56 protein-coding genes, 1 tRNA gene and 3 pseudogenes (1 of these 60 only partly in view) are annotated in these 56,160 nt (G+C 58.1%); 42 read left to right on the forward strand and 18 right to left on the reverse strand.

Features of this window, described 5'->3' with window-relative positions; all coding sequences use genetic code 11:
- Positions 1-10: 10 nt before the first annotated feature.
- The 10 genes from BFP95_RS22835 to BFP95_RS22865 all read left to right on the forward strand — a co-directional run bounded on the left by BFP95_RS22835 (position 11) and on the right by BFP95_RS22865 (position 9,726).
- Complete coding sequence (locus BFP95_RS22835; protein ID WP_256534311.1) at positions 11-4,150, forward strand: hemagglutinin repeat-containing protein; 4,140 nt, start codon at positions 11-13, stop codon at positions 4,148-4,150.
- Entirely contained in the window at positions 4,147-4,509 is a 363-nt protein-coding gene (locus tag BFP95_RS29160; protein ID WP_083207087.1) for a hypothetical protein, read from the forward strand. The genes BFP95_RS22835 and BFP95_RS29160 overlap by 4 nt, the downstream gene beginning before the upstream one ends.
- A gap of 502 nt (positions 4,510-5,011) precedes the next feature.
- Positions 5,012-5,695, forward strand: coding sequence for a transposase (locus BFP95_RS29165; RefSeq protein WP_083207086.1), 684 nt, complete (start codon positions 5,012-5,014; stop codon positions 5,693-5,695).
- A gap of 118 nt (positions 5,696-5,813) precedes the next feature.
- Positions 5,814-6,632: a hypothetical protein gene (locus tag BFP95_RS22840; RefSeq protein WP_139113188.1), complete on the forward strand. Its 819-nt coding sequence runs from the start codon at positions 5,814-5,816 to the stop codon at positions 6,630-6,632.
- Between the two features lie 118 nt (positions 6,633-6,750).
- The gene (locus BFP95_RS22845; RefSeq protein ID WP_065910744.1) at positions 6,751-7,221 is read left to right on the forward strand and encodes a lytic transglycosylase; all 471 of its coding nucleotides are present in this window, start codon (positions 6,751-6,753) and stop codon (positions 7,219-7,221) included.
- Positions 7,222-7,381: 160 nt separating this feature from the next.
- Positions 7,382-7,537 carry a hypothetical protein gene (locus BFP95_RS29170; RefSeq protein WP_256530442.1) on the forward strand — a complete coding sequence of 52 codons (156 nt, stop codon included), beginning with the start codon at positions 7,382-7,384 and terminating at the stop codon, positions 7,535-7,537.
- A gap of 39 nt (positions 7,538-7,576) precedes the next feature.
- Positions 7,577-8,365, forward strand: coding sequence for a signal peptidase I (gene lepB, locus BFP95_RS22850; RefSeq protein WP_065910745.1), 789 nt, complete (start codon positions 7,577-7,579; stop codon positions 8,363-8,365).
- Complete coding sequence (locus BFP95_RS22855; protein ID WP_083207085.1) at positions 8,362-8,778, forward strand: hypothetical protein; 417 nt, start codon at positions 8,362-8,364, stop codon at positions 8,776-8,778. Before lepB ends, BFP95_RS22855 begins: the two co-directional genes overlap by 4 nt.
- Positions 8,779-8,810: 32 nt before the next feature.
- The gene (locus BFP95_RS22860) at positions 8,811-9,284 is read left to right on the forward strand and encodes an RDD family protein (protein ID WP_065910747.1); all 474 of its coding nucleotides are present in this window, start codon (positions 8,811-8,813) and stop codon (positions 9,282-9,284) included.
- Positions 9,285-9,291: 7 nt separating this feature from the next.
- Entirely contained in the window at positions 9,292-9,726 is a 435-nt protein-coding gene (locus tag BFP95_RS22865; RefSeq protein WP_065910748.1) for an RDD family protein, read from the forward strand.
- Positions 9,727-9,823: 97 nt separating this feature from the next.
- Here the strand turns inward: BFP95_RS22865 and BFP95_RS22870 are convergent, their stop codons facing one another.
- Together BFP95_RS22870 and BFP95_RS22875 are read right to left on the reverse strand one after the other, a co-directional pair.
- Positions 9,824-10,411 carry a hypothetical protein gene (locus BFP95_RS22870; RefSeq protein WP_012721599.1) on the reverse strand — a complete coding sequence of 196 codons (588 nt, stop codon included), beginning with the start codon at positions 10,409-10,411 and terminating at the stop codon, positions 9,824-9,826.
- A 16-nt stretch (positions 10,412-10,427) separates the two neighbouring features.
- Positions 10,428-11,039 (reverse strand): hypothetical protein, encoded by a 612-nt coding sequence (locus BFP95_RS22875; RefSeq protein WP_065872769.1) that lies wholly within the window; start codon positions 11,037-11,039, stop codon positions 10,428-10,430.
- A 271-nt stretch (positions 11,040-11,310) separates the two neighbouring features.
- Here BFP95_RS22875 and BFP95_RS22880 point away from each other — a divergent pair, with 271 nt between their 5' ends.
- From BFP95_RS22880 to BFP95_RS22910, 7 genes are all read left to right on the forward strand, one after another.
- Positions 11,311-11,892, forward strand: a complete 582-nt coding sequence (locus BFP95_RS22880; RefSeq protein WP_065910749.1) for a hypothetical protein — start codon at positions 11,311-11,313, stop codon at positions 11,890-11,892.
- 39 nt (positions 11,893-11,931) lie between these two features.
- Positions 11,932-12,612: a CsgG/HfaB family protein gene (locus BFP95_RS22885; protein WP_049710665.1), complete on the forward strand. Its 681-nt coding sequence runs from the start codon at positions 11,932-11,934 to the stop codon at positions 12,610-12,612.
- Between the two features lie 29 nt (positions 12,613-12,641).
- Positions 12,642-13,004, forward strand: coding sequence for a DUF4810 domain-containing protein (locus BFP95_RS22890; RefSeq protein WP_049710664.1), 363 nt, complete (start codon positions 12,642-12,644; stop codon positions 13,002-13,004).
- Positions 13,001-13,651, forward strand: coding sequence for a DUF799 domain-containing protein (locus BFP95_RS22895; protein ID WP_049710663.1), 651 nt, complete (start codon positions 13,001-13,003; stop codon positions 13,649-13,651). Before BFP95_RS22890 ends, BFP95_RS22895 begins: the two co-directional genes overlap by 4 nt.
- Positions 13,652-13,861: 210 nt before the next feature.
- Positions 13,862-15,490, forward strand: a complete 1,629-nt coding sequence (locus tag BFP95_RS22900; RefSeq protein ID WP_065910750.1) for a vWA domain-containing protein — start codon at positions 13,862-13,864, stop codon at positions 15,488-15,490.
- Between the two features lie 152 nt (positions 15,491-15,642).
- Positions 15,643-16,215 (forward strand): RNA polymerase sigma factor, encoded by a 573-nt coding sequence (locus BFP95_RS22905; protein ID WP_065910751.1) that lies wholly within the window; start codon positions 15,643-15,645, stop codon positions 16,213-16,215.
- A complete protein-coding gene (locus tag BFP95_RS22910; protein WP_065910752.1) occupies positions 16,212-16,805 on the forward strand; it encodes a hypothetical protein in 594 nt (197 codons plus the stop codon). The genes BFP95_RS22905 and BFP95_RS22910 overlap by 4 nt, the downstream gene beginning before the upstream one ends.
- A gap of 172 nt (positions 16,806-16,977) precedes the next feature.
- Here BFP95_RS22910 and BFP95_RS22915 read toward each other — a convergent pair whose 3' ends face one another.
- From BFP95_RS22915 to BFP95_RS22940, 6 genes and pseudogenes are all read right to left on the reverse strand, one after another.
- A complete protein-coding gene (locus BFP95_RS22915) occupies positions 16,978-17,559 on the reverse strand; it encodes a hypothetical protein (RefSeq protein ID WP_139114535.1) in 582 nt (193 codons plus the stop codon).
- Positions 17,560-17,928: 369 nt separating this feature from the next.
- On the reverse strand, positions 17,929-18,072 hold the full coding sequence (locus tag BFP95_RS29835) for a hypothetical protein (protein ID WP_175405782.1): 144 nt from the start codon (positions 18,070-18,072) through the stop codon (positions 17,929-17,931).
- A gap of 140 nt (positions 18,073-18,212) precedes the next feature.
- Positions 18,213-18,518: pseudogene (gene tnpB, locus BFP95_RS30085) on the reverse strand (IS66 family insertion sequence element accessory protein TnpB).
- A 198-nt stretch (positions 18,519-18,716) separates the two neighbouring features.
- A complete protein-coding gene (locus tag BFP95_RS22930; RefSeq protein WP_065890193.1) occupies positions 18,717-19,412 on the reverse strand; it encodes an anti-phage Hailong system nucleotidyltransferase HalB in 696 nt (231 codons plus the stop codon).
- A complete protein-coding gene (locus tag BFP95_RS22935; protein WP_065890197.1) occupies positions 19,412-20,506 on the reverse strand; it encodes an anti-phage Hailong system effector protein HalA in 1,095 nt (364 codons plus the stop codon). Before BFP95_RS22935 ends, BFP95_RS22930 begins: the two co-directional genes overlap by 1 nt.
- Before the next feature lie 307 nt (positions 20,507-20,813).
- Positions 20,814-20,890: transfer RNA gene (locus BFP95_RS22940), tRNA-Arg, on the reverse strand.
- 361 nt (positions 20,891-21,251) lie between these two features.
- Here BFP95_RS22940 and gabD point away from each other — a divergent pair.
- The gene (gabD, locus tag BFP95_RS22945; protein ID WP_065910753.1) at positions 21,252-22,694 is read left to right on the forward strand and encodes an NADP-dependent succinate-semialdehyde dehydrogenase; all 1,443 of its coding nucleotides are present in this window, start codon (positions 21,252-21,254) and stop codon (positions 22,692-22,694) included.
- A 185-nt stretch (positions 22,695-22,879) separates the two neighbouring features.
- Positions 22,880-24,157 carry a 4-aminobutyrate--2-oxoglutarate transaminase gene (gabT, locus tag BFP95_RS22950; protein WP_049710644.1) on the forward strand — a complete coding sequence of 426 codons (1,278 nt, stop codon included), beginning with the start codon at positions 22,880-22,882 and terminating at the stop codon, positions 24,155-24,157.
- A 64-nt stretch (positions 24,158-24,221) separates the two neighbouring features.
- On the opposite strand, the gene BFP95_RS22955 is transcribed toward gabT, so the two are convergent.
- Both BFP95_RS22955 and desA read right to left on the reverse strand, forming a co-directional pair.
- The gene (locus BFP95_RS22955; protein WP_065910754.1) at positions 24,222-25,223 is read right to left on the reverse strand and encodes a sensor domain-containing diguanylate cyclase; all 1,002 of its coding nucleotides are present in this window, start codon (positions 25,221-25,223) and stop codon (positions 24,222-24,224) included.
- A gap of 188 nt (positions 25,224-25,411) precedes the next feature.
- The gene (gene desA / locus BFP95_RS22960; protein WP_065910755.1) at positions 25,412-26,596 is read right to left on the reverse strand and encodes a delta-9 fatty acid desaturase DesA; all 1,185 of its coding nucleotides are present in this window, start codon (positions 26,594-26,596) and stop codon (positions 25,412-25,414) included.
- A gap of 166 nt (positions 26,597-26,762) precedes the next feature.
- Here desA and dibA point away from each other — a divergent pair, with 166 nt between their 5' ends.
- From dibA to BFP95_RS22990, 6 genes are all read left to right on the forward strand, one after another.
- Positions 26,763-28,676 carry a phosphodiesterase DibA gene (gene dibA, locus BFP95_RS22965; protein ID WP_065910756.1) on the forward strand — a complete coding sequence of 638 codons (1,914 nt, stop codon included), beginning with the start codon at positions 26,763-26,765 and terminating at the stop codon, positions 28,674-28,676.
- Between the two features lie 232 nt (positions 28,677-28,908).
- On the forward strand, positions 28,909-29,091 hold the full coding sequence (gene oscA / locus BFP95_RS22970; RefSeq protein WP_003170956.1) for a sulfur starvation response protein OscA: 183 nt from the start codon (positions 28,909-28,911) through the stop codon (positions 29,089-29,091).
- Positions 29,092-29,156: 65 nt separating this feature from the next.
- Positions 29,157-30,167 (forward strand): sulfate ABC transporter substrate-binding protein, encoded by a 1,011-nt coding sequence (locus BFP95_RS22975; protein WP_012721624.1) that lies wholly within the window; start codon positions 29,157-29,159, stop codon positions 30,165-30,167.
- A 181-nt stretch (positions 30,168-30,348) separates the two neighbouring features.
- On the forward strand, positions 30,349-31,167 hold the full coding sequence (cysT, locus tag BFP95_RS22980) for a sulfate ABC transporter permease subunit CysT (RefSeq protein ID WP_065879716.1): 819 nt from the start codon (positions 30,349-30,351) through the stop codon (positions 31,165-31,167).
- Between the two features lie 13 nt (positions 31,168-31,180).
- Complete coding sequence (gene cysW, locus BFP95_RS22985; RefSeq protein ID WP_049710637.1) at positions 31,181-32,053, forward strand: sulfate ABC transporter permease subunit CysW; 873 nt, start codon at positions 31,181-31,183, stop codon at positions 32,051-32,053.
- Positions 32,054-32,056: 3 nt separating this feature from the next.
- Positions 32,057-33,037 (forward strand): sulfate/molybdate ABC transporter ATP-binding protein, encoded by a 981-nt coding sequence (locus BFP95_RS22990; protein ID WP_065872795.1) that lies wholly within the window; start codon positions 32,057-32,059, stop codon positions 33,035-33,037.
- A 126-nt stretch (positions 33,038-33,163) separates the two neighbouring features.
- On the opposite strand, the gene BFP95_RS22995 is transcribed toward BFP95_RS22990, so the two are convergent.
- Positions 33,164-33,688: an Mpo1 family 2-hydroxy fatty acid dioxygenase gene (locus BFP95_RS22995; protein WP_065872796.1), complete on the reverse strand. Its 525-nt coding sequence runs from the start codon at positions 33,686-33,688 to the stop codon at positions 33,164-33,166.
- 83 nt (positions 33,689-33,771) lie between these two features.
- On the opposite strand from BFP95_RS22995, the gene BFP95_RS23000 reads away from it, so the two are divergent.
- Positions 33,772-34,461: a Crp/Fnr family transcriptional regulator gene (locus BFP95_RS23000; protein WP_065910757.1), complete on the forward strand. Its 690-nt coding sequence runs from the start codon at positions 33,772-33,774 to the stop codon at positions 34,459-34,461.
- On the opposite strand, the gene uraH is transcribed toward BFP95_RS23000, so the two are convergent.
- Both uraH and BFP95_RS23010 read right to left on the reverse strand, forming a co-directional pair.
- Positions 34,458-34,868: a hydroxyisourate hydrolase gene (gene uraH / locus BFP95_RS23005; protein ID WP_065910758.1), complete on the reverse strand. Its 411-nt coding sequence runs from the start codon at positions 34,866-34,868 to the stop codon at positions 34,458-34,460. The genes BFP95_RS23000 and uraH overlap by 4 nt on opposite strands.
- Positions 34,869-34,878: 10 nt before the next feature.
- Positions 34,879-35,352 carry a GlcG/HbpS family heme-binding protein gene (locus BFP95_RS23010; RefSeq protein ID WP_065910759.1) on the reverse strand — a complete coding sequence of 158 codons (474 nt, stop codon included), beginning with the start codon at positions 35,350-35,352 and terminating at the stop codon, positions 34,879-34,881.
- 98 nt (positions 35,353-35,450) lie between these two features.
- On the opposite strand from BFP95_RS23010, the gene BFP95_RS23015 reads away from it, so the two are divergent.
- Positions 35,451-35,816 carry a response regulator gene (locus tag BFP95_RS23015; protein ID WP_049710631.1) on the forward strand — a complete coding sequence of 122 codons (366 nt, stop codon included), beginning with the start codon at positions 35,451-35,453 and terminating at the stop codon, positions 35,814-35,816.
- A gap of 129 nt (positions 35,817-35,945) precedes the next feature.
- Here the strand turns inward: BFP95_RS23015 and BFP95_RS23020 are convergent, their stop codons facing one another.
- A complete protein-coding gene (locus tag BFP95_RS23020; protein WP_065910760.1) occupies positions 35,946-36,950 on the reverse strand; it encodes an AraC family transcriptional regulator in 1,005 nt (334 codons plus the stop codon).
- A 100-nt stretch (positions 36,951-37,050) separates the two neighbouring features.
- Between BFP95_RS23020 and BFP95_RS23025 the strand changes: the two genes are divergently transcribed.
- Complete coding sequence (locus BFP95_RS23025; protein ID WP_065872801.1) at positions 37,051-38,145, forward strand: fatty acid desaturase; 1,095 nt, start codon at positions 37,051-37,053, stop codon at positions 38,143-38,145.
- On the opposite strand, the gene BFP95_RS30225 is transcribed toward BFP95_RS23025, so the two are convergent.
- Entirely contained in the window at positions 38,146-38,277 is a 132-nt protein-coding gene (locus BFP95_RS30225) for a hypothetical protein (RefSeq protein WP_305884520.1), read from the reverse strand.
- Between the two features lie 97 nt (positions 38,278-38,374).
- Complete coding sequence (locus tag BFP95_RS23030) at positions 38,375-39,556, reverse strand: CynX/NimT family MFS transporter (protein ID WP_065910761.1); 1,182 nt, start codon at positions 39,554-39,556, stop codon at positions 38,375-38,377.
- A 111-nt stretch (positions 39,557-39,667) separates the two neighbouring features.
- Here BFP95_RS23030 and BFP95_RS23035 point away from each other — a divergent pair, with 111 nt between their 5' ends.
- Positions 39,668-40,519 carry a LysR family transcriptional regulator gene (locus BFP95_RS23035; RefSeq protein WP_065910762.1) on the forward strand — a complete coding sequence of 284 codons (852 nt, stop codon included), beginning with the start codon at positions 39,668-39,670 and terminating at the stop codon, positions 40,517-40,519.
- 11 nt (positions 40,520-40,530) lie between these two features.
- Here BFP95_RS23035 and BFP95_RS23040 read toward each other — a convergent pair whose 3' ends face one another.
- The gene (locus BFP95_RS23040) at positions 40,531-41,454 is read right to left on the reverse strand and encodes a hypothetical protein (protein WP_139115325.1); all 924 of its coding nucleotides are present in this window, start codon (positions 41,452-41,454) and stop codon (positions 40,531-40,533) included.
- Between the two features lie 571 nt (positions 41,455-42,025).
- Here BFP95_RS23040 and BFP95_RS30095 point away from each other — a divergent pair.
- The 10 genes and pseudogenes from BFP95_RS30095 to BFP95_RS23085 form a co-directional block, all read left to right on the forward strand.
- Positions 42,026-42,118, forward strand: a pseudogene (locus tag BFP95_RS30095) (energy transducer TonB); the annotation flags it as partial.
- A pseudogene (locus BFP95_RS29840) lies at positions 42,114-42,308 on the forward strand (ExbD/TolR family protein); the annotation flags it as partial. The pseudogenes BFP95_RS30095 and BFP95_RS29840, both read left to right, overlap by 5 nt.
- A gap of 232 nt (positions 42,309-42,540) precedes the next feature.
- Entirely contained in the window at positions 42,541-43,122 is a 582-nt protein-coding gene (locus BFP95_RS23050; protein WP_065910763.1) for an alpha/beta hydrolase, read from the forward strand.
- Positions 43,123-43,171: 49 nt separating this feature from the next.
- Positions 43,172-44,080 (forward strand): sigma 54-interacting transcriptional regulator, encoded by a 909-nt coding sequence (locus BFP95_RS23055; protein ID WP_065910764.1) that lies wholly within the window; start codon positions 43,172-43,174, stop codon positions 44,078-44,080.
- Positions 44,081-44,224: 144 nt separating this feature from the next.
- Positions 44,225-45,007 (forward strand): MetQ/NlpA family ABC transporter substrate-binding protein, encoded by a 783-nt coding sequence (locus BFP95_RS23060; protein ID WP_049710620.1) that lies wholly within the window; start codon positions 44,225-44,227, stop codon positions 45,005-45,007.
- 300 nt (positions 45,008-45,307) lie between these two features.
- The gene (locus tag BFP95_RS23065) at positions 45,308-46,678 is read left to right on the forward strand and encodes a TcdA/TcdB catalytic glycosyltransferase domain-containing protein (RefSeq protein WP_065875901.1); all 1,371 of its coding nucleotides are present in this window, start codon (positions 45,308-45,310) and stop codon (positions 46,676-46,678) included.
- A gap of 338 nt (positions 46,679-47,016) precedes the next feature.
- Entirely contained in the window at positions 47,017-47,682 is a 666-nt protein-coding gene (locus tag BFP95_RS23070; RefSeq protein WP_003187615.1) for an amino acid ABC transporter permease, read from the forward strand.
- On the forward strand, positions 47,663-48,322 hold the full coding sequence (locus BFP95_RS23075) for an amino acid ABC transporter permease (RefSeq protein WP_065875899.1): 660 nt from the start codon (positions 47,663-47,665) through the stop codon (positions 48,320-48,322). The genes BFP95_RS23070 and BFP95_RS23075 overlap by 20 nt, the downstream gene beginning before the upstream one ends.
- On the forward strand, positions 48,319-49,095 hold the full coding sequence (locus BFP95_RS23080; RefSeq protein ID WP_065875898.1) for an amino acid ABC transporter ATP-binding protein: 777 nt from the start codon (positions 48,319-48,321) through the stop codon (positions 49,093-49,095). The genes BFP95_RS23075 and BFP95_RS23080 overlap by 4 nt, the downstream gene beginning before the upstream one ends.
- Positions 49,092-49,943, forward strand: a complete 852-nt coding sequence (locus BFP95_RS23085) for a transporter substrate-binding domain-containing protein (RefSeq protein WP_065910765.1) — start codon at positions 49,092-49,094, stop codon at positions 49,941-49,943. Before BFP95_RS23080 ends, BFP95_RS23085 begins: the two co-directional genes overlap by 4 nt.
- Before the next feature lie 124 nt (positions 49,944-50,067).
- Here BFP95_RS23085 and BFP95_RS23090 read toward each other — a convergent pair whose 3' ends face one another.
- A complete protein-coding gene (locus tag BFP95_RS23090; RefSeq protein ID WP_065910766.1) occupies positions 50,068-51,228 on the reverse strand; it encodes an AAA family ATPase in 1,161 nt (386 codons plus the stop codon).
- A gap of 232 nt (positions 51,229-51,460) precedes the next feature.
- Between BFP95_RS23090 and BFP95_RS23095 the strand changes: the two genes are divergently transcribed.
- The 3 genes in view from BFP95_RS23095 to BFP95_RS23105 are tightly spaced (each overlapping or abutting the next) and all read left to right on the forward strand, a layout consistent with a single transcriptional unit that may run on beyond the window.
- On the forward strand, positions 51,461-52,543 hold the full coding sequence (locus BFP95_RS23095; RefSeq protein WP_065879744.1) for an efflux RND transporter periplasmic adaptor subunit: 1,083 nt from the start codon (positions 51,461-51,463) through the stop codon (positions 52,541-52,543).
- A complete protein-coding gene (locus BFP95_RS23100; RefSeq protein ID WP_065875890.1) occupies positions 52,540-53,610 on the forward strand; it encodes an efflux RND transporter periplasmic adaptor subunit in 1,071 nt (356 codons plus the stop codon). Before BFP95_RS23095 ends, BFP95_RS23100 begins: the two co-directional genes overlap by 4 nt.
- Positions 53,607-56,160, forward strand: partial view of an efflux RND transporter permease subunit gene (locus BFP95_RS23105; RefSeq protein WP_065910767.1) — the 5' portion only. It continues 512 nt past the right edge of the window; only the first 2,554 of its 3,066 coding nucleotides appear in the window; its start codon is at positions 53,607-53,609; the stop codon falls past the right edge of the window. The genes BFP95_RS23100 and BFP95_RS23105 overlap by 4 nt, the downstream gene beginning before the upstream one ends.

Below are 56,160 nucleotides of genomic sequence, written 5' to 3' on the forward strand. Positions count from 1 at the left end.
CCTCAACGCCATCGCGGCAGCCAACGAACAGCACTCGACCTACAACTCGAAAAAGATCAAAAGCATCGAAGACCACGTGCAGCAAGTCTCCAGCGTGATCAAGGCCGGCGGCGACGCCACCCTGAGCGCCGGGCAGAACCTGCAACTGGTCGCCAGCGTGATCAAGGCCGGCAACGAGGCGTACCTGGTATCCGGCAAAAACCTCGAGCTCAAAGCCGCCGAAAACCAGGACTACAGCTTCTACAGCAAGACCAAAAAAACTTCCCAGGGCAAGAAATTCCGCCTCGACGAAACCGACGCCATGAACAACGTCGGCAGCCTCGTCAGCGCCGGCAAAAACAGCACCGTCGTGGCCGGTGAAAACCTGCTGCTGGCCGGCAGCGCCGTTACCGCCGAAAAAGGCGCCACGCAACTTGCGGCCGGCCAGGACGTGAGCATCCTCGCCGTCACTAACTCAGACAGCGCCCGTCACGAACGCAAGGAAAGCAAAAGCAGCTGGGGCGGCCTCAAGTCGAGCAAAGTCCAAGACAAAGTCGACGAAAAACGCACCACCGCCCTGGGCAGCATGGTCTCCGGCGAAACCGTCACCGTCGCCGCCAAGCGCGATGCCATCGTCACCGGTTCCAACCTGGTCAGCACCGGCGACCTCGCCGTGCAGGCTGGCCGCGACCTGACCATCGACGCGGCGCAAAACACCTTCGCCCGCACCGACATGCACAAGGAGAAGAACCGCGACCTCACCGGCGTGTTGACCGGCAACAAGCTCGGTCTGGACGACATGACCGGCAACCAGAAGCTGTACATCAACAGCTCCAAACACAACGGCACAGCCAATGAAATGACCTTGACCGGCAGCACGATTGGCTCTAGCGCGGGCAACGTGTCGCTGACGGCGGGGCGTGAGTTGAAGGTGGTGGCCAGTGATTTGGTGAGCACCAAGAACATGGAGTTGAGCGGGGCTGATGTCACCGTTACTTCGGGGATGGAGACTGCGAGTCAGACCAGTCAGGACAGTTCAAAAAGTTTGGCGGTTGGGCGTGTAGTGGGTGGCATGGTCGTCGACACCGCCACCAGCATGCGCGATGCAGCCAAGGCGTCGCGCAGTGCCGACGACCCGCGCCTCAAGGCAGTGAAGATCGCCCAGGCGGCGTTGGCGGCCTACAACCTCAATAATCAGATGGGCGACCTTGCTAATAAAATCAACGGCAATGACGACACCAGCGGTAGTTCCTCCGGCTCAATGATCAAGATTGGCACCGAACTGGCCAACACCCGCACCAAAAGCAGCAACGAGTATGCGGCGCAGACCGCCCACCAGAGCAGCCTCAATGCCGGTGAAAACCTGTCGATTGTTGCGGCGGGCGATGCGCCGGGTACCGCAGGAGATCTGTTGATCACCGGCAGTTCATTGAAAGCGGGCAACACCCTGCTGTCGGCGAAAAACAACATCCTGCTGCAAAGCGCGCAGAACACCACCGACCGCAAAAATGACGGCTCGCGCAATCGAACCGCCATCGGCGTCAGCTTCAACATCGGCGAGCAAACCGGTTTCACCCTCGACCTCGGTGCGCAAATCGCCAAAAACCTGGGTTCGGGTAGCTCCGTAACCCAGGTCAATACCACCCTGGATACCGGCTCGCTGGTACTGCGCAGCGGGCAGGACACCACACTGGCCGGGGCCCAGGTGCGTGCTGATCGCATTGATGCCGACATCGGCGGCAACCTCAACATCCTGTCGCGCCAGGACTCCGAAACGTCCAAGAGCAAGCAGAACAGCGCCGGTTTTGGCGCGAGCATTTGCATTCCTCCGTTCTGCCTAGGCTCCACCGTTTCTGCGTCCGCGAACCTGGCGGCGTCGAAAATGAACAGCGACTACCAGGCGGTGACCGACCAGAGCGGCTTCTTTGCCGGTAAAGACGGCTACGACATCAATGTCGGCAAGACCACCACCTTGCAAGGCGCGGTGATTGCCAGTGAAGCCAGCGCTGACAAGAACCGCCTCAGCACGGATCGCTTGCTGGTCAGCGATATCAAGAACAAGAGCGATATCAAGAGCCAGTCGGCGGGCGTGAGCGTCTCCGGTTCTTACGGTGGAGAGGTGGGAACACTCAAGCCAGGTCCCTTGTATGGCATGGCACTAAACGACTCGGATCACAGCTACACGCGCAGTGCGGTAAGCGAAGGCACGATCATAGTGCGCAACCCTGCGGGCGCTAGCGATCTCGTCGGTTTGAACCGTGACACGGCCAACGCCAACCAACGCCTCGACAAGCCCGATGAAAAGGCCATGCAAGAGCGCATGGACCTGGTCAAAAGCTCGATGGAGCTGACCAAGGGCATTGGCGACGCGATTGCCGAGGCCAGAATCAAGGCAGCAAACGACCCCAACAGCGACGTCAGCAAAGCCACGCGGCAGAAGCTGATTGATGACGGTGTCGCTAACCCGACACCGGAGCAAATCAGCTTTCGTGCCCAACAGGATTACGGCGTCGGCAGCAGCTTCCAGAAAGCCAGCCAGGCGGTGACGGCTGTGGTGCAAGCGGCCATGGGCGGTAGCGTCGGGGGCGCGTTGGCGGGAGCGGCGGCGCCGTATCTGGCAGAAACAATCAGGGACAGGACCAAGGGCGACCCCACAGCCAATCTGATGGCCCATGCGGTACTGGGTGCTGTGCTCGCCAAGGCTGGCGGTAACTCAGCACTTGCTGGCGCAGCCGGTGCTGTTGCGGCGGAGGAAACCGCGCGTCTGATCAAGGAAAGCCTGTATGGCGATGTCAGTAATGAAAAACTGTCCGAAGGGCAAAAGCAGACAATCTCCAGCCTCGCAACCTTGGCAGGTGGTCTTTCCGGGTCGCTTACCGGCAAGGGCGCGCTGGATGCGGTCGCAGCGGCACAAGTCGGTAAGAACGCGGTTGAAAATAACCTTTTGAGTCCAGCCAACGAGTCTTTGCTTCAAAAGGCCCGCGACTCGTTCAAGCGCAACAAGTACACCCTCGAGGACGCAAAGACGCTTATCGCGCTCGATCAGCGAGATCAGATTTCAAATGCCCTGGTTGAGCGCCTGCGCCGCAACCCAGACTCGATGTCGGCTGCCGATAAAGTCGCAGCACAGGCCTACCTCGCGGATTACGAAAACGCACTTGTTGCGGCGTATGGTCAGGGTGAGGCTGATCGTCGCATCTACGCGCTGATGCGGCCCGGTCCTCTGCGGCAAAGCAACGATGTGGCATACGCGGCTGGCAGTTCCAATAAAGACGCTTCGCTGGAACGGCTCTATCCCGGCGACTTGTTGGCGCAGATGAACCGCTCTCCTAGCGAAAACGAACAGCTTTACCGCGAAGCGCAAAAGACATTGCGCATCGGACAGAACTACGAAGGAGAAGCTGCAATCGGTACGCCGGCTTTGTATGTGCTGGGCGGGGGCATGGGCTTGGCGATACGGTTGGTGACGGCTGAAAGTGGCATATTGCAGGCTACTTATGGTGGGGTGCAGACCTACAAGGGTGATTCGGGCGACGGCGCCCAAAACATTTTCCTTGGGCTTTTGAACGCTTCGGCTGCTGGGTTGCCGAGCGTGTTTAAGGGGCAGTCGGTTGCAGGCTCTGCTAAAGGTGCGGTTGCTAAAAACGAGGGAATGTTTTGGGGGCAGGCGGACTCGGAGATGGGTATTCCGATTGAAAGGAATGTTCTACCAGGCGGTCCAGATTTTGCCAAAGGAGTGAAAACGCCGGCAGGTTCGGTAGAAAGTCAAGCGACGCCTAATTTTCTAAATCAATTCCCAGATCATCCAACAGCTGTTCCAACACTTATCGCAGATACAAAGTTGACTAAAGGTATAGGAACATATAACTATGTTGTTCTTGAAGATGGTAACTTAGTAATCGGGCGAAAGTTTAATGAGGTAGGTGGAGGTCACATTGACCTTGCGAATAGTAAACCCGTTATTGCAGCTGGCGAGGTGAAAATTGTGCGCGGGGAAGTTAAATATATAGATAACACTTCTGGGCATTATGAACCTTCCGGTCGCGCTGCACAGATCGCAGCAGAAAATGCGTTCTCTCAAAAAGGACTTGATGTGACTGGTAAATACATAGAGAAAGTCTGGGTGCCAGATCCTGGTAATCCAAGAAAAGGTGCTTGGGTGCCAAAATGAATGACATTATTGAACAGTTTGATATTCTTTGTGATGTAGCTATGGCCGCTTTTAGTGAAGAGCTGGAAATTTCCTATGAGATGTCATTGTTAAATATTTTAGAATTTGTAAAAAAACATCCGGACTATAGAGAGTGGTTTATAGATAGATTTAAACTGATTTTAACATCTAGGAACTCGCCATTTGAAGCTGTGGCATTTTGCATGCGTGAGTTGCAGTGGCCTGAAATAAAAGAATTTGTAATTTCAAAAATGAACCCTTCAGAAGATCCTCGTAGTGAGGCCCTTCGAAGTCTATTGACCGCATATGATGAGTTTTGGCCGGATTCGGATCTTTATAGTTATTATAGTATGAGTTAGTTTGTGTAAAGATAAAGGAGGATTGTTTAAGTTTTTCGTTTGGCGGTAAGCTATTAAATAAATCTTTCCCCTGTAATGTGGGGTGCATGTGGGAAGGTGGGTCAGGTGTATGGAATCATTACGCAGGGATAAAGGGGGCGGATTTATTTAAATGTGACGCTGATCGGTAGGCTATTAATAAATCTGTCCCCTTTAATTCTGATACCTTTGCAGGCAGTGTTGAAGGCCTACGACAATATGCCAAAAGTACCATGTCCGGATTTTGTTTCAGGAGAAAAATAGGGTGGGAATTAATGATGGAGTTTACAACCGCCTATACGCCAGTCACTGGAAAATAGGGGTCAGACCACGATTACTGCTAAAACGTATATTGGTGGTCTGACCCCTATTTTCCTAAAAATTATGCTCTTTAAAAATTTGATTTATTTTTTGAAATCATTATCTTCCTTTGTTTTTGTTGCAGACGACTAAGCTGATCTCTTTCAGAAATCAGGGGTTTGTTATGGCTCGTCGTCCTCGGTTGTTGGTACCAGGTCTTCCGCTGCACATCATACAGCGCGGAAATAATCGTTCGGTTTGCTTCTATTCAGAAGATGATTATATTTTTTATATCCACCTCTTAAAGCTCTTGTCGGAAACGCATGGCTGCAAAATTCACGCGTGGTGTCTCATGACGAATCACGTGCATTTGTTACTGACTCCAACTACCGCTCTAAGTGCTTGTTCGTTAATGAAAGGACTTGGTCAGCGTTATGTCCAAAATATAAATCGTACTTATCAACGAACAGGAACTCTGTGGGAAGGTCGTTATCGTTCTTGTTTGGTGCAACACGAAAGCTATTTGATGGCCTGTTATCGTTACATAGAAATGAATCCCGTCAGAGCGGGAATGGTGGATCATCCCGCTGAGTATCGTTGGACGAGCTACCGAGCAAATGCAGAGCTGGAAACTTCAGCACTTATAACGCCTCATGATTGTTATAAAGAATTGGGTAGTAATGTCGATCAGAGGGCTGAGGCGTATCGTCGTCTTTTCAAGGATGAGCTTCAGCAAGAAGTAATCGACCAAATCAGAGATGCTACAAATGGAAATTACGTATTCGGAACGGGAAAGTTTGCGTCGCAGATAGCACAAGCTTTGGGTAAGAGAACCGTTAGAGGATTCGCTGGCCGACCAAAGAGATGACTTTCAAATGTCAATTGTGTTCTGACCCCTATTTCCCCCCAATGTATATTGGTGGTCTGGCCCCTATTTCTGGAGATCCCCGAGTGGTCGACGCCTCTGGCGCCAAAACGGTGAAGGCATGAACGTTAAAACGGCATTAGAAGCCCTGGGGTTACACGACGCGCTGGTGGCATGCGCCGATGGAAGCATCGGCACGCCCATCTGCACACTGCGAGCCCCTGCCGAGTGGTATGGGTTTCCACCTGCGTTGATCCCGATATGGAGTGACGGATCTTGGCCTACCTATATTGGGTACTGGAAGCACTGGTTTGTTGATCGTGAACCCACCTTCGTAAAAATGTATGTTGGCATCGACCGAATGACCGTAGAGATCGCCCGCACGCCTGCGCAACTGATGGGCGTGCTCGCAATGATGTCGATGAGTCTTGAGGAGGGTGTCACGCCCGAACTTGAGCAGTTCGCCAAGGCGGTGGGGCTTGATTGCCTGGAAGCATTGGATGCGCAGTCGTTGAAAACTGGCGACGACTCCAAAGGCTTCGCCAACGTTGAACCGTTCAAGACGTTGACGCCACTGGCCAGTATTTCTGACGGTGCAAAGCGTTATACCGGAAACTTTCCGAACCCGTTCGACCCAATCCCTAATTGGTGGGAAAGCAGTTGCTATTTTGAAGTTGTCGACCAGCACATCCCAGTGCCGAACGGCGTGGAACTGCCCACTTGGTTTGATCCTGAGCGCGAGAAAAAGCCGTTGTTCGAGGATTTTATGCAAGCGGGACGCCTTGACTGCGCATGGCTGACTCTGAACTCCACTGGCTGGTCCATCGGCGATGCACGGCAGGCACTGGTTGCGTTGCAGGAGCGCGCCGATGATAAGGCGTTTGACGCGGTTGTTGCTTACTGGTTGTCCATTGCGGATTTGGATGCTGGGGCATATTAAAAGTGAAGGGGAATCGGGGTTAAGGGATCGGATAAAGGTGACTGATTTATTTACAAGCTGTTTAATAAATCTGCCCCTTTAATGCTGCCATCAGATATACCAAAGGGAATACCTATTAATGGTCATGCCAGTCTTTTATAGCAAATCCTGGTTCCGTGCAAAAAAATGCGCGATAGAACCAATGAGTGAGTCCACGGCACGGTCCGAGCATCAGGCAGGTAAGTCATATACCGCTCTAATTGGGTCGGAATCAACGCCTTCTTGTTTTGTTGAAATGTTGATAGATAAGGGTATGGTTGGCGTCGGTTTTCTTGACGATAAAGGCCATGAGTATCTGACCTATCAATTTCACTACTTAGACGAAAGCCAACTTTTTCTCTCGATGGCCACCCACCGTGAATTCGAGGGGGGCAAGGTCGCTTTTGGAACAACTTATATATTTGGACGGCAGGGTGGTCTTGTCGTTAGGCGTGAGAGGATGATTCCCTATACGGTTGAAGATGCTCAATCAACCTTTGAACCGGCAGGGAACTACGAAGTTGCACCGAAATTTGGTGATTATTCAGGTGTAATAAATATTAATCGGTGAGGGGGGTGATTTAGGAAGTAAACGTGACGGATTTATTTAATGTGGAGGGATCGGGGTCGGGCCACGTTTTTAGCGAAATCCATATAAATTTAACGTTAATGGTGGTCTGACCCCTATTTCCAGTGGTCTGACCCCTATTTCCACTGGCAGTGGGAGCCGTGTGCTTTATGCATTCGATGCAGAGAACGATTGGTCAATCGTAGAAATTGATCCTGAACTGGATGGGGCAACAGTTTTGTTCGAAGATTTTTCCAGCTTCATTTTGAACCAGTTAGCGGCGGTCAAGGGTTACGTGGATTGGCGCGCCGCACAGTAATATGCGCAACGCGCGCACTTGCATTATTAAGGATGATCAATGAAACCCGTAAAACTCTCCCTACAAGCTTTCCTGATGTCCTGCCTGGTGGCCGGCTGGGGGCTTGTCTACGTGGGCCGTATCAAGTGGGCCATTTGGGTTGCCGCGCTGTTGTACGGCGGTGTGGTGCTGCTCGGCGTGTTCGGTCTGAGCGCCTCGCCCATCGGGCTGTACGTGTTGTTCGGCTGGATTATCGCGGTCAAGCTCAGCTCGGCAATCGTATCGGCCGTGTTGGCCCGTCGTTACACAGGCCCGGTGGGCGTGCCGCGCAAACGGTTCCACGCGCTATACGTCGGCGTGTTGATCGTGATCACGTTCATTCTGTTGGAGGTCTTGCGGGGGCCGCTGATGGGGTTCAAGAACTACTACATTCCGACCGGTTCGATGGCGCCAACGGTGTCCGTGGGCGACTACATTGTGGCCGACCTCAAGGCCGGTGCGCCGAAGGTCGGCGATATCGTGGTGTATCGCTGGAACGGCACTGAGGCGATCAAGCGCGTGGCGGGTGTTGGGGGAGATACGTTGGCCATCGTCAACGGCGAACTGATCCGCAACGGTGAAAACCTCGGCCTGTTTCATGCGCCGGCAGACCGTGTGAATGGGCCGGCGTCGATGGAGTTGGCTCCGCTCAAGGTCGAGCCAGGGCACGTCTACCTGCTGGGTGACAACCGCAACAACAGCAATGACAGCCGCTTTATGGGGCAGGTGGCCGTTGACGAGGTGGTCGGTAAGGTCACCGGTATCTGGTTTTCCAAAGAGCGGGCACGCGTCGGGACGACGTTCCCGTGAATGCTCAAATGCGCTTGGCGCGCTTTTTCAGCATCGGGTGTCGGGTTGCCCAGTGGCTGTGCCTGTTGGTGATGTTCGCCAGCGCCACGGTATTCATGCTGGCCTGGGCCTACCTCGATCCTGGTTCGGCGCCGTTGGGCGTGGCAGTCGCAGGCTTCGTGTGGTGCGGCATTGGGCTGTTGTTCGCGTTCGTGTTTGAGCGGTCGCGCACAACTGCAGCAACGCTTCGATTCATGCTGACTCGGATGGCTGCGATACTGGTGCTCGCGGCCGCGGCGGCCTACTTGCTCGGCCTGTTGTGGCTTGAGCCTGGGCGCGATTCCCTGGACGCTCTGTTGGAAAGGGCGTCCTGTGAAAAGTACGGCGGCACGATTGAAAAAGGCTGGGAGCGCAATTGCACCCGCCCGGAATAGACGCAATCACTTTGAAGTTGGAGTAATCCTGTATGGACGCAAATAACACCCCTAAACGCCCCACAATCCTGGCCAGCATCGGCCGTCGCCTGGCCGCACGCATCATCGACTGCGCCATCGCGGTGCTGATCTTTTTCATCGTCAAATTCGTCGCCGGGGCGTTGTCTGCCTATGTCCCAGGGGTGACGCCCAAGGCTGGTTTCCTTTGCGCGTTTTTTGCGGGCTTTGCCTACTTCCTGCTGGCCGATGCACTCCCCAACGGCCAGAGCCTGGGCAAGCGCCTGCTGAGCATTGCCACGGTGGACCGCAAGACCCTCAAGGGTTGCAGCGTTTCCCAGTCGTTCACGCGTAACTCCGGTGCACTGGTGGTCATCGATTGGGTGTGGATCCTCATGGAATCCAGGACACGCCTTGGCGACATGTTCGCCAAGACCATCGTGATCCAGACCGGTAACCTGACGAGCGTTCGCAGCCTGGCGGATATTTATGACAGAGGCAGGGGATAAGCGCGTTATGAACGATTCAGCATCGGCGGCAGAAATCTGGAACCTCGCCAGCCCGTTCAGGCGGCTGCTCGGTTATGTCATCGATATGGCCGTGGTGTTTTTCCTGCTGTTTTTGATCCGCAACCTGGACTACGCGTATCTGTCTTTGCGCTCGGTGGTGGGCCCGCTGTTTTTCGATGGCATCCGCTATGTGCTGATGTTTTTAGCCTTCGGGTACTTTCTGTTTTGCGATGCCTTGCCCAAAGGCCAGAGCCTGGGTAAGCGGGTGTGCCGCACGGCGGTGGTGGGTTACCCGTATCCAATGAACTGCACGCTGTTTCAATCGTTTCTGCGTAATTTTCCGAAGCTGCTGTTCAGTATGCTGGACGGGCTTTTTGTGCTGTTCGGGTTGCGCCGTCGATTGGGCGATATGTTGGCCAAGACGATTGTGATCAACACTTGAGCAGGGCGGCATGGCTGTAACAATGTGGGAGCGGCGGTTCGCAGCTCCCACATTTTTATTGAGGTGCGTCAGCTGGATATCCGCCGACGTACAGGCCTTACAGTAACTTGCGCTGCACCGCCTCATCCAGCGTACTGCGCGTCAACGCCTCGACCACTTCCCGTGTGTCGGTCTGGAAAGGCAGGCCTACGATCAGCACCAGATGCACCCATGTGCGCACCGACTCACTCTTTTTGACCCGGCCCAACTCTTTGCCGTCCTTGTCTTTGAACACCGTTTCGAGGGTAAAAATGTTCTTCGCAGTGGTGGGGATGATGCAGAACGTGAAGCCGGTAATAAACGCTGACACCGGGCTGTATTCTTCATTGTTGTGCAGGGTGGCATCCACATAGAGGTCCGAGTCAACCTTGTCGGTGCTTACTCGCGAAAAGCGGTTGGACTGCTGGAAGGTGTCGGCCACAGCCTTTTCCCACAGCACCACCGGGGCACCTACTGCCGCGTTGCCCGGGCCACCGTTGACGTGGTTTTGCGCCGTGGTGCGCACGTACGCCGTCGGCTTTTGTGCCGGTGCGTTCGCGGTTGGTGGCCAGGTTTGCACTGCTGGCAGTTCGTGCTGCGAGTAAGAAACGCAACCGGTCAGCAAGACCGCCGCGAGGACCAGGCAGTGTTTGATCAATCCTTTCATGTGTTGCTCCTTAAATTTACGGTTTCGCCAGTTTGGCGGTAGCGGTGTCGAGCAATTGCGCGACCAGCTTGGTCAGTTGCTGGCCGCCCATCGAAGGCGCCCAATACTGGCCGCTGTAAAGCCCGACGTTGTGTTCGAACTTGATCGACTCTTTCGCCGAAGCCAGTTCCTGGCCGTTGCGGTCGACGATGACCAGGTCGCCGGCTACGTCGAAGCTGTCCACGTAGATCGGGCCGTTGACCCAGATCCAGATCGTCAGCGTCAGCAGCGCGCCCGGCACATACGCAGGGTGCGGCGCGCGATGGCCTTTGAGGGAGGTCATGTTGAATTTGAGCGTGACGTCGTGCTCGCCCAGGCGTACCGGATACTCGGTGACCTGCTTGAAATAACCCGCCGTGCGCACGTACTGGTTGATCTGGGCCGTCAGCGAGCGGCTGATGGCCGTCTTGTTGGCCTCGTTGACGTCGGCAGCATTCACCGTCACATCGGCGACTTGCGCACTGCGCGAGCTACTGCTGGAGGCCGGATGGAGCGGGGCGCCGATGGGGCCAGTGACGGTGTACGACACACAGCCGGTCATGGATAACGCGGCGACGAGCGCCGCCGCCCGGAAGAGGATTTTCAACACGCAATATCCCTATAAATGAACGAACCAAGCCACTGTCTCGTCCTTCACGGGCATAACTTGAGCATGCATTTTTTATTTGATCGGTGCAGGCTAATAGCCATCATTGTTTTTGTTTTGCTGACAATGCCTTAGGGCATTTCGCCGCGGACTTGGGCGTAAGCGCCAGTAAAACGGCGCAGCTTGGGCGTCAAAACAACTTGAGAACGGCTTTCAACTCCGTAAAATGCCGCGATTGTTTAAAGCACGATACTTTTCAGGGACGAATTCAGACATGCGCCTGTTTGCCGTATTTCTCGCGGCCTGCCTCATGGCGGGCTGTGCCTCCAAGCCGGCGTACTACATCTCCCCGGCGCCGGTCACTATTCCCAAGACGGCTACCTACTGGGTCGACACCTTCGACGTGGAGGTGGGGGGCAAAAGCAAACATTTCATGCCCGACGACAAGGTTCGCCAGGAACTCGGCGTCGACCTAGTCAACCGCCTGCTCAACGCCAAGCGCTACGCCACGAGCAAGGAAACCGCCGATTATTTGCTGGACGTGGATATCGTCTACGTGCGGCATATCATCGACACCAACGGCGGGCTGTCCAATTTAGTCGTCGACGACGGCACCATCCTGCAAAGCATCGATTTCGGCTACAAGGTCAAGGTCAAGAAGGGCAGCGCCCAAGTGCTGCGCTTTGCCCACGACCGGCCTGGCCTGGTGCCCAACAACTGGGTGGGCCAGGTGCAGCAATGGAAGACCATTGGCGGCATCATCACCAATACCGGTAACACCAGTGTCGAGCGACATTTCACTGGTGGGCTGAGCCAATACATTGTCGACGACCTGCAAGATATTCCTTCTCGATAGCGGTTAATCGCCTTGGATTTCCCCACTTAGGAGCACCCTGTGAACACACTGTCCAAAATCCTGCTGTCCGGCCTCACCGCCGCAGCGCTGCTGACCGTGGCCGGTTGCGCCACGGAGAGCAACCGCGCCATGCCGGTGGAACAAGTCGCCAGCGCCAACGTCGCCTATTCCGGCGTGCGTGTACCGATTGCCGTGGGCAAGTTCGACAACCGCTCCAGCTACATGCGCGGCATCTTCTCCGACGGCGTCGACCGCCTCGGTGGCCAAGCCAAGACCATCCTGATCACCCACCTGCAGCAGACCAACCGCTTCAGCGTGCTGGACCGCGACAACATGGGCGAAATCTCCCAGGAAGCCGCGATCAAAGGCACCGCGCAGAAACTCAAGGGCGCTGATTACGTGGTGACCGGCGACGTGACCGAGTTCGGCCGCAAAGAGACTGGCGACCGCCAGCTGTTCGGTATCCTCGGCCGTGGCAAGACACAAGTGGCTTACGCCAAAGTCGCGTTGAATATCGTCAACATCAGCACCTCCGAAGTGGTGTATTCCACCCAAGGCGCCGGTGAATACGCGCTGTCCAACCGTGAAGTCATCGGCTTTGGCGGCACCGCCAGCTACGACTCCACCCTCAATGGCAAGGTCCTCGACCTGGCCATGCGCGAAGCCATCAACCGCCTCGTCGACGGCATCAACGCCGGCGCCTGGAACCCACGCAACTGATCAGCAGCACCTCAAGGAGCAGTACAAGGATGAGCAAGGCAGTTAAGTTGGCGCTGGTGCTGACAGCAGTTGCAGCGGTTACCGGGTGCCAGACGGCGCCCCAGCCCCTGTATCAATGGGAAAGCTACCAGCCGCAGGTTTACGAGTACTTCAAGGGCGAGCCCAAGGAAGCGCAGGTCGAGGCGTTGGAGCGGGATCTGCAGAAGATCAACGCCAGCGGCCGCAAGGCTCCGCCGGGTTACCACGCCCACTTGGGCATGCTGTACCTGAGCATGGGCAAGGATGACCAGATGGTGCAGGAATTCCGCACCGAGAAAGCGTTGTTCCCTGAGTCCGCCGCCTACATGGATTTCCTGCTGAAAAACGCCAAGACCGGAGTTGCCACTAAATGAGCCTGTTAAAACTCACTGGCGCCTTGCTGGCCCTGGCTTTGCTCGGCGGTTGCGCGGCCCCCAAGACGATTGATTACACGGCGTACAAACAGGCGCGACCCAAGTCGATCCTGGTACTGCCGCCGATCAATGAATCGCCGGAAGTGCAGGCGTCCTACAGCCTGGTTTCGCAAGTGACCTACCCGCTGGCCGAAGCCGGTTACTACGTGTTGCCGATCGCCCTGGTGGACGAAACCTTCCGCCAGAACGGCCTGACCACCGCCAACGATATCCAGGGCGTGGCACCGGCCAAGCTGCACGACATCTTTGGTGCGGACGCGGCGCTGTACATCACCGTTACCAATTACGGCACCAAGTACATGCTGATCTCCAGCGACACCTCCGTGACGGCCTCGGCCAAACTGGTCGACCTGCGTACCGGCACCACCCTGTGGACCGGCTCGGCGCATGCTTCCAGCGAGGAAGGCAACAACAACGGCGGCGGCCTGGTCGGCATGCTGATCACGGCGGCGGTCAAGCAAGTGATCAACAGTTCCACCGATGCGGCGCACCCGATTGCCGGTATCACCAGCGCGCGGCTGCTGTCGCCGGGGCAGCGCGCGGGGATCCTGTACGGTCCGCGTAACCCGAAGTACGGTACGGACTGAGTTTGATCCTGAAAACACCGTAGACCCAATGTGGGAGCGGGCTTGCTCGCGAATGCGGAGTGTCAGTCGATGCATACTTCAACTGACCGGCTGCATTCGCGAGCAAGCCCACTCCCACAATGATTGAGCCGTGATTCGAGATTTAACCCGAACCCACCACACCTTGCGTCTGAGCTTGTGAACGGATCATTCATTCACGAGGTTCAGCCCATGTCCCGTCCTCTGCTCTTCCTGCGTCCTGCTGCCCAGGGCTTTGCCGTTACCTTGCTGGTGGCGCTGGCCGGTTGTGGGCTGTCTACGTCCACTGATGTGTCGACACCTGTCGAGCCCGCACCCGTCGCTGAGCTGCAAAGCGCGCCAGCCCAGGGCGCGATGGTCAAGCGCATGGCGATGCCTGCACCCATGCGTATGCAGGAGTCGGCTGTGATGGAGTACCGCAGCGAGCCCCGCGAACAGTACGAAAACCTGCCGGACAACCCGGTGCATCGTGTGGCTGAAACGCCCGTGTCCACCTTCAGCGCTGACGTCGACACCGGCAGCTACGCCAACGTAAGACGATTCCTCAACCAAGGCAGCCTGCCGCCCGAAGGCGCTGTGCGACTGGAGGAAATGGTCAATTACTTCCCCTACAGTTATGCGCTGCCCACCGAGGGCTCACCCTTTGGCGTGACCACCGAAGTGGCCGCCACACCCTGGAACCCGCGCACTCAACTGCTGCGTATCGGCATCAAAGCCTCTGACCGTGCGGTAGCGCAGCTGGCGCCGGCCAACCTGGTGTTCCTGGTGGACGTGTCTGGCTCTATGGACCGCCGCGAAGGCTTGCCGCTGGTAAAAAGCACCCTGAAATTGCTGGTGGATCAGTTGCGTGAACAGGACCGTGTTTCGCTGGTGGTCTATGCCGGTGAATCCCGCGTGGTGCTCAAGCCCACCTCCGGTCGCGACAAGGTGAAGATCCGCAATGCAATCGACCAACTGACTGCGGGTGGCTCCACAGCCGGTGCATCCGGCATCGAACTGGCCTACCAGATGGCCCGCGAAGGCTTTATCGACAAGGGCATCAACCGCATCCTGCTGGCCACCGACGGTGACTTCAACGTGGGCATCAGTGACTTCGACAGCCTTAAGCAGATGGCCGCGTCGCAGCGCAAAAGCGGCGTATCCCTCACGACCCTGGGTTTTGGCGTGGATAACTACAATGAACACCTGATGGAGCAACTGGCCGACGCAGGCGACGGTAACTACGCCTACATCGACAACCTGCGCGAAGCCCGCAAGGTGTTGGTCGACCAACTCAGCTCGACCCTGGCCGTGGTCGCGCGGGATGTGAAGTTGCAGGTGGAGTTCAATCCGGCGCGTGTCAGCGAATATCGCCTGCTTGGCTATGAAAACCGAGCCCTGAAGCGTGAGGATTTTAACAACGACAAAGTCGACGCCGGTGAAATCGGTGCAGGGCACACGGTAACTGCGCTGTACGAAATTGTGCCGAAGGGCGAGAAGGGGTGGTTGGAGCCTTTGCGTTATGCCGCTGCGCCTGCAGGCGAGGGTAAGTCCGGTGAGCTGGCGATGTTGCGTGTGCGCTACAAGCCCGCCGGGGGCGGTGAAAGCCAGTTGATCGAGCGGCCCATCAGCAACGAATCCACCAAGGCCAGCGACGACCTGCGCTTCGCGGCGGCCGTGGCAGCGTTCGCCCAACAGCTCAAGGGCGATGGCCGCTACACTGGCAGCATGAGCCTGCAAGACACCGCCGCGCTGGCCCGCTCGGCCCGAGGCGATGACCCGTTCGGGCTGCGCAGCGAGTTTGTGCAACTGGTAGAGCTGGCGCAGGGCCTCAAACACTGATCGCGCATGCAACGACGATCCAATGTGGGAGCTGGCTTGCCTGCGATGCAAGCGACTCGGTCCATCAGTTACACCGAGTTGATGCCATCGCAGGCAAGCCAGCTCCCACACTTAGATCGGCTTTGACTTTCAGAAAGGAGTTCGCCACTTACATGGCCGTACCAGATGCTTCACCCAGCGACGAATCGCTGCTGGCCCGCTACCGAACCGGTGACGCTGCCGCGTTCGAAGCCTTGTATGCGCGGCACCGCCAGGGCCTGTACCGTTTCCTCGTGTCCCTGAGCAACAAGGCCGAACTGGCCGAGGAAATCTACCAGGAGACCTGGCTCAGCCTGATTCGCAGTGCCACCCAGCCACAAGGCCGGGCGAGTTTTCGCACATGGCTGTTCCAGATTGCCCGCAACCGGCTCATCGACCACTGGCGCAAGCACGGCATCCACAACCCGCTGCACGACAGCTACGATGAGCAATTGCACGCCCAGCCCGACGACAGCGCCGGCCCCGAGCAGCAACTGAGCCTGAGCCGCGAACAGGCCCGCCTCGACGCCGCGCTGCAAGACCTGCCCGAAGACCAGCGCGAAGTCTTCCTGCTGCGCCTGCACGGCGACCTTGAAGTGCCGCAAATCGCCGCCCTAACCGGCGCCCCGCTCGAAACCGTAAAAAGCCGCCTGCGTTACGCCCAGCAGAAACTGCGCCGCCTGCTGGCCGAGGAGATACCCGCATGACCGACTCCCGACACACCCCGGATCCTGACGACGTGCTACTCCAGCATTTCCGTCAACACAGCACCAGCGAACCGCCGGCGTCCCTCGACGCCTTCATCCTCGCCACCGCCCGCCGCGAAGCCCCGGCGTCGCAGCCGAGCCTGTGGCAGCGTTGGCTGCGAGCGTGCCAACGTCCGCGCTGGCAGATGGCGTTTGCCACCGTGGCCGGTTTAGCGCTCATGATCGGCGTAGTGACGCGCTCCCCCGTGCCGCAACCTGAAATGTCCACGGCAACCTTCTCCGCCCTTCATGAGGAAGCTCCACGCCCCGCCCCGCCCGCGATGTCCGCGCCCGCACCGGTGGCCCGAATGGCCGTCGCGCCCCAGGCCGAGCGTGCGCAAGTCATGGGCTCGATGGCGGATGAAACCACAACCAAGCTCAGCAAACGCGCGCCGGTGGCGTTACTTTCGTTGGAGGAGGGGTTGCAGGAGATTGTGAGGTTGCGTGAGGCCGGGGAGACCAAGGCGGCGGATGAAAAGCTGCTGGCTTTGCATGAGCGCTTTCCCGAGGAAGACTTGCCGATGCGGTTGGAAGCGTTACAGAAGCGTTAAACAGGCGCTCATAAAAAAGCCCCAGGCCTTTTGGCCTGGGGCTTTTCGTCATATCTGGTGCCCCGGCGTCGTTTGAACTTGTCTGTAACGTGCCCGATTTATAAGGGGTCTAGTGGCAGTGCGTCGGTTAGGCATACACGAGGGCATACACGGCGCAGCGTGCTGCCTGCAATCATGGATTGCCGATAGCTATGACGTCCTGAAGTTTTCCATTTCGAATATCGCATTGGACTAAGACCGGAAACCCTGGCCCCCCCTTATCAAAAATCCCCCCCATGATAGGGGTGTCGTATGTATACCGGGGGTCATTAGGTCGCTGGTTCCAATAACGCAACGTCCCATAGGAAACGTTACCAGGCGGCGAGATCCGATTTTGCATATTGACGCGGCATTGTTCGAGTAGGTCCAGGCGAGTTGCCGGTCTTAGGGCCGAGCTCCGAGCAATGACGCACTCCCTAAAGCTTTTGACCTCACCAAGAATCACCTTGGTGCTCTCTGGCGACTTGTCCATCTGCTTCAACAGCGATGCTTCTTGGGTGTCGACGCTTTGATTCATGCTCAGGCTGAAATCAGCGGTCCCCTTTTTCTGAGCGACCTCGAAAGCGGTTTTGAACACGTAAGCGGTTTGCGTGCTTAGGCCCATGCCACATGATTTCAATGCAGTATTGACCGGGTCGGTCTCCACTGCTGAGTGTGAACATCCTTGAACAAGAGTCAGCGCAATAAAGCAGAGGGTCGACAGCTTCCTAGTCATGATTTTTCCCCGAGGGTGAAGATACTTAACGGCCGTGCGTAGGGATACTTAAGATGGAGGGGGCGTGACGAGGCGAAATCCGCTGGGGACCCTGAGGACTTACCGCTGACACGGGGCATGAAACCCGCGGGACTGAGTTAGTGGGAGGTGCCGGAAGTTACTGAAATTTCAATCGTTGAAATTGAAAGGATCTTGAAGAAAAAAGGGGATCCTTACCGGATCTGTAACGGCCCTCGGTTTGTTCAATATTGTCAACGGATGGCTCGGTCGACCAGTCAACTACTTTTGAAACCCGGCCACTAGTGAGATCTGGCGAATTTCTTGTCGCTGAAGGCATGTGCAGAGAGGGGGGCGTGTGGGGTTTATGGATCATATACCGAACAATCGTTGGCGCAACAGCGCGTTCTCTTCTTCAAGATGAACAATCTTGCCTTTGTAGGACGCCCGCTCACTGATCATTTGCTCAAGTAATTGCCGGAGCAAAACAGGATTATCAGGAAGGTCTTTGGGCATGGAAATCATGCCGCGGATTATACCGAATCAGGCGACGTATCGAGGCGTCAAACCTGATGAGGGCGGTTGCGCCAGAGGTCGAAGCCGTCGAGTAGCCAGTTCAGTTCCTAGACTGTCAGGACAATCGCCTCGTTACTGGCTTAGGGCGATGCTTTGAATCGCTCGGACTCAAGGCGCTTGAGCCAAAGGCAGAAGCCGTTGCGTTCCCAATACAAAATCTTCACGCGGTTTCGGGACTAGTTGAGGAAAACGAAAAGCACAGGGTCGAACACGGTGACCTTGATATCCAATTCGACCAGCGCGGCCAGACCATCAATGGATTTTCGGAAGTCCAGGGGTTTGGGATAGAGATAGACTTTTTCGATTTTGGCGTCGGGTCGCATCATGAGTTGCAAATCTGGAGCACAGCGTCGGGGATCAGATGGCCGCTTTGATGTGGGGTTCATGGAGCGCTTACTATGGATCGCATACGATTAACGTGTTGTTATTTGCGACGCAACTGACTAATTGAGCGGTCTTGAGGTGTAACCCTATGTTTATCGAGTTTTTCGTCAAGGAACTACGAGACTCTCTGGAGGGGCTGAGATGGATTACATGTGGGTAGTGAAGGGTTGAAAAGTTTCACAGTGTTTCACGTTACAGCATCAACCCCACTCATAGCCTTCAAGCTCTATGTCATGACTTAAAAGTCGAGCTGTTTTAAAGCCCATTGAGTTATCGCGCTCTGAAAAATATTCGACCAAGTCACTTATGTCGGTAGGCATGCCTTTGTCAGGGTCAATTCCATATTTTATAAACGCAGCATGGAACTCTGGGTAGGCCTTGGTCACGTAATTTGAGGAGTCTTTCAATGAAATAAGGTCTGCTAGACCTTGATCTTGGAATAGAGCGGCTAGTCCCTCCTTAGAGAAGGTTGGACGCCCCATCTCAGCGGATCTAGCTATCAATATCGTCCTTAGGCACCAAGCGAGTCTTTTGTTTAAAAGGTAATAGTCCTGCATGTGCTTGGCATATGCTACGAGTGCATGCCCTAATTCACTAGCATTTTTAATTTCAGCAGTGTAGCTCTTCTTTTTAATAAAATTTCTTTTGACTATGCTGAATGCGCTTGTAGGGTCGTAAATTACTTGCGCTTCTAAAACGATGTGCATAAAAAATAAGTCGCCGCCTTCAGCTCTTGAAACTGCAAGCGGTAACGGATAGCAAGCAATATTTGTATTGCCTTCAATTATCATTTCGTAACGAGCATCGTCAGTGATTGCAAACAAATCTGTATCTGAATCGACTGTGTTATCTTTTCGAGCGCGACTACCGTATACGATAAGTGAAAGAATAGGCATTAGTTTACCCTGCTTATTCTGTTGATGATGGTTGGAACGAGCACTGCGTACCACCACAGGCCAAAGAAAGCATTTAGTCCATAGAGCAATTGCATATGGCCTGGTGTGGTTCTTTCCGAGTGTTTCGTGTAGCCGACAAGAAAGGTAATATCGAAGCCCTTGATTAAACCCCGGTTTAAGTCTTCGAGCATGATTCCGTAGATAATTCCAAATATAAGTGTAATAGATATTCCAATTATCGCTGGGCGGGCGATGCTTTTCCCCCAGCAATTTACGGTGCCTGAGATGTTAAGTATTAAGAGCTCAAAAAAAGCTGCAAACAAATTTAAACTTTGACGAAAATATCCTTTCTTTTTTTTGATTTCATAAACTGAAACATGGATTCTGCTTTTTAGTGATTGGTTTAAGTATGTTTTGATTGCATCGTAATATGCGTCTTCGTCGCCATGATTTTCGGCGTTTTTTAATATCACTCTAGAAAACTTTGCTTTTGTGCCTTCTAATCTCATTTTCTGATAGTCAGGATCTTTTTTGTTCTCTGAAAGTACTTTTCTGTCTAAATTTGTATATGCTGAATTTATAAAATTGTACGGATTGGAAATGAGGGTGTTTGGAAGTTTTGTGGCAGTGCCTGAAAGTGTTATATCTACCCACTCGCACTGGTAAAAAGTGCAGTCTTGAAATTCGGATAAGGTAAACGAACATTTGTCGAAGCGGCATTCGCTGAATTTTACGCCACGCCACACGCTGCTTTCAAAATCGCACCGTGTAAATGTACATTTTCCGAATGATATTTCTTGTCGAGGCGCTTCGCTTATATATTCGCCATTAAAGTCGCATTCGTCAAAGTTTTTACCTTTGCAGTTGAAACGACGTAATGACTTTTCACGCATGAACTCTAATAGAGCATCTGAAGTGAATAGAAGTTGAGAAGGTCCGTTATTATTTTTTAGATCCCATCCGTGAAATAGGATCTGTAAGTTTTTGCCTGTGTAAATAGAGTCCCAGTAAGCGGCGCCTCTTTTCTCTGATCCTGAAACCACAGGCTGTTGAGCGGCTTCTGCCAAGGCTAAATCTTGTTCAAAACCTGCCACTTCGGAGCTCCATGCAAGGCGTCTTTGATCAATAGCATATCTCTTTAACCTTCCATTCCGGTAGAGAATCGACGAATATGGGGACATATTTATTTACGCTCAGACCAAAACTCTATTCATTGCGTGACAACACACCTAACGCAGGATTGCCGGCTAGCAGCAGTGCCAACTGCCGCCCTGAGATCACAAGAGCCCATATGAGATGCAACTATCCGGAAATTCCAGACAGTTGCGCCCTAAGGCTTACAAAAAATCACCCACAAAAAAGCCCCAGGTCTCTCGACCTGGGGCTTTTTCATTTCATATCTGGTGCACCCGGCGGGATTCGAACCCACGACCCCTGCCTTCGGAGGGCAGTACTCTATCCAGCTGAGCTACGGATGCTTGTGCGGGCGACATCATACCCATGTCGACCTTGGGCGTCCATGCTGGTCTTTGGGCGTTCACGTGTAGGAATTTGCCGTACCAGAGGCCCTAAGCCGGGCACCACTGATCAGGGCGGGGAACTACGCTGATCAGATAAACCCGGCAAATGCGTCGTTTTCGTTCTTTTTTTCGAACATCCTATTGCCCTGTACCCCCATTGATCCTAGGATTCGTTTGAGATTTCAAACGCTCTGTCTCCCGTGCGCTCTTTCATTTCATCCGCGCGCTGGGGCTGATTTCCCTGACGGCAGCCCACAAGGCGCCTTTCAACAACTCTAATTCGCTCCGCGTGCGCGCGGTGCTGTTAAGGAAAGCCGACATGCAGCTTAAAGATACCCAGTTGTTCCGCCAGCAAGCCTTTATCGATGGCGCTTGGGTCGATGCGGACAACGGTCAAACCATCAAGGTCAACAACCCTGCCACGGGCGAGATTCTCGGTACCGTGCCAAAGATGGGCGCCGCTGAAACCCGCCGCGCCATCGAAGCCGCCGACAAGGCGCTGCCGGCCTGGCGTGCTCTCACCGCCAAGGACCGCGCGAACAAGCTGCGTCGCTGGTTCGAACTGATCATCGAGAACCAGGACGACCTGGCCCGCTTGATGACCCTGGAGCAAGGCAAGCCACTGGCCGAAGCCAAGGGCGAAATCGTCTACGCCGCCTCGTTTATCGAGTGGTTCGCCGAAGAAGCCAAGCGCGTCTACGGTGACGTGATTCCGGGCCACCAGCCCGACAAGCGCCTGATCGTTATCAAGCAGCCGATCGGCGTGACCGCCGCCATCACTCCGTGGAACTTCCCGGCCGCGATGATCACCCGCAAAGCCGGCCCGGCGCTGGCCGCCGGTTGCACAATGGTCCTCAAGCCGGCGTCGCAAACCCCGTTTTCCGCATTCGCCCTGGCTGAGCTGGCGCAGCGTGCCGGTATCCCAAAGGGTGTTTTCAGCGTGGTGTCGGGCAGTGCGGGTGACATCGGCAGCGAGCTGACCAGCAACCCGATCGTGCGTAAGTTGTCCTTCACCGGCTCGACCGAAATCGGTCGCCAGTTGATGGCCGAATGCGCCAAGGACATCAAGAAAGTCTCCCTGGAATTGGGCGGCAACGCGCCGTTCATCGTGTTCGACGATGCGGACCTGGATAAGGCCGTCGAAGGCGCGATCATCTCCAAGTACCGCAACAACGGCCAGACCTGCGTTTGTGCCAACCGCCTGTACATTCAGGATTCGGTGTACGACGCGTTCGCGGAAAAACTGAAAGTGGCCGTGGCCAAGTTGAAGATCGGCAACGGTCTGGAAGAAGGCACGACCACCGGTCCGCTGATCGACGAAAAGGCCGTGGCCAAGGTTCAGGAACACATTGCGGATGCCTTGAGCAAAGGCGCGACATTGATGGCTGGCGGCAAGGTCATGGAAGGCAACTTCTTCGAGCCGACTATCCTTACCAACGTGCCGAAAAACGCTGCGGTCGCGAAGGAAGAAACCTTCGGCCCACTGGCGCCGCTGTTCCGTTTCAAAGACGAAGCCGAAGTGATCGCGATGTCCAACGACACCGAGTTCGGCCTGGCTTCTTACTTCTATGCCCGTGACCTGGGCCGCGTGTTCCGTGTGGCTGAAGCCCTGGAATACGGCATGGTCGGCGTCAACACTGGGTTGATCTCCAATGAAGTGGCGCCGTTCGGCGGCATCAAGGCTTCGGGCCTGGGCCGTGAAGGCTCCAAGTACGGGATCGAGGATTACCTGGAAATCAAATACCTCTGCCTGGGCATCTAAGGAGCCCGGCACGGCATTGCTGCAAACGCAGAGGGCACGAGAGCGCTGTCCCTTTGCGTGTTTCACACCGTACTTCGTAGTGGCCGGGAAAGCTGTGGCAGTCGATCATCGCATGCTGCCGTAGTTGCCTCCCCGCCACGTATTCCTTGGACCGCGCCACCCGATGAGTGGCGAATGAGGACTTTATGAGCAAGACCAACGCATCCCTGATGAAACGCCGCGAAGCCGCTGTACCCCGCGGTGTTGGCCAGATTCACCCGATCTTCGCCGAATCCGCGAAGAATGCCACCGTGACCGACGTTGAAGGTCGCGAGTTCATCGACTTCGCCGGCGGCATCGCCGTACTGAACACCGGCCACGTGCACCCGAAAATCATCGCCGCCGTGACCGCGCAACTGAACAAGCTGACGCACACTTGCTTCCAGGTGCTGGCCTACGAGCCTTACGTGGAACTGTGCGAAAAAATCAACGCCAAGGTCCCAGGTGATTTCGCCAAGAAAACCCTGCTGGTCACCACCGGTTCGGAAGCTGTCGAAAACGCCGTGAAAATCGCCCGCGCCGCCACTGGCCGTGCTGGCGTGATTGCTTTCACCGGCGCTTACCACGGTCGCACCATGATGACCCTGGGCCTCACCGGTAAAGTCGTGCCTTACTCGGCCGGCATGGGCCTGATGCCAGGCGGTGTGTTCCGTGCGCTGTTCCCGAATGAACTGCACGGTGTGAGCGACGACGATTCGATCGCCAGCATCGAACGCATTTTCAAGAACGATGCCGAGCCGCGTGATATCGCTGCCATCATCATCGAGCCGGTGCAGGGCGAAGGCGGTTTCTACGTCGCGCCAAAATCCTTCATGAAGCGCCTGCGCGAACTGTGCGACAAGCACGGCATCCTGTTGATCGCCGACGAAGTGCAAACCGGCGCCGGTCGTACCGGTACGTTCTTCGCCATGGAACAGATGGGCGTTGCTGCCGACCTGACCACTTTCGCCAAATCCATCGCCGGCGGCTTCCCGCTGGCGGGTGTGTGCGGCAAGGCCGAGTACATGGACGCCATCGCGCCAGGCGGCCTGGGCGGCACCTACGCCGGTAGCCCGATCGCGTGCGCAGCTGCGCTGGCGGTGATGGAAGTGTTTGAAGAAGAACACCTGCTGGACCGCTGCAAAGCGGTTGGCGAGCGCTTGGTCACGGGCCTCAAGGCCATCCAGGCCAAGTACCCGGTGATCGGTGAAGTGCGGGCCTTGGGCGCGATGATCGCGGTCGAGCTGTTTGAAGGTGGCGATAGCCACAAGCCAAACGCCGCTGCCGTTGCTTCCGTGGTAGCCAAGGCGCGTGACAAGGGCCTGATCCTGCTGTCTTGCGGCACCTATGGCAACGTGTTGCGCGTACTGGTCCCGCTGACCTCGCCGGACGAGCAGTTGGACAAAGGCCTGGCGATCATTGAAGAGTGCTTCAGCGAGCTGTAAGCGGACGCTGGCCTGATCGATACAAGAAGCCCGCCTCGGCGGGTTTTTTGTGCTCTGGGGGGGCTCAGCCCGCGATTACGCGGTTCTTGCCCAGGCGCTTGGCCTCGTACATGGCGGCATCGGCGCGGGCAAACAGGCTGTCCAGGGTCGAGTCTGCCTCGGTGAGGCTGGCCAGGCCCTGGCTGATGGTCACCTTGAACGCCTGGCCTTCATAGCTGAAACTCAGCGCTTGAATCTCCTTGCCCAGGCGTTCGGCCACTTGCAGAGCCATCTCCGGCGCGCAGCCCGGCAGCACGGCGGCGAACTCTTCACCACCGATGCGTCCGAACAGATCGCCACGGCGCAATACCCCTCGGCCGCTCTCAGCGATGCGCCGCAGTACCTGATCGCCCTCCAGATGCCCGTAGGTGTCGTTAACGTCCTTGAAGTCATCGATGTCCAGCAGCAGGAACGCCAGCGGCGCGCCTTGCGCACAGGCACTGTCGAAGGCTTGATTGGCGCATTCGAAGAAGTGCCGGCGGTTGCTGCTTTGAGTCAGCACGTCGGTGGTGGCGAGACGGTGCAGCTCCAGCGCCATCTGTTTCTTTTCGGTGATGTCTTCGGCTATGCCTACCACGATCAAGGGTTCACCAGGTTCGATCTGCTGGTTGATGTAACACTTGTCGCTCAACCAGCGGATTTGCCCGTCGGCGGTGATGATGCGGTACTCGCGTTCTTCCACGGCGCCTTTTTCCAGCACGCGGGCCAGGCTGTGTTCGGCGTAGTCGAGGTCTTCGGGGTGAATGCTGTTGCGCCACTCCCGATGGTCGGCCAGCAGCAGGCCTGCGGAGCGCCCGAACACCCGCTCATAGGCCGGGCTCACATACAGTACGCGGCGCGTTTCCCAGTCGATGGCCCACAGCACGGCGTTCACGCTCACCAGCATTGAGCTGAGCAACTGCTCGCGCTCACTCAGCCGCTCGACTTCACCCTGGGCGTGCACCAGCGCCAACAGGGTCGCCGCCGCAGCCGGACGCGGATGTTCAGCGGTGGGCGGATCGGACAAGTAGGGTTTTTCGTGAACCATCGGCACAACTCTCTCTGGGCGCGCCGCACATTGAAACAGCGGTCACTACAAGGGGCCACCATGATGGCGAAGTGTTCATTGAGAGAGGCGAATTGCAGTGAAGTTCCGTCAACAGGACCGATTGCCGGTGACCGAGAAATGACGCCAAAAAGCCGATGGGTGGGAGGGCAAGCCCTCCCACCGTACGGTCAGGCCGCCGCAGGACGCAGCGAATAGGTCTTCAATTGGTGGGCGAAATCCCGCAGGGACTGGATGCCGCTGGCCTCGGCTTCATGCACCCATTCCTTGATGGCTGCCAGCATATCGTGGCCATTTGAACTGGTCTTCAGCCAGATCTGCTGCAGTGCCAGGCGCTTTTCGTAGATCACTTTAAGTGCCTGGCTGTGTTCCAGCATGCTCTGGATACGCAGGTGGTGACGGTCATCCAGCAAGCTGGTTTCTCGCGACAGCAGGCGCTTGGCGCGGTGGAATTGGTGACGAACCGAGTGATCGACTTTTTCCAGCTCCTGCTTGACGAGCGGGGCGATCACCAACTTGCGGTACTGGGCCATGATCTGGAAACGGTTGTTGAGGATCGCCATGGCGGTGTCCATGTCCAGGTGGCCCTTGCCTTCGACGCGGTGGGCGATGGGCGCAACGCGTTGCACCTTCGCCAGGCGCAGGAAACTGAACACTTTGATCCAGGCCCAGCCCATGTCGAATTCCCACTTCTTCACCGACAACTTGGCGGAATTGGGGTAGGTGTGGTGGTTGTTATGCAGCTCTTCACCACCGACGATGATGCCCCATGGCACCAGGTTGGTCGCCGCGTCACGGCATTCGAAATTGCGATAGCCCACGGCATGGCCCAGGCCGTTGATCACGCCGGCGGCCCAGAACGGGATCCACATCATCTGGATCGCCCAGATGGTGATACCGATCGTGCCAAACAACAGGAGGTCGATCACGCCCATGATCGCCACGCCCAACAACGGGTAGGGGGTGTAGACCTTGCGTTCGATCCAGTCGTCCGGGCAGTTCTTGCCGTAGATGCGCAGGGTCTCAGGGTTTTCGGCCTCGGCGCGGTACAGCTCGGCGCCTTTGCGCATAACGGTGGACAAACCCTTGATGACCGGGCTGTGCGGGTCATCGACGGTTTCGCACTTGGCGTGGTGCTTGCGGTGGATGGCAGTCCACTCGCGGGTGTTCTGCGCCGTGGTAAGCCACAGCCAGAAGCGGAAGAAGTGTTTCAGGCCGGCATTGAGCTCCAGGGAGCGATGGGCTGAATAGCGATGCAGATAGACCGTGACCCCAACGATGGTCACGTGGGTCATCAACAGGGTGACTGCAACCAGTTGCCAGGCTGACAAGTCAAGAAAACCGTTGTACCACATAGGCTGTATGGCCCTCAGATAAAGAAAAGAACAGCTCACGCATTATCACTAAGCCTACACAGAAAACCAGCCGCTCTTTCAGATAGGAGTGACTGGATGTTTCTTATTCTATAATCCCCAGCCTTTGTAGGACGATTCTGTTTTTTGGGTAAGGATTACTGAGCATATGCTGTTTTCATGCCGAGGTGCCCTGCGTGCAGGGCTGTTATACCTGCTGGTTTCCATTCTGTGGATAGGCCTCACTCGGCAGGTATTGATCGAGTTTCTCGATGACCCCAGCGAGCTGAACGACTGGTTGCAAGTGCGTGGCTATGTGTGGGTGGCCCTCAGCGCCTTGGCGATTTACCTGATGTACGCCCGGTTTGCCCGTGCCCACCAGTTGCAACAACCCCTGAAGGAAAACCGCGAGCGCCTGCGCCAGGCGGCCGCCGTGTTCGATTGCACCCGTGAAGGCGTGCTGGTCACCGACGCCCATGGGCTGATCGTCCACGTCAATCGCGCCTTTATGGCGATTACCGGTTATCAAGGCGAAGACGTCATGGGCCAGCTTCCCAGCCTGTTCAAGTCCGGTCGCCACTCGTCGAATTTCTACCGGCAGATGTTCCAGAGCCTGCAGAGCACCGGCGAATGGAGCGGAGAAATCTGGAACCGGCGCAAGAGCGGTGAAATTTATCCACAGTGGCAAACCATTCGTGTGATTCACGATGACCAGGGCCACGTCAGCCATTACGTCGCGGTGTTCTCCGATATCAGTGCCATCAAGGACTCCGAGCACGAACTGGCCCACCTCGCGCACCACGACCCCCTGACCGACCTGCCCAACCGCTTGCTGTTCACCGACCGCGCCGAGCAGGCGCTGGCCTCGGCGCAAGTCCACAAGCGCGGTTGCGCCCTGCTGTTGCTGGACCTGGATCACTTCAAAATCATCAACGACAGCCTGGGCCATAATGTGGGAGACCAGTTGCTCAAGCTGGTGGGCGAACGGCTGCAGGGGTTGTTCGGCCCCGGCGTGACCCTGGCGCGCCTGGGTGGAGATGAGTTCGCCGTGCTCGCGGAAAGTTGTCCACAGGTGGTTCAGGCTGCCGCCTTGGCGCAACGCATCCTCGATGCGATGAAGCAGCCGTTCAGCTTCGACAGCCACCAGCTGTTTATCAGCGCCAGTATCGGTATCAGCCTCTTTCCCAGCGACGCCCTGAGTGCTGAACAGTTGCTGCGCAATGCGGACTCCGCACTGTTCAAGGCCAAGAGCGCCGGCCGTGAAGGCTACGCGTTGTACACCGAAGAACTCACCGCCCATGCGCAGAACCGCGTGGAAATTGCCAACGAGCTGCGCCGTGCCCTTGAGCTGCAAGAGCTGCGCGTTTATTACCAACCGGTGCATGAGCTGCACGGCAGTCGCCTGATTGGCGTCGAAGCGCTGGTGCGCTGGCAGCACCCGGAGCGTGGCCTGGTGCCGCCGGGAGAATTTATCCCGATTGCCGAGCGCACGGGGTTGATTGCCGATATCGACGCTTGGGTCATGGATCAGGCTTGCCGGCAGATGTGCCAATGGCTGGCCGATGGGGTGCCGTTGAGCTTTATCGCCGTCAACGTGTCCAGCCGTTTGTTTGCGCGGCGCGAATTGTACGAGCAGGTCGCCCAAGTGCTGCACGACACGGGCCTCGACCCCGGCTTCCTTGAACTTGAAGTGACCGAGAGCGCGGTGATGGACGACCCCGAAGTCGCCCTGGAGCAACTGCACCGCCTGCGCGAACTGGGCTTGCGCCTGGCCATCGATGATTTTGGGACCGGTTACTCGTCGCTTCTACGGCTCAAGCGCCTGCCTGTGCAGAAACTCAAGATCGACCAAGGGTTTGTTGCTGGGTTGCCGTGGGATGAGGACGATGCAGCGATTGTGCGGGTGGTGATTGCGCTGGCGAAAAGCATGGGCATGCAGGTGCAGGCCGAAGGGATCGAGCAGGTGGAGCAGGCGCGGTTTTTGTTGGAACAGGAATGCGATCTGGGGCAGGGGTATTGGTTTGGGCGGCCGATGCCGGCGCAGGAGATTGATTGGTCGAGAGCACCCGCCATCCGAAATTGAAATGCTTTAAAAATGTGGGAGCCAGCTCCCACATTTGAATCTGCTCAAGGCTTTATTTTGGCGCTCGGGCACATAAACCGCGCGCAACCTCACGCCCCACCAGAAAATTCTTTCTGGTTATATAAACATTCTTAAATAGTATTTTTAAGAATATCCGCGCTTATCTACTATCGCCCTCACGCCGCAAGCAGTGCCGCCACTGCGAGGCACTATTCATTTCAGGAGCGAGACCATGAGCGCATCTCTACGTAGCGTCGACGGCCAGGACGAAGCAGCCATTTTGCGTGAGATCCAGAGCGCCCTGCGCGATCTGCGGTTTGGCGCGGTGGAAATCACGGTGCACAACGCGCAAGTGGTACAGATCGAACGCAAAGAAAAATTCCGTCTGCAGAACCCGGGTAACAAACCGAGCTAAGCAAGAACGGCGATAGACCCGCAATTATAAGAAAAAGCCAACACCCCAGAATTTCAGGAGCTTCTATGTCGTCGATTCGCCGTTACGCCCTGGCCGCCCTGGCCAGCGCCGTGTTTGCAGGTTCCGCGGTTGCCAAGGACTACGAGTTGCTCAACGTCTCGTACGACCCTACCCGTGAGCTGTACCAGGACTACAACGCTGAGTTCACCAGTTTCTGGAAACAGTCCCACCCCGGCGACAACGTCAAGATCCAGCAATCCCACGGTGGTTCGGGCAAACAAGGCCGCGCCGTGATCGACGGCCTGCGCGCCGACGTAGTGACCCTGGCCCTGGCCGGTGACATCGACGAAATCGCAAAACTGGGCAAGACCCTCCCGGAAAACTGGCAGACCCGCCTGCCGGACGCCAGCACCCCGTACACCTCGACCATCGTGTTCCTGGTGCGCAAGGGCAACCCTAAAGGCATCAAGGATTGGGGCGACCTGATCAAGAAAGATGTGTCCGTGATCACCCCAAACCCGAAAACCTCCGGCGGCGCACGCTGGAACTTCCTCGCTGCCTGGGCCTACGGCCTCAAAACCGGCGGCAGCGAAGCCAAGGCCCAGGAGTACGTGAAAGAGCTGTTCAAACACGTGCCTGTGCTGGACACCGGCGCGCGTGGTTCGACCATCACCTTCGTCAACAACGGTCAGGGTGACGTGTTGCTGGCCTGGGAAAACGAGGCGTTCCTGGCCCTGAAAGAAGACGGCGGCGCTGACAAGTTCGATATCGTCGTGCCTTCGCTGTCGATTCTCGCGGAGCCGCCAGTGGCCGTGGTCGACAAGAACGCCGAGAAAAAAGGCAACACCGAAATCGCCACTGAATACCTGAAACACCTGTACAGCCCGGCTGGCCAGGAGATTGCGGCCAAGAACTTCTACCGCCCACGCGATGCAAAAGTGGCCGCCAAATACGCCCAGCAGTTCCCGAAACTGGACCTGGTGACTATCGACAAAGACTTCGGCGGCTGGAAAACTGCCCAACCGAAATTCTTCAACGACGGTGGCGTGTTCGACCAGATCTACACGGCGCAGTAAACCAAAATACCTGTAGGAGCCTCGCTTTTCTGTGGGAGCTGGCTTGTGTGGGAGCCGGGCTTGCCCGCGATAGCCTCACCGCGGTGTGTCAGTCACATCGCGGTGGGGCTATCCCAGGCAAGCCAGCTCCCACAGAAAGCGCGCTCCTACAGTGGCATTTACCCCTTAACCAAGGACTCTTATGTCGCGTCGTATCTCCCCCGTCATACCCGGCTTCGGGCTGACGCTGGGCTACACCGTGGTGTACCTCAGCCTGATCGTACTCATCCCCCTCGCGGCGATGTTTGTACACGCCGCACAACTCACCTGGGATCAGTTCTGGGCCATCATCTCCGCACCGCGCGTGCTGGCGGCGTTGCAGCTGAGCTTCAGCACCGCGCTCTACGCCGCGCTGATCAATGGCGTGATCGGTACGCTGTTGGCCTGGGTGCTGGTGCGCTACACCTTCCCGGGCCGCAAGATCATCGATGCGATGATCGACCTGCCGTTCGCCTTGCCCACCGCTGTAGCCGGTATCGCGCTGACCGCGTTGTACACGCCGAACGGCTTCGTTGGGCAGTTCGCGGCTGACTTGGGCTTCAAGATCGCCTACACCCCCTTGGGCATCACCCTGGCGCTGACCTTCGTCACGTTGCCGTTCGTGGTGCGCACGGTGCAGCCAGTACTGGCCGATATCCCCCGGGAAGTCGAAGAGGCCGCCGCCTGCCTGGGCGCCAAGCCGTTGCAGGTGTTCCGCCACATCCTGGTGCCGGCGTTGCTGCCGGCCTGGTTGACCGGTTTCGCCCTGGCGTTCGCGCGTGGCGTCGGTGAGTACGGTTCGGTGATTTTCATCGCCGGCAACATGCCGATGAAAACCGAGATCCTGCCGCTGCTGATCATGGTCAAGCTCGACCAATACGACTACCGCGGCGCCACGTCCATCGGCGTGCTGATGCTGGTGGTTTCTTTTGTACTGCTGCTGCTGATCAACTTGTTGCAGCGGCGCATCGAACGTCCATAAGGAGGCGCGGAACATGTCCCAATCGTCTATTTCCGCCGCGTCCTCGGCCAATGCGGCCCGCCGTGGCAGTGCAACGTCGCGACGTATCCTGATCGGCCTTGGCTGGCTGGTGTTCGTGTTGTTCCTGTTGTTGCCGCTGTTGATCGTGGTAACCCAGGGCTTGAAGAACGGCCTCGGTGCGTTTTTCACCGCGATCCTTGAGCCCGACGCACTGTCGGCACTGAAGCTCACGGTGATCGCCGTGGCGATTTCGGTGCCGCTCAACCTGGTGTTCGGCGTCAGCGCCGCGTGGTGCGTGAGCAAATACTCGTTCCGTGGCAAGAGCATCCTGGTCACGCTGATCGACCTGCCGTTCTCGGTGTCGCCGGTGATCGCGGGTCTGGTCTATGTGCTGATGTTCGGCGCGCAGGGCTTCTTTGGTCCGTGGCTGCAAGAGCATGACATCCAGATCGTGTTCGCCTTGCCCGGCATCGTGCTGGCGACCATCTTCGTCACCGTGCCCTTCGTGGCCCGAGAACTGATCCCGCTGATGCAGGAACAGGGCACCCAGGAAGAAGAGGCCGCGCGCCTGCTGGGCGCCAATGGCTGGCAGATGTTCTGGCACGTGACCGTGCCGAATATCAAATGGGGCCTGATCTACGGCGTGGTGCTGTGTACCGCACGGGCCATGGGTGAGTTCGGCGCGGTGTCGGTGGTGTCCGGCCACATTCGCGGCGTGACCAACACCCTGCCGCTGCATGTCGAGATCCTCTACAACGAATACAACCATGTCGCCGCGTTTGCGGTGGCCAGCCTGTTGCTGATCCTGGCGCTCTTCATCCTGCTGCTCAAGCAGTGGAGCGAGAACCGTATCAACCGCCTGCGCAACAGCGCCGGTGAGGAATAAGTCATGTCGATCGAAGTCCGTAATGTCAGCAAGAATTTCAACGCCTTCAAGGCCCTGAACAGCATCAATCTGGACATCCAGAGTGGCGAGCTGGTGGCGTTGCTTGGCCCGTCCGGCTGCGGCAAGACCACCTTGCTGCGCATCATCGCAGGGCTCGAAACCCCGGATGACGGCAGCATCGTGTTCCACGGTGAAGACGTGTCCGGTCACGACGTACGCGATCGCAACGTCGGCTTTGTGTTCCAGCACTATGCGCTGTTCCGCCACATGACGGTGTTCGACAACGTGGCGTTCGGCCTGCGCATGAAGCCAAAGAACCAGCGCCCGAATGAAAGCCAGATCGCGGTCAAGGTGCATGAACTGCTGAACATGGTGCAGCTGGATTGGCTATCGGATCGCTACCCGGAACAGCTCTCCGGCGGCCAACGCCAGCGTATCGCCCTGGCCCGCGCCCTGGCGGTAGAACCCAAAGTGCTGTTGCTCGACGAACCCTTCGGCGCCCTCGACGCCAAAGTGCGTAAAGAGCTGCGCCGCTGGCTGGCGCGCCTGCACGAAGACATCAACTTGACCTCGGTGTTTGTGACCCACGACCAGGAAGAGGCCATGGAAGTCGCCGACCGCATCGTGGTGATGAACAAGGGCGTGATCGAGCAGATCGGTTCACCGGGTGAAGTCTACGAAAACCCGGCCAGCGACTTCGTTTATCACTTTCTCGGGGATTCGAACCGTCTGCACCTGGGTGAAGACCAGCACGTGCTGTTCCGGCCTCACGAAGTGTCGCTGTCGCGGCATGAGTTGGAAGATCATCATGCGGCTGAAGTGCGCGACATTCGTCCATTGGGCGCCACCACGCGGGTCACCCTGAAGGTCGAAGGCCAGAGCGAACTGATCGAGGCCGAAGTGGTGAAAGACCACGACAGCCTGACCGGGCTGGCGCGGGGTGAGACGCTGTTCTTCAAACCCAAGGTCTGGCAAAAAGCCTAAAGCCGGTGCAAAACCCAATGTGGGAGCGGGCTTGCTCGCGAATGCGGAGTGTCAGTCAATGCATTCATCAGATGACAGACCGGATTCGCGAGCAAGCCCGCTCCCACATTTAGACCTCTCTCGGCTTCAGACCGTGGCGCGTTTTTCTCTGACGGCCACCGGCCCCGAGCGCTGCTCTATCTGTTGCTTGAGGTCATGCCGCAACCCCAGCAAAAACGCCAACTCCGCCACCACAAACAACGGCCCCACGATCAGCCCCGACACATCATCCACGAACGCCGGCTTCTTGCCTTCGTAGTAATGCCCGATGAACTGAATCACCCAGCCCACCACAAACATCCCAATGCCGCCGCTGAGCCATACCATCGTGCTCTGTGCCGCCAGCACATGCCCGGCCCACACCGACAAGCCCATCAGCAGCGTCATCAACACACCCAGCGCCAGTTCCAGGCGCAGGTAAAACCACGCCGACAGCAGTGCGACGATCACCGCCGGTGAAATCCACCCCCCGCCTATCACCCATTCCGGGCGTGACAGCAGCACGGCTACCGCGACGACAATCAGTGGAATGCCGACAAAGTGGCTGGCGATGTTGCGCGGGTCGCGGTGGTAGGCAGCGTATTGACTGAGGTGGTCGACGAGGCTTTTCATTGTTATTCCTCCTGTAGGATGTTTGATCATCCCCCGTCAGCCGGCGACTGACTGTCAACTGGGCGACAATCTCTGGAGTTCTCATGATTGCGGCAACATGGCATGCCCGATTGGCCACCGGTCAGTGGTTCAGCCACCTGCCTGTACCGCTACAGGATAGTTTGCTGGCGGCGGCTCGGCTGCGGCAGCTGACGGCGGGGCAATACCTGTTCAGGCGCGGTGATCCGCCCTGTGGGGTGTATGCGGTATTGGAGGGGGCCGTGCGTGTCAGCGCGGTCAATGCGCAGGGCAAGGAAGCGGTGTTGAGCCTGGTTGAAACACCGTTCTGGTTCGGCGAGATCTGCCTGTTCGACGGTTTGCCGCGTACCCACGACGCCTTGTCGGTTGGGCCGTGCATGCTGTTGCAGGTGCCGCAATCGGCGATGCTCGAGATTCTTGACCACAACCCTGTGTATTGGCGCGACATGGCGTTGTTGATGAGCCAGAAGTTGCGCCTGTCGCTGATCAATATCGAACAGATGAGCCTGATGCCGGCGTCGACGCGTATCGCCCACCGGCTGCTGATGATTGCCGGCGGGTACGGCGAGATAGAGCACTCCCGTCGCGTCTTGCACCTGCCCCAGGAAGATTTGGCCGCGATGCTGAGCCTGTCGCGCCAGACCACCAACAGTTTGCTCAAGGCGTTAGAGCAGCAGGCGATCATCAAGCTGAGTTACGGCGCGATTGAAGTGCTCGACCTGCCGCGCTTGCGGCAGGCCGCGGGGGCCGGCTAGGAACCGCGATACGTCGAAAAGCCGTAAGGGCTCAGCAGCAGCGGGATGTGGTAGTGCTGGTCGGCCTGCTTGACCTCGAATATCACCGGGACCTCCGGGAAGAACGTCTCGCGATGGGCTTTCTGGTAGTAGTCGCCGGTCTTGAATACCACGCGATACTCGCCCGGCTTCATGGCTTGGTTGGCCGGGAACAGTTCGGCGATGCGTCCCTGTTGGTTGGTGACTCCTTCGGACAGCGATTGCCAGTGATCGCCTACGTGCTGCTCCAGGGTGACGCTGACACCGGCAGACGGCAGGCCGTTTTCCAGGTTCAGCACATGTACGCTCAGGGGGTTGCCGGCCGCCAGGGCCAGGCCGCTCAGGCCGCTAAGGCTGAGGGCGGCGAGGGTCTTGGTCAGGGTTTTCATCGAGGTTTCCTCAAGGGGTGATTGTCAGGCCAAGTTGATTGGCTGCCTTTACCGCGCACGCTTCGTCCTGCTCGGCACCGCCTGCACCGGCAATGCCCAGCGCGCCCACCAGTTCAGCGTCGGCAAACAGCGGGATGCCGCCCCCGAGCAACAGCAATTCGGGCAAGCTGTTAAGGTTGGCGGCCTCGGGGTTGTTGCGCGCACGCTCGGCAAACAGCCGGGTGGGGGTTTTAGTCGACAACGCCGTGTACGCTTTGCGTTGGCTGGCGATGCTGTTGTGCGGCCCTACGCCGTCGGCCCGCAGGCTCAGCAAAGGATTACCGCCCCGGTCGAGTACGGTAAGTGCCGCCGTGCACTGCGCCAGGCTGGCGTCTGCCAGTTGGCGTGCGGTGTGCAAATCCAGGTCGGCGTGGCGCGGCAGCGGTGGTGCTGCCAGGACGCTGGTGCTGATGGCGAAGCTCAAGAACAAGGCATTGCGGTACATGGGAACGGCTCCAGAAAGCAGGCCGCTACCTTAGCCAGCGATCTCGGTCAAAAGCCGAACAATTCGATTACAGGTTTGTAATGAACCAAGAGGTAGGCATGCAGGTGTTGTTAGTGGAAGACCAGCCGAAATTAGCGCAACTCATGGCCCAGGGCTTGAGTGAGGCCGGCTTCGCAGTGGAAGTCGCAGCCAATGGCATGGCGGCTCAGCGGTTTGTGGAAAGCACTGAATATGACTTGGTGATCCTGGATGTGATGTTGCCGGGTTTGAATGCCTGGAAGTTGCAGCAGGCGATACGCAAGAAGGGTGAGACGCCGGTGTTGTTCTTGACGACCCCGGAAGGGATCGAAGACCGCCTGCGTGGGTTGGAACTGCATGAGGATGATTACTTGCTCAAGCCGTTTGAGGCCAAGGCGTTGGTGGCGCGGGTGAAGAAGCTGTTGCGGCGGGATCGTGGGCGCTGACTGATCCGGCATCTTCAGTGCCTGGGCCACCGCCATCGCAGGCAAGCCAGCTCCCACATTTGGAATGCATTCCCCCTGTGGGAGCCGGGCTTGCCCGCGATGGGGCCCTCATGACCACCCTACATTTCCCTACCGCAACCCATCCCGAAACTGCCCCGGCGTCATCCCCGTCCAGCGCTTGAACGCTCGGTTAAAGCTGCTGGTATCCGCAAACCCCAACAAATGGCTGATCTCCGCCAATGAGCACTGCGGATCCCGTAGATGCAGCAACGCCAAATTCTCCCGGCATTCATTGAGCAACGCATCAAACCGACACCCTTCATCCGCCAGGTGCCGCTGCAAACTGCGCAAGCTCAGGTGCAGGGCCTGGGCAATGCGCTCAGCACTTGGCTCGCCGTCCGGCAATTGCGCTTCAATAGCCGCACGCACCTTACGCTCCCAGGTCAGTGGCTGCAGTTGGGCGAGGGTGCGCTTGAGCACGGTTTCGTTGTGCTCGGCCAGTTCGGGGTTGGCGTCGTCCAAGTGGCTGTCGAAATCGTGGGCGGCAAACTCCAGGCAGTCTTCTTCGGCACCGAAGAACACGGGCGCACGAAACACGGTGTGCCACGGATTGGGATCGGCAGGCTCTGGCCGTCGCAGGTGCACCGCCAGCGGTGCGTACTCACGGCCCAGGCGATTGCGGCAGGTGCGCACATAGATCGCCGCAAACGCATCAATGGCTTCGAATGCCGGTGCCGGGCTGCCCGGTGGTTGCAGCAGGCGAAAGCGGTAGCGTTCGCCATCCCGGCTAAGCTCCAGCGTCAGCGCGTCACTGACCACCTGGTGATAACGCACGATGCGCTCGAACACCTCCCGCAGGCTGCCGCTGGCCACCAGCGCATACCCCAGCGCATGAAAGGTGGTGGGGCTGACAAACCGCGACACCCGCAAGCCAATCGCCGGATCACCGCTGGCTTGCACCGCCAATTCCCATAATCGCGTCGTGGCCGACAGCGGGTAGCGCGCATTCGGGTCGTCCATCTGCTGCGGGTCGAGCCCGGCCTGCGTGCACAGCGCGGCGCTGTCCAGGCCCAGGGCGTCGAGCTGCTTGCGCAGGGCGCGGGTCCAGCTGGCGAGGGAGGTGGGTTCAGTCATGACGATTGGCGCTTGCGGTCAACAGGTTGGCGTCCGGGGCTAGCGTCCTGCCAGATCGCGTGGGGCAGGATGAACGCATCGATAACCAGAGGATGTGATCATGGACGGTACTTCTGCAAGCCCCCAGCAGATGAACGCACAACAGCGCTCGGCGCATATCCGTGACGTGGTGCTGGCCGAAGGCGTGCGCTTGCGCCGGCAGCACCCCTGGTTGCTGCATCAAGACGCATTGGGCGCGGGCATTCTGGCGTTTGCGCTGGTCGGCATGATTGGTTCGGCAGCGCTCTACATCACCGGGTATATGGCCTGGTGGGTGTGCCTGCTGCTCAACGCCTTCCTCGCTTCATTGACCCATGAGCTGGAACACGACCTGATCCACAGCATGTATTTTCGCAAGCAGCGCCTGCCCCACAACCTGATGATGGGCCTGGTGTGGCTGGCGCGCCCGAGCACGATCAACCCGTGGATACGCCGCCACTTGCACCTCAACCATCACAAGGTCTCCGGCACTGAGACCGATATGGAAGAACGCGCCATCACCAACGGCGAGCCTTGGGGTTTTGCGCGGTTGCTGATGGTTGGCGATAACGTCATGTCGGCGTTTATCCGCATGCTGCGGGCCAAGACCTGGAGCCACAAATTCAAGATCCTCAAACGCTCGCTGCTGGTCTATGCACCGCTGGCGCTGTTGCATTGGGGCGCGTGGTACATATTCCTCGGCTTCCATGCCGCCAACGGCATCGCCAGTCTGATGGGCGCGTCGATCGAATGGTCCGCCGGCACCTTGCATATGATGCAGGTGATCGATATCGCCGCCGTGGTGATCATCGGTCCCAACGTGTTGCGCACCTTCTGCCTGCACTTTGTCAGCTCCAACATGCACTATTACGGTGATGTGGAACTGGGCAATGTGATCCAGCAGACCCAAGTCCTCAACCCTTGGTGGATGTGGCCGTTGCAGGCGTTCTGCTTCAACTTCGGCAGCACCCATGGCATCCATCATTTTGTGGTGAAAGAGCCGTTTTATATCCGCCAGATGACGGCCAAGGTAGCGCACAAGGTGATGGCTGAGATGGGCGTGCGCTTCAATGACTTCGGGACGTTTGCACGGGCCAATCGACTTGGATTTCCACCGCCTGCAGGGTTTCGATCAGCGCCTTCGCCGCAGGCGACAAGCGCACCCCAGCGCGGCTGATCACCCGCTACGGTTGTTCAGGCTGTCCAGGGCACGGGGCAGGTTGCGCCAGTGCAGCCTCTGCAATTGGCCACTGGCGAAAGCGTCGACGAACGCTTCTTCGGCGCCCGCGGGCAGTTGGCGAAGGTCCATGGTGGGTCCGGCATCCTGTAGGAGAACCGGAATTTTAAGGGGACGCCTTATTCCGTCAATGAAGCGTTTTTGTTTTGTCTGGATCTTAAAGGCATATCTATAGAGCGGGTGCCGTTCGATAGGTGGCGGGGCTGAACACGCGGGTCACCACCAGCATCGCCACTGCCGTCACTGTCAGCACGACCCAGGCGCTGGCAAAGCTGCCGGTGAGTTCGCGCAACCAGCCGGTCAACCATGGCGAAATCGCATTGATCAAAAAGCCCACGCCTTGCACGAACGCCGCCAGTTGCCCGGCTTGGCGCGGGTCGCGGTGATGGTCGAGCGTCAGTAGCAGACTTAGGGCGAAACACGCGCCCAGGCCGAAACCACACAGCGCCACCCACAGATGGGGGAACTGCAACGGCGCCATCAACAGGCCGAGATAACCAATGGTCTGGGCCAGCAGGCTGATCCACAGCAGCGGCCGACGATCGATCCCGCGTTGTGCCAGCAGCGGCATCAACAGCGCGGCGATTACCTGGAAGATGGTCATGAACGCCAGCAGCGAACCACTCGGCAGCACGCCCCAGCCCAGTTGCTGATAATAGGCCGGCAGCCACGCGACCAGGCTCATGTAGCCGCAGTTCACCAAGCCGAAATACAGCGCCAGCAGCCAGGCGCGGCGATTGCGCAGGCCCTTGAAGGCGGGGATGACTTTCGCGCTTTTTGCCGCTCCCAGTGGCAGCCGGATCCACAGCAACAAGGCCGCGAATGCGGGCAACAGCCATATACCGAGCCCCACCTGCCATTGCTGGAAATGCGTGGCGGCCACCGGGCTGAGCAGCGCCGCCAGCCCACCGCCGGCCATCAACGATGCGGAATACACGCCCATCGCCACTGGCACACGGTGATGAAACTCGCGCTTGATCATCGCCGGCACCAACGCCTGGATCAGCGCGACACCGGCACCGCCCAGCAACGCGGTCACCAGCAGCGTAGAACCTTGGCCCATCAGCCAGCGGGCCAGGCACGCCAGCAGGATCATCACCAGGCCGAGGGCGATGCCACGCCGTTCACCGAGCTGCGCTTCAACGCGTACACCCACCAGCGCCACCAGGCCCATGCACACCACGGGCAGGCTGGTGAGCAGGGCACTGCTCTGGAAACTCAAGCCGGTGGCCAGGCGAATCTCACCGAGCAGCGGGCTGATGGAGCTGAGGATGGGCCGCAGATTGAGACCCAGGACTACCAACAGTCCCCAGCCGGCGAATTTGCCGGCAGATGAAGGGTTGAACGTCATGCAGCAGGCTTCCGAAGGGTTAAAAATGAGGGGTGAGTATGGGCAGCGCCACGGGTATTCTGAAATTAAATATAACCATGCCAACCAGTGGCAAATGGAATGGTGACTGCCATGTTCGACCCCGTGTTATTGCGCAGCTTTGTCGCCGTAGTGGATTGCGGCAATTTCACCCGGGCGGCCGAGCGCCTGCACTTGACTCAGTCCACCGTCAGCCAGCAGATCCGCCGCCTGGAAGACGCGGTGGCGTGCCAGCTGCTGGATCGCGACCAACGCCGTGTGGTGGCGACGGCCGAGGGCGAGCGCCTGCTGGCCTATGCGCGGCGCATCCTCGCGTTGCATGAAGAAGCCGCCGACGTGTTGATCAGCCAGCAGAGCGACGGTGTGCTACGCCTCGGTGTACCGGAAGACTTTGCCGCCGAACGCCTGATGCCATTGCTCTCGGCCTTTGTGCTGGCCTATCCGCGGGTGCGCCTGGAAGTCACCAGCGGCCTCGGCCCCGAGTTGCAGCGCCAGTACCGCAGCGGTGAATTCGATGTGTTGCTGGTCAAGCAGATGGGCGACAGCGACGACTGCCTGGCCTCATGGCCAGAGCCTTTGTGCTGGGTGGATAGCCTCAGCACGCCGTCTCTGGGCCGCGATCCCTTGCCGTTGGTGGCATTCCCAGTGGGCGGCCTGTACCGCAATGAAATGCTGCAACACCTTGAAGTGGGCGGCTGGCGTTGGCGCATCGGGTATTCCAGCGCCAGCCTGGCCAGTGTGTGTTCAGCGGTAGCGGCGGGGTTGGGAATCAGCCTGTTGCCCCTGCGCGTGGTGCAGCCCGGCCATAGGGTGTTAGGTGCTGACAGCGGTTTGCCCGCGGTACAAGGCGTACGTTTGGCGCTTTACGCCCGTACAGGCCTGGGAGCAGCAGGGCATGCATTGCAGCAGCAAATCTTGAAGTTGTGCGCCGGGCAAATGGCATAGGTCAGTGGGTTCTATTCACTGTGGCACTCGCGCTTAATAGCGAGAGCTGCTCTGTGAGTTGAGCAGCTCGCACACAAGCGCCGTTGCTGCACCTTGTCCGCAGAGGTGGGCGATGTCTTGTCGTGAGCCCATCGCGGATTGCCCATCCTGGCCCGTATAGGCCAGCGTTCCCCCAGCACTTCAACGGCACTGTGGTACCCGTTGCTGATCAAAAACGCGGCGGTGCCAGCCGCGCGTGCGTAGCGAGCGTCCCGTTCTCTGGGTGGTAAGTAAGCCATGGGATCGTTCGTGTTGCTTGATTGTTCTCTGAACGTGTCCATCACTTGAGTGAAGGGCTTTTGCTCACCGCGAAGCATGTCCCAGACGGCCAGGGTTTCCGCCTGTGTGCCAGACATGTGTGCCACCAACGGTTCGTCGGTGGTGTTCACCCGTTCGGTTTTCAGCTGCGCCACGTCCCATCGGCTAGGAAGCAACCGCTGTGATTGCGCAATACCCAGCAGGTCATCCGCTTGTCTCCCCAGGTTGTGAATGCCTGTGCGTGGAGGTTGCTCATTTGGCGGTTTGATTCGTTCCTGTTTTTTAGTCGGGCCGATGGTGCCCGAGCCCCCCAGTTCGGTAGTGGCGGCCATGGATTCCGCCGCCGGATGCGCAAGTCCCAGTAGGCGAGGAATCCATTTGCGCAGTTGCTGATTCTGCTCTTTCGTACGCTCGATGCCGGTCGTTGTATCGCTCAGAATCGCTCCGATATCACCCATGAGTGCTATCAGTACCGACCGATCTTTAGCCGTCGCGCTGTGACTGCCCGCCGGTATGTCGTTGACCAACCGTTGCAGGGTATTGAGCAAGGCCTGCGGCTTTTCGCCAGGCATGAGCCCTTCAGCTCCAAAAAGATGCCCCCCCAATGGGCCTTGCAGAATACCCAAGTAACTGATCATTTCGTGCGCTCGGCCCGCCGCTAACCCTATCTAGGTGCGTAACGTTTGACCGGGATGATAGAGCAGGTCCCTGGCCGCCACGGTTTGTTGCAATGCCAGTTCGCGTGTACGGCTTCCCTCCACGGACCGACTGGCGGGGTCAACAAACGCATTTGTCTGCGACGGTGCAGCAAGTTGGGTGACCGCGGCAGTGCCGTTGAATTGAGGTATTGAAGAGGAGGAGATCTGATGGATGAGCATGTCAATACACCTTTTGGTTAGCTTGGTGTCGTTCAGTGACAGGGGCCACGCGTCGAGTTCCATGCCCCGCAACGGATCAACTGCGCTCGCAACGCCTGCTAAATGATGCCTTTCATGAATATTTTGTATGCCTGAAAAGCATTGGAACAGTCACGTGTCAAAGCCAGCCCTCGCAGGCCGTGGCTTTCAGGTTTTTCGATGTTTCGTTTATTCGGTTTTGATCTAGGTATAAATTTAAAGGTTACTTTAAGAGATAAGCGTCTAGGCCCGATGATTCAGCCTAGGACGGCCTTCCACGCAGGCCTGTCGGTTTTTTGTTTCAAACCGTAGGAAGGCGCCATGGCGCCAGGCCCCGGTTGGTGAGTTGGTCGACCTTGGCCGGCCGCACCGCGCGCCGTTGGGGCAACTGCGAACACAGAAAACTGTTTATCAACAAGGATGAAATCCAGCCGAACCTGCTGGAATTCAACTTGCAGGCGGCCAAGGCCAAGGACCCCGTTGTGCGGGTGCAATTGCAGGCTGACGATGGCGTGAATTACGGCGAAGTGGCACGCGCCATGGCGTCTATCGAGCGCGCGGGGATTACCACGCTGTCGGTGATTACAGCGCGCTAATTTCAAACATCTCGACAGTTTTTGGGCCGTCTCCTTGGCAGGGTGCGGCCTTTTTTTTTGCGCGCGATTCCTGCCACGACACTGAACCACTGTGTGCGGGCTTGCTCCCACATTTTGATCTTCTGTGGGGTTGAGTTTTTGGTTATTAATAAATAGCTTCTTATTCCTTAACGAATATAATCCCCGTCCCTATACTGTTCAGCAACGTTAAACGCTGCAGGAGGGCACACCCATGCACAGCGAATCGATTCGTTATCTGATCGTGCCGGGCTGGCAAGGATCGCCAGAAGATCATTGGCAAAGTCACTGGCAGAACAACCTGCCCAACAGTGCACGGGTGGAGCAGGCCGATTGGCTCACCCCGCGTCGCGAAGATTGGGTGGCCGCGCTGGCTGAAGCCATCGCCGCCGACAGCACGCCGGTGATCCTGATCGCGCATAGCCTGGGCTGCATCACCGTAGCGCATTGGGCGGCCACGGCCCCCGTGCAGTTTCTGCGGCAAGTGCGCGGCGCCTTGCTGGTGGCCCCCGCCGATGTCGAACGTCCTGCCTGCTCGCCTGCCTTGCGCAACTTTGCGCCGATCCCCACCGACCTGCTGCCGTTTCCCAGCCAGGTGGTCAGTTCCGATAACGACAGTGCCGTCAGTGCTCCACGCGCCTTGGAGCTCGCGCGTAACTGGGGTGCCGAAGCCGGCATCTTGTCCGGTGCCGGGCATATCAATGTGAAATCCGGCCACCAGCGCTGGGAGCAGGGTTTCGCTTACCTCTATCGCCTGCAAAGCCGCCTAGAGCACCACGCCCGGCGTACTGCCTGAACATTTTTCAACGCCCCGTCCCTGAGTGGATTGGGGGCGGGAGCCTGCCATGAGTCTGCATGAAACCTACGGCCAGCCCTTGCTGACCTTTCCCGACGCCGAGAAAAGCCCGCTGAGTATCCGCGCCAAGGCGTTGGTGTTTGTTGATCCTCGTTCGCGCCAATTGCGCGAAGACCTGGAAAGCCTCGCGCCGCGCGCGTTACCTGTGTTGATCCGCGGCGAGACCGGTAGCGGTAAAGAGCTGCTGGCGCGGCATATCCACTGTGGCAGCGACCGCACCGGCTTGTTTGTTTCGGTCAACTGCGGCGCCATCAGCCCGACTTACGCCGATGCCGAATTGTTCGGCTATGCCGCTGGCGCCCACAGTGGCGCGGCCAGCAGCCGGGCCGGTTGGTTTGGCTCGGCGAATGGCGGCACGTTGTACCTGGATGAGATCGGCGACTTGCCGCTGCCGATCCAGGTGAAACTGCTGGCCGCCCTGGAAAACCACGAAGTTACCCGCGTCGGTGCCCATCAGCCTAGCCCAGTGGATGTGCGCCTGGTTGCCGCCACCAGCATCGACCTGGCCCAGGCCGTGGCTGCCGGCAAGTTCCATGAGCGCTTGTTCCATTACTTGAGCGAAGGCCGGTTGGACTTGCCGGCACTGCGCGAGCGCGTCGGCGATATCCTGTCCCTGGCCGAGTACTTCCTCGGGATCTACAGTCAGCGCCTGGACCTGCCGGTGCCGCTGATCAGTGATGACGCGCAGCGTGTGCTGGAACACCACAGCTGGCCGGGAAACACCCGTGAGCTGGAAAACGTTATTCACTTTGCGTTGCTGGTCAGCAGCGGCGACGAGATTTTGCCCGAGCATTTGAACCTGCCAGCGGCGGGCTCACCCCTGGAGCGAGTACAGCGAATTTTCAACAGCGCCAGCCCTGCCGAGCAGGAAACCCTGCGCAAATTCCTGTATGAATAAAATGGAATATCAACGTGAATAAAAGATATTGTTCGGGAATAAAAAATCTAGGTATTGTCCATTCCACGCCGCGATAGCACTTCGCTGGCACACCTCATAAAAACGGTCGTCAGAGACGCCCCGGAATGTCGATAAGGACACTGCATGAAAAAGGTTCTGTTGTTTACCGCACTGGCGGCTGCCCTGACTGCAAGCTTGGCCCAGGCCAACGAGAAATTGGTCGTAGCGGCGACCCCGATCCCGCACGCCGAGATCCTCGAGCTGATCAAGCCAACCCTGGCCAAAGAAGGCGTGGACCTGGAAATCAAAGTCTTCACCGACTACGTGCAACCCAACACGCAGGTTGCCGAGAAACGCCTGGATGCCAACTACTTCCAGACCCTGCCGTACCTGGAAAACTTCAACAAGGGCAAGGGCACCAACCTGGTCACTGTAATTGGCGTACACGTTGAGCCAATCGGCGGTTACTCGAAAAAAATCAAGAATATTTCTGAGCTCAAAGATGGCGCCACCGTTGCCATCCCGAACGAAGGCTCCAACAGCGGCCGTGCCCTGTTGCTGCTGCAAAAGAATGGTCTGATCACGCTGAAAGACCCAACCAATGCCCTGTCCACACCGAAAGACATCAAGGACAACCCCAAGCACCTGAAATTCAAGGAGCTGGAATCGGCCCTGCTGCCACGTGTACTGGATCAGGTTGACCTCGACGTCATCAACACCAACTACGCCCTGGAAGCTGGCCTCAACCCGGCGAAAGACGCGCTGATCATTGAAGACGCCAAGTCGCCCTACGTGAACTTCCTGGTGGCACGCCCGGACAACAAGGACAGCGACGCTATCCAGAAACTGTCCAAGGCCCTGACCAGCCCGGAAGTCAAAGCCTTCATCGAGAAGAAGTACAACGGCGCGGTAGTGCCGGCGTTCTGATGTAAGCCAAAACCCCCTTCAAGGTTTCAACGCCGACGGCTACTACAGCGTCGGCGTTTTTTTATGCGGTCTTTTTGAAAAAAACAGGGTTGGAAAATATAGGCGCGTTAACTGCTTTATTGGCCTTGGCAAATGGTTTGGTTCATTTATCAGTTTGAATAATTATTTCTGAGTGTATTTATAAATTATCTTACAGTTTTAGTTTTGCCCGATTGAATGTGTGAGAGCAAGCTTGCACAGGTTGTAGGAGTCATCGCATGGAGGCGCCAGTGAGTTATATAAGCTTTTGGAGCCGTTATTATGTTGAAATCCATTTTCCCCGATCATGTGCCGACCTTTATGGCAGCTCCTGCCATTGGAGCTCACCCGCCGGAAAGTGCTGCAAGCTTCGAAACCCAATACCCCAAAGACCAGTTCAAGCCGGTGGCCAATAATATCCACATGGTCTGGGTCGGCTCCAAGCCCGGCTCAAACCAGGACACCTACTTACGCCAGTGGGCCAAGATGAACCCCAACCATAAAATTATGTTGTGGGTGGACTCTACTCAATTTGATACTTATGCAACTAATAAAACTGCACAGGCCAAAGCTGAAAGTATCTATCCAAACTATCAGTCGGAAAGGCCTGTTCGTGGTTTGTTCAGTCAACTTAAAACGGTGATGAGCAGCCCGGGGAACGAGCCGCGTAATAAGATTGAGCAAAAACAAGTGATCTCAGAGCTTAATAAAGAACTGTCGTCCCCAGGTAACAAAGCATTGAGGGCTTCTCTGCTGCCTGAGGGTGGGAAAGTGACTGCGGAAAATGCTTCGCAAGTGCTAAGTGCATTTGCGCGTCATGCTTCGCGTACCGATGATAAGTTTAATCAAGCAGAAGCCACCATTCTCGACCAGACCACTAAGTCCTGGGACCGCTATGTCAGCAACCCGCCCCGTGATACGACGGCGCTAACTGCTTTGCAAGAGCGATTCGCAGACCTGAAAAACGTACAGATACGTGATTTGAGCAATCCGGCCGATATACGTTTGAAAAACCAGGACGTTTATCAACATGAAATCATCGGACGCAATGGCGGTTATGCCGCAGCCTCTGACGTCGCCCGGTATGAAATCGTCAATCGACATGGCGGCACCTACACAGACATCGATCTGGAAAGCGTACGCCCGCTCGATGGCGCGTTGAATGCCCATCCGGACCTGATGCTGGTCGGCATGGCGGCAGGCAAGAGTGAAGCGAGTGGCAACGCCACACCTTATTTTGCCAACGCGTTGTTCGCCAGCCATCCCCAGAGCGCGATGCTGACGACCATGATTGATGACATCGGGGATAAATATCGCTCGATGAAAGGTAATGAGTACGCCGGCGACCGTTATTTCAGCCGCCCGAACAAAAGCACGATCGAAACCACCGGGCCCAACGCATTACGCGGGCATGTCGACCGGGTGATACAAGAAGCCAAAGGGCAACCGGACCAAATACGTAACGACGCCGCATCCTCCGCCGAACGTATATGGGACATGGCGAAGCCAGAGAACAAAGAGTACTGGAGCCTGGTGGATTCGCACTTCAAGTTCCCGGACAACTACGTCAATTTTGAAACGGAAGAGCAGCAGAAAAGTGCCACCAAAGCCATGGCGGGGGGCGCTGATCGGCGGCCATCGGCGCAAGGTTGAAAGCGTGAAAACAGCCTCACCGTGGTGAGGCTGTTTTTTTGTCACAGTGCCTGGCTATTGATTGCCCTGCGCAACGCCATCAACCATTTCACCAACTCCTGCGGATCAATCGGTTTCCCTTCGTTCATTGTTCAATCCCTCGAATCTCAGACCCCACAACCATAGCCGTCACCCGGCAAACCCGCGAATCCGCCGGTTATCTTTTTGGGTGATATCAATATGCTATTTTGGTATTTAAATTTTGCTTTTTATGCTTTTAAAGTTCGCGCTACCCGGCGTTACCCATGTCGGATCGGATTGCGCTCGCTGCATTACCCTTGCGGCGTCATGGACTGGAAATGACCTTCGATTTCGCTTTTATCCTCAGCACCCTGCCGGCGTTTTTGAAAGCCGTGGGGGTGACCCTGCAAGTAGGCTTGATCGCCATTGCCACCTCGCTGCTGGTGGCGCTGATCAACGCGGCGCTGCTGGTGTTTCGCACGCCGTACCTGTCGCGCCTGGTGGCGCTGTACGTGGAGCTGGCCCGCAACACGCCGCTGCTGATCCAACTGTTTTTCGTGTACTTCGCGCTGCCGGCCCTGGGCTTCAATATTTCCGGGTTCTGGGCGGCGATCATCACCATGACGTTCCTTGGCGGCGCGTACCTCACTGAAGTGCTGCGCGCCGGTGTGGAAGCCGTGCCGCTGGCGCAGATCGAGTCGGGCAAGTCCATCGGCCTGTCCGATTGGCAACTGCTGCGGCATGTGATCCTGCCGCAGGCCGGCATTCTCAGCCTGCCGGCGCTGTTCGCCAATTTCATCTTCCTGCTCAAGGAAACCACCGTGGTCTCGGCCGTGGCGGTGCCGGAGATTCTCTACACCACCAAGAGCTACATCGCGCTGTACTACAAGACTTACGAGATGCTCGCCGTGCTGACGCTGATTTGCGTACTGCTGTTCTTGCCGCTGTCGCTGCTTCTCAGCCGCTTGGAAAGGAGGCTCCAACATGGCCAGTTCGGGTCTTGAGTTGTTGTGGGTGTCGTTGCCGCAACTGGGCAAAGGCGCCGCGCAAACCCTGTCGATTTCATTCTTGAGCATCGCCTTCAGCACCGTCGGTGGCGTGTTGTATGGCGTGCTGCGCACCTTGAATAACACGCTGATCAACGCGGCGCTGCGGGTTTATCTGGAGCTGTTTCGCGCAATCCCGGTGCTGGTGTGGTTGTACCTGCTGTTTTTCGGTCTGCCGATTTTCTTTGGCCTGAGCATCCCGAGTTTCTGGTGCGCGGTGCTGGTGCTGTCGTTGTGGGGCGCCAGTGAAGTCGGCGAAGTGGTGCGTGGCGCCTTGCATTCGTTGCCTCGCGGCCAGCGCGAGGCGGGGTTGTCGATAGGCCTCTCTGATCCGCAGCTCTACGGCTACGTGCTGCTGCCACAGGCGCTCAAGCGCATGACGCCACCGACCATCAACGTCTACACGCGCATCATCAAGACCAGCTCCCTGGCGGTGCTGATCGGCGTGGTGGATGTGATCAAGGTCGGCCAGCAAATCATCGAACGCACCTATGAGTCGGTTCTGATCTATGGCGTGCTGTTCCTGTTTTTCTTCTTTATCTGCTACCCGTTGTCGGCCGCCTCCAAGGTGCTGGAACGGCGCTGGGCCCAAGCATGAGCGCATTGATCGAGTTTCAGGGTTTCAACAAGTTCTTTGGCGAGGCGCAGGTGCTCAAGGGCATCGACCTGAGTGTGCAAAGCGGTGAAGTGGTGGTGATCCTCGGCCCCAGTGGCTGCGGCAAAAGCACCTTGCTGCGTTGCCTTAATGGTCTGGAAGTCGCGCATAGCGGTAGCCTGCGCTTTGCCGGCAATGAGCTACTGGACAAGAAAACCGACTGGCGCCAGGTGCGCCAGGACATTGGCATGGTGTTCCAGAGTTACCACCTGTTCCCGCACATGAGCGTGCTCGACAACATCCTGCTCGGCCCGTTGAAGGTGCAAAAACGCGACCCTCGTGAAGCCCGCGAGCAGGCCGAAAAACTGCTGGACCGCGTGGGCCTTGCCGACAAGCGCGACGCCTTCCCACGCCAGCTCTCTGGCGGCCAGCAGCAACGCATCGCCATCGTCCGCTCGTTGTGCATGAACCCCCAAGTGATGCTGTTTGACGAAGTCACCGCCGCCCTCGACCCGGAAATGGTCAAGGAAGTGCTGGAAGTGATCCAGGGCCTGGCCCGCGATGGCATGACCCTGCTGATCGTCACCCACGAAATGGCCTTCGCCCGCGCCGTCGCCGACCGCGTGGTGTTTATGGAGGCCGGTCGCATCCTTGAACACAACACCCCCGAAGAATTCTTTACGAACCCGCAAACCGCACGCGCGCAGCAGTTCCTGGAGAAGTTCTCCTTTGTGTCAACACTGCCCAAAAAACCTAAGGAACTTGCGCTGATATGAAAAAGTTACTGCTGCCACTGTTTGCCGTCGCCTTACTGGCCGGGTGCGATAAAAAGGCCGAAGAGCCTGTAAAGCCGGCTGCCACCGTGAGCTACATCGACAAGATCAAGGCGCGCGACAAGCTGATCGTCGGCGTCTTCACCGACAAGCCGCCGTTCGGTTTTGTCAACGAAGCCGGTCGCTATGTGGGGTTCGATACCGACATTGGCCGTCAATTCGCCAAGGACCTGCTGGGCGACGAAAACAAAGTCGAATTCGTGGCGGTCGAGCCGGCCAGCCGTATTCCGTTTCTGCAAAGCGACAAGGTCGATCTGATCCTTGCCAACATGACTGTGACCCCGGAGCGCAAGGAAGCGGTGGACTTCACCAACCCCAACCTGAAAGTCGCGGTACAGGCCCTGGTGCCAAACAACAGCGCCGTGAAAAGCCTGGATGACCTGGCCACCCGTACGACCATCGTCACCACCGGTACCACGGCTGATATCTGGCTGACCAAGAACCACCCGGACTGGAAGCTGCTCAAGTTCGAGAAGAACTCCGAGTCGTTGCAAGCGTTGTCGGCGGGGCGTGGTGATGCCTATGCGCAAGACAACCTGGTGTTGTTCAGCTGGGCCAAGCAGAACCCGGGCTACCGCGTGCTGGAAGAGAAACTCGGTGATGAAGCGCCGATTGCGCCAGCGGTGAAAAAGGGCAATGTCGAACTGCGTGACTGGGTGAATGCCGAGTTGGCGAAGTTGGGTGAGGAAAAGTTTTTGCTCAAGCTGTATGACCAATATGTGCGTAAAGAGCTGAGCGATGACACCAAGCCTGAGAGTGTGATTGTGGAAGGTGGGAAGTGGCAGGGTTGATCCGTTCATTATTGAGTGACTGACCTACCGCTATCGCAGGCGAGCCCGCTCCCACATTTGAAAGTATTCACACATCAAAATGTGGGAGCGGGCTTGCCCGCGATGAGGCCAGTACAGGCGACGCCTATTCTGGCCAATGCCAAGCCGGCGCATCCAGAATCCCCTGCCCGACGATCCGTGTCTCCCCCAACACCTTCTCCAGCACAATCGAATTACACCCCTCATCCTGCTGCAACGCCGCAATCAAGCGGCTGGCATGGGACACCACCCACACTTGGCAATGCTGCGAAGCCTGGATAATCAAGCGCGCCAACGCCGGTAACAAATCCGGGTGCAGGCTGGTCTCCGGCTCGTTCAGCACCATCATGGTCGGTGGCCTCGGCGTCAGCAGCGCCGCGATCAGTAGCAAGTATCGCAAGGTGCCGTCGGATAACTCTGCCGCCGACAGTGGCCGCAGCAAACCTTCCTGATAAAACTCAATCGCAAAACGCCCGCCCTGCAGCGGCTCGATATTCAGGCGCGCGCCGGGGAACGCATCGCTTACCGCCCGCTGCAAAGCCTCGGGGTCGCCGATCTCGCGGATCGTCTGCAACGCTGCCGCCAGATCGCGCCCATCGTGGTGCAAAACCGGTGTGCGCGTACCCAATTGCGGCTGGCGTACCGGTGCATCCACATCGCTGCGAAAGTGATCATAAAAGCGCCAGCCACGGATGCTTTCCCGCAGCAGCAACACCTCCGGCGAGCCGCGCAGGCTGCCGACCTGGTCAAATAGGCTGTGATAGTTGGGCGTGTGCTGGGCGAGGACATCCCAGTTTCGACCGTCGCGTGCGCGCACCATGGGCCCGGACCGTTGCACCAGCAGGCTCGCCGGACGGTAGAGGTGGCCGGCCCAGATGCATTCCTTCTTTACTTCCGGGTCCAGGGAGAAGTACGACAGAGTCTTTTCCGGCAGCCCAAGGGAAATCGCGTAGCTGAAGTCGTCCCCGGCAAAGCCCAGGCGCAAGCGTTTGACGCCCTGGCGCACGGTGGCCTCAACCGGCACCTCACCGCTGCGCATGCGCCGGCTGATGGTTTCCGGCCCGGCCCAGAAGGTGGAGTCCAATCCGCCTTCACGGGCCAGCGCATTGATCACCCCGCCCTGGGCGGTTTCCGCCAGCAGGCGCAGGGCGCGGTACAAGTTGGACTTGCCGCTGCCATTGGGCCCGGTGACCAGGTTCAGCCGGTCCAGGGGCACCACTAATGTGTTGATCGAGCGGTAATTGGCCACCGCGAGGGTCTTGAGCATCGGTCACATACCTGTAGTGAGCGGGCTTGCCGCGCGCGCTGGGGTGCGTAGCAGCCCCAAAAGGAATCACCCCATTCTATCGGAAAGAACTTCTGCACCTGGCGGGGGACCGCTTCGCAGTCCAGCGCGGGGCAAGCCCGCTCACTACAGAAAGCGCCCACCTGTGGAACCCTGAACTAAGCTCACAGTCGCATACACACTGGCAAGTCGGCATCACGCAAAAGGAGCCTGCATGGGCGCTCGCATTTCCACCTGTATTTTTGGTCTTGGCTTACTGACGCTACTGAGCGGCTGTGGCGAGGAAAAGGCTGAACCCAAGGCGCATTCACGGGTGTTTGTGCAGACCGTGCAGTCGGCGGATTTTGCGGCGGCGGTCACGCTCACCGGCGATATCCAGGCCAGGGTGCAAACCGATCTGTCGTTTCGCGTCGGCGGTAAGATTATCCAGCGCATGGTGGATGTGGGTGACCGCGTAACCGCCAAGCAAGTGCTGGCCAAGCTCGACCCGAAGGATTTGCAAACCAACGTTGATTCCGCCCAGGCCCAGGTCGTGGCCGAGCAGGCGCGGGTCAAGCAAACCGCCGCCGCCTTTGTCCGCCAGGAAAAGCTCCTGCCCAAGGGCTACACCAGTCGCAGCGAATACGATTCCGCCCAGGCCGCGCTGCGCAGCAGCCAAAGCGCACTGGCGGCCGCCCAAGCCCAGTTGGCCAATGCCCGCGAACAACTCGGTTATACCGCGCTGATCGCCGAAGCGCCGGGTGTGATTACGGCGCGTCAGGCCGAGGTCGGCCAGGTGGTACAGGCCACTGTGCCGATTTTCAGCCTGGCCCGCGATGGCGAGCGTGATGCCGTATTCAACGTGTACGAGTCGCTGCTGGTAGAGCCGCCGCCGGATGCGCCGATCACCGTCAGCCTGTTGGATAACCCGAGCATCAAGGCCGTGGGCAAGGTCCGTGAGGTCACGCCAGCCGTGGCCGCGAATACCGGCACCGTGCAGGTGAAAATCGCCCTGCAAGCCCTGCCCAAGGGCATGGAGCTGGGCTCGGTGGTGAGCGCTACCGCCAATGGTCCGGCCAAGGCCAGTATCGAATTACCCTGGGCCGCGCTGACCAAAGATCTCAGCGAGCCCGCCGTTTGGTTGATCGACGGCGACGGCAAGGCGCAATTGCATAAAGTTACCGTGGCGCGTTACCTCACCGGCAAGGTCATCATTGGCGATGGCCTCAAAGGCGGCGAAAAAGTGGTGGTGGCCGGTGGGCAATTGCTGCACCCCGGCATGCTGGTCGAGATCGCCCAGCAAGGAGCGCAGCCATGAAGCGCCTGACGGGGGTACTCGCCGCCAGCCTGTTGCTGGTTGCCTGTTCGAAGGAAGAGCCGCCGCCGGAGCCCCTGCGCCCGGTGCTGTCCATGGAAGTAACATCGGAAGATCAGGAAAACCTCGGTCGTTTTGCCGGCACCATCCAGGCCCGCTACGAAAGTAACCTGGGCTTTCGCGTGCCTGGGCGTATTGCGCGGCGCGCCGTGGATGTGGGGGCCGAAGTGGAGAAGGGTGCCTTGCTCGCCGTACTCGATCCCACTGACCAACAGAACCAATTGCGTTCCGCCCAGGGCGATCTGGCGCGCGTACAGGCGCAATTCATCAATGCCCAGGCCAACGCCCGCCGTCAGCAGGAGCTGTTCAACCGTGGCGTCGGCGCCCAGGCCCAGTTGGATATTGCCCAGACTGACCTGAAAACCACCCAGGCCACCCTCGAGCAGGCACAAGCCTCAGTCAATCAAGCCAAAGACCAACTCAACTACGCCGAACTGCGCACCGACCATGCCGGCATCGTCACCGCCTGGAATGCCGAGGCCGGCCAGGTGGTCAGCGCTGGACAGCAAGTGGTGACCCTGGCCCGTCCGGATATCAAGGAAGCGGTGATTGATTTGCCTGCCGGCCTTGCCGAGCGCCTGCCGCATGACGTGGTGTTCCTGGTCGCCGGGCAACTCGACCCGAGCGTCAACACCACAGCCATCGTGCGCGAGATTGAGCCCCAGGCGCAAAGCGCCACACGCACCCGTCGCGCGCGGCTAACGCTGGCCGAAACACCACCGGCATTCCGCCTCGGCACGGCGATCAGCGTCACTCTGAGCACCGCCATCGCCCCGCGCATCGAAGTGCCCCTGAGCGCCCTGCAGGACGTCGACGGCAAGACCCGCATCTGGCTGCTCGACACCCAAAGCCAGACCGTGCAACCGCGCGACATCAGCGTGATCAGCCGTGATGCCAACAGCGCCTTGCTCAATGGCGGCGTCAAACCCGGCGAGCGCATTGTCACCGCTGGCGTGAACAGCCTGAAGCCTGGGCAGAAGGTCAAAATCGACGAGGACAGCCCGCGATGAAAGGGAGTTTCAACTTATCCGACTGGGCCCTCAAGCATCAGTCTTTCGTCTGGTACTTGATGTTCGTCGCGCTTCTGATGGGCGTGTTCTCCTACATGAACCTGGGCCGCGAGGAAGACCCCTCGTTCACCATCAAGACCATGGTGATCCAAACCCGCTGGCCGGGCGCGACCCAGGAAGAAACCCTCAAGCAGGTCACTGACCGCATCGAGAAAAAACTCGAAGAGCTGGACTCCCTCGACTACGTAAAAAGTTACACGCGGCCGGGCGAGTCCACGGTGTTCGTGTTCCTCAAGGACACCACCAGCGCCAAGGACATCCCGGGCATCTGGTACCAGGTCCGTAAGAAGATCGACGATATTCGCGGCAACTTCCCTCAAGGTTTGCAGGGGCCGTCATTCAACGATGAGTTCGGTGATGTGTTCGGCTCGGTGTACGCCTTTACCGGCGACGGCCTTTCGATGCGCCAGTTGCGCGACTACGTGGAACAGGTGCGCGCTGAGATTCGTTCGGTGCCGGGGTTGGGCAAGGTCGAGATGATCGGCCAGCAGGACGAAGTGATTTACCTGAATTTTTCCACGCGCAAGCTGGCGGCCCTGGGGATTGATCAGCGCCAGGTCGTGCAGAGCCTGCAGTCGCAAAATGCGGTGACCCCGGCCGGGGTGATCGAGGCCGGGCCGGAGCGGATTTCCGTGCGCACGTCGGGGCAATTTGCCTCGGAGAAAGACCTGGCCAACGTCAACCTGCGGCTCAATGACCGCTTCTATCGCCTGGCAGATATCGCAGAGATCACGCGTGGCTACGTCGACCCGGCGCGGCCGATGTTCCGCTTCAACGGTAAGCCGGCGTTAGGCTTGGCCATCGCGATGCAGAAGGGCGGCAATATCCAGTCGTTCGGCAAGGCCCTGCATGAACGCATGGACGAGTTGACCGCCGACCTGCCGGTGGGCGTCGGCGTGCACAAGGTCTCCGACCAGGCGGAAGTGGTGGAAGAAGCCGTCGGCGGCTTTACCAGTGCGCTGTTCGAAGCGGTGATTATCGTGCTGGTGGTGAGTTTTATCAGCCTGGGCATGCGCGCCGGGCTGGTGGTGGCGTGCTCGATTCCGTTGGTGCTGGCGCTGGTGTTCGTGTTCATGGAGTACAGCGGCATCACCATGCAGCGGGTATCGCTGGGCGCCTTGATTATCGCCCTCGGCCTGTTGGTGGATGACGCGATGATCACCGTCGAGATGATGATCACGCGCCTGGAAAAAGGCGAAACCAAGGAGCAGGCGGCGACCTACGCCTACACCTCGACGGCGTTTCCGATGCTCACCGGTACTTTGGTGACGGTCGCCGGCTTCGTGCCGATTGGCCTTAACGCCAGCTCGGCGGGCGAGTACACCTTCACCCTGTTCGCGGTCATTGCCGTGGCGATGCTGGTGTCGTGGGTGGTGGCGGTGCTGTTTGCGCCGGTGATCGGCGTGCATATTCTCAGCGCCAACGTGAAGCCGCACGATGGCGAGCCGGGGCGAATTGGCCGCGCTTTCAATGGCGGCATGCTGTGGGCCATGCGTAACCGCTGGTGGGCGATCGGCATCACCGTGGCGCTGTTTGTGGCGTCGGTGTTCTCCATGCAGTTTGTGCAGAACCAGTTCTTCCCCTCGTCGGACCGCCCGGAAATCCTCGTCGACCTCAACCTGCCGCAGAACGCCTCGATCAACGAGACCCGTAAAGCCGTCGACCGTCTGGAAGCGATCATCAAGGATGATCCGGACATTTCGCGCTGGAGCACCTACATCGGCCAGGGCGCGATCCGGTTCTACCTGCCGCTCGACCAGCAACTGGAAAACCCCTACTACGCGCAGTTGGTCATCGTGAGTAAGGGCCTGGAGGAGCGCGGCGAGTTGATCCAGCGTCTGCAAAAGCGCCTGCGTGATGACTTTGTCGGCATCGGCAGCTTTGTGCAGCCGCTGGAAATGGGCCCGCCGGTGGGGCGCCCGATTCAGTATCGCGTGTCGGGCAAAGACACCGACCAGGTGCGCAAACACGCCATCGAACTGGCGACGTTGTTGGATAAGAACACCCACCTGGGCGAGATCATCTACGACTGGAACGAGCCGGGCAAAGTGCTGCGCATCGACATTGCCCAGGACAAGGCGCGGCAACTGGGGCTGTCGTCGGAAGACGTGGCGCAGTTGATGAACAGCGTGGTCAGCGGCGCTTCGGTGACCCAAGTACACGATGATATCTACCTGATCAACGTGGTCGGCCGCGCCGAAGACGCCGAGCGCGGCACGCCGGAAACCTTGCAGAACCTGCAGATCGTCACGCCCAACGGCACCTCGATTCCGCTGCTGGCCTTCGCCACCGTACGCTATGAGTTGGAGCAGCCGCTGGTGTGGCGCCGCGATCGCAAGCCGACTATCACCATCAAGGCCTCGGTGCGCGATGAGATGCAGCCGACGGATCTGGTGAAGCAGCTCAAGCCGGAAATCGACAAGTTCAGCGCCGGTTTGCCGGTGGGCTACAAGGTCGCCACCGGCGGTACCGTGGAGGAAAGCGGCAAGG

Origin of the sequence: Pseudomonas sp. 58 R 12 (assembly GCF_900005865.1) — a bacterium.
Taxonomy (GTDB): Bacteria; Pseudomonadota; Gammaproteobacteria; order Pseudomonadales; family Pseudomonadaceae; genus Aquipseudomonas; species Aquipseudomonas tritici.

Coding starts and splice junctions, on each gene's coding strand:
- BFP95_RS23060 (WP_049710620.1), top strand. CDS start 44,225: ATGAAAAAGGTTCTGTTGTTTACCGCACTGGCGGCTGCCCTGACTGCA.
- BFP95_RS22840 (WP_139113188.1), top strand. CDS start 5,814: ATGAACGTTAAAACGGCATTAGAAGCCCTGGGGTTACACGACGCGCTG.
- cysW (WP_049710637.1), top strand. CDS start 31,181: ATGTCCCAATCGTCTATTTCCGCCGCGTCCTCGGCCAATGCGGCCCGC.
- BFP95_RS23080 (WP_065875898.1), top strand. CDS start 48,319: ATGAGCGCATTGATCGAGTTTCAGGGTTTCAACAAGTTCTTTGGCGAG.
- lepB (WP_065910745.1), top strand. CDS start 7,577: ATGAAACCCGTAAAACTCTCCCTACAAGCTTTCCTGATGTCCTGCCTG.
- gabT (WP_049710644.1), top strand. CDS start 22,880: ATGAGCAAGACCAACGCATCCCTGATGAAACGCCGCGAAGCCGCTGTA.
- BFP95_RS23025 (WP_065872801.1), top strand. CDS start 37,051: ATGGACGGTACTTCTGCAAGCCCCCAGCAGATGAACGCACAACAGCGC.
- BFP95_RS23090 (WP_065910766.1), bottom strand. CDS start 51,228: ATGCTCAAGACCCTCGCGGTGGCCAATTACCGCTCGATCAACACATTA.
- BFP95_RS23030 (WP_065910761.1), bottom strand. CDS start 39,556: ATGACGTTCAACCCTTCATCTGCCGGCAAATTCGCCGGCTGGGGACTG.
- BFP95_RS22910 (WP_065910752.1), top strand. CDS start 16,212: ATGACCGACTCCCGACACACCCCGGATCCTGACGACGTGCTACTCCAG.
- BFP95_RS23050 (WP_065910763.1), top strand. CDS start 42,541: ATGCACAGCGAATCGATTCGTTATCTGATCGTGCCGGGCTGGCAAGGA.
- BFP95_RS22900 (WP_065910750.1), top strand. CDS start 13,862: ATGTCCCGTCCTCTGCTCTTCCTGCGTCCTGCTGCCCAGGGCTTTGCC.
- cysT (WP_065879716.1), top strand. CDS start 30,349: ATGTCGCGTCGTATCTCCCCCGTCATACCCGGCTTCGGGCTGACGCTG.
- BFP95_RS23035 (WP_065910762.1), top strand. CDS start 39,668: ATGTTCGACCCCGTGTTATTGCGCAGCTTTGTCGCCGTAGTGGATTGC.
- BFP95_RS22930 (WP_065890193.1), bottom strand. CDS start 19,412: ATGCCTATTCTTTCACTTATCGTATACGGTAGTCGCGCTCGAAAAGAT.
- BFP95_RS22865 (WP_065910748.1), top strand. CDS start 9,292: ATGAACGATTCAGCATCGGCGGCAGAAATCTGGAACCTCGCCAGCCCG.
- BFP95_RS23000 (WP_065910757.1), top strand. CDS start 33,772: ATGATTGCGGCAACATGGCATGCCCGATTGGCCACCGGTCAGTGGTTC.
- desA (WP_065910755.1), bottom strand. CDS start 26,596: ATGTGGTACAACGGTTTTCTTGACTTGTCAGCCTGGCAACTGGTTGCA.
- BFP95_RS30225 (WP_305884520.1), bottom strand. CDS start 38,277: ATGGACCTTCGCCAACTGCCCGCGGGCGCCGAAGAAGCGTTCGTCGAC.
- BFP95_RS22890 (WP_049710664.1), top strand. CDS start 12,642: ATGAGCAAGGCAGTTAAGTTGGCGCTGGTGCTGACAGCAGTTGCAGCG.
- BFP95_RS22990 (WP_065872795.1), top strand. CDS start 32,057: ATGTCGATCGAAGTCCGTAATGTCAGCAAGAATTTCAACGCCTTCAAG.
- oscA (WP_003170956.1), top strand. CDS start 28,909: ATGAGCGCATCTCTACGTAGCGTCGACGGCCAGGACGAAGCAGCCATT.
- BFP95_RS22860 (WP_065910747.1), top strand. CDS start 8,811: ATGGACGCAAATAACACCCCTAAACGCCCCACAATCCTGGCCAGCATC.
- BFP95_RS23065 (WP_065875901.1), top strand. CDS start 45,308: ATGTTGAAATCCATTTTCCCCGATCATGTGCCGACCTTTATGGCAGCT.
- BFP95_RS23085 (WP_065910765.1), top strand. CDS start 49,092: ATGAAAAAGTTACTGCTGCCACTGTTTGCCGTCGCCTTACTGGCCGGG.
- BFP95_RS23040 (WP_139115325.1), bottom strand. CDS start 41,454: ATGATCAGTTACTTGGGTATTCTGCAAGGCCCATTGGGGGGGCATCTT.
- BFP95_RS22870 (WP_012721599.1), bottom strand. CDS start 10,411: ATGAAAGGATTGATCAAACACTGCCTGGTCCTCGCGGCGGTCTTGCTG.
- BFP95_RS23020 (WP_065910760.1), bottom strand. CDS start 36,950: ATGACTGAACCCACCTCCCTCGCCAGCTGGACCCGCGCCCTGCGCAAG.
- BFP95_RS22955 (WP_065910754.1), bottom strand. CDS start 25,223: ATGGTTCACGAAAAACCCTACTTGTCCGATCCGCCCACCGCTGAACAT.
- dibA (WP_065910756.1), top strand. CDS start 26,763: ATGCTGTTTTCATGCCGAGGTGCCCTGCGTGCAGGGCTGTTATACCTG.
- BFP95_RS22880 (WP_065910749.1), top strand. CDS start 11,311: ATGCGCCTGTTTGCCGTATTTCTCGCGGCCTGCCTCATGGCGGGCTGT.
- BFP95_RS23095 (WP_065879744.1), top strand. CDS start 51,461: ATGGGCGCTCGCATTTCCACCTGTATTTTTGGTCTTGGCTTACTGACG.
- BFP95_RS23010 (WP_065910759.1), bottom strand. CDS start 35,352: ATGTACCGCAATGCCTTGTTCTTGAGCTTCGCCATCAGCACCAGCGTC.
- BFP95_RS22975 (WP_012721624.1), top strand. CDS start 29,157: ATGTCGTCGATTCGCCGTTACGCCCTGGCCGCCCTGGCCAGCGCCGTG.
- BFP95_RS29165 (WP_083207086.1), top strand. CDS start 5,012: ATGGCTCGTCGTCCTCGGTTGTTGGTACCAGGTCTTCCGCTGCACATC.
- BFP95_RS22905 (WP_065910751.1), top strand. CDS start 15,643: ATGGCCGTACCAGATGCTTCACCCAGCGACGAATCGCTGCTGGCCCGC.
- BFP95_RS23070 (WP_003187615.1), top strand. CDS start 47,017: ATGACCTTCGATTTCGCTTTTATCCTCAGCACCCTGCCGGCGTTTTTG.
- gabD (WP_065910753.1), top strand. CDS start 21,252: ATGCAGCTTAAAGATACCCAGTTGTTCCGCCAGCAAGCCTTTATCGAT.
- BFP95_RS29835 (WP_175405782.1), bottom strand. CDS start 18,072: ATGCCCAAAGACCTTCCTGATAATCCTGTTTTGCTCCGGCAATTACTT.
- BFP95_RS23100 (WP_065875890.1), top strand. CDS start 52,540: ATGAAGCGCCTGACGGGGGTACTCGCCGCCAGCCTGTTGCTGGTTGCC.
- uraH (WP_065910758.1), bottom strand. CDS start 34,868: ATGAAAACCCTGACCAAGACCCTCGCCGCCCTCAGCCTTAGCGGCCTG.
- BFP95_RS23075 (WP_065875899.1), top strand. CDS start 47,663: ATGGCCAGTTCGGGTCTTGAGTTGTTGTGGGTGTCGTTGCCGCAACTG.
- BFP95_RS29160 (WP_083207087.1), top strand. CDS start 4,147: ATGAATGACATTATTGAACAGTTTGATATTCTTTGTGATGTAGCTATG.
- BFP95_RS23055 (WP_065910764.1), top strand. CDS start 43,172: ATGAGTCTGCATGAAACCTACGGCCAGCCCTTGCTGACCTTTCCCGAC.
- BFP95_RS22895 (WP_049710663.1), top strand. CDS start 13,001: ATGAGCCTGTTAAAACTCACTGGCGCCTTGCTGGCCCTGGCTTTGCTC.
- BFP95_RS23015 (WP_049710631.1), top strand. CDS start 35,451: ATGCAGGTGTTGTTAGTGGAAGACCAGCCGAAATTAGCGCAACTCATG.
- BFP95_RS22995 (WP_065872796.1), bottom strand. CDS start 33,688: ATGAAAAGCCTCGTCGACCACCTCAGTCAATACGCTGCCTACCACCGC.
- BFP95_RS22915 (WP_139114535.1), bottom strand. CDS start 17,559: ATGACTAGGAAGCTGTCGACCCTCTGCTTTATTGCGCTGACTCTTGTT.
- BFP95_RS22845 (WP_065910744.1), top strand. CDS start 6,751: ATGGTCATGCCAGTCTTTTATAGCAAATCCTGGTTCCGTGCAAAAAAA.